At 66.3% G+C, this 56,695-nt stretch carries 50 protein-coding genes and 1 tRNA gene (2 of these 51 running past the window's edge); 22 read left to right on the top strand and 29 right to left on the bottom strand.

Translation table 11 applies throughout. The features are described from left to right. From QX108_RS26825 to QX108_RS26805, 5 genes are all read right to left on the bottom strand, one after another. Positions 1-1,675 carry the 5' portion of a TRAP transporter large permease subunit gene (locus tag QX108_RS26825; RefSeq protein ID WP_315785823.1) on the bottom strand. The gene continues 185 nt to the left of window position 1, outside the view, so 1,675 of the gene's 1,860 nt are visible here — the first part of the coding sequence; its start codon is at positions 1,673-1,675; its stop codon lies off the left edge, out of view. Further along, positions 1,672-2,688, bottom strand: coding sequence for a TRAP transporter substrate-binding protein (locus tag QX108_RS26820; RefSeq protein WP_315785822.1), 1,017 nt, complete (start codon positions 2,686-2,688; stop codon positions 1,672-1,674). Before QX108_RS26820 ends, QX108_RS26825 begins: the two co-directional genes overlap by 4 nt. Positions 2,689-2,766: 78 nt before the next feature. After that, complete coding sequence (locus tag QX108_RS26815; protein WP_315785821.1) at positions 2,767-3,780, bottom strand: transketolase family protein; 1,014 nt, start codon at positions 3,778-3,780, stop codon at positions 2,767-2,769. Further along, positions 3,780-4,628 (bottom strand): transketolase, encoded by an 849-nt coding sequence (locus QX108_RS26810; RefSeq protein WP_315785820.1) that lies wholly within the window; start codon positions 4,626-4,628, stop codon positions 3,780-3,782. Before QX108_RS26810 ends, QX108_RS26815 begins: the two co-directional genes overlap by 1 nt. Positions 4,629-4,642: 14 nt before the next feature. Continuing rightward, positions 4,643-5,392 (bottom strand): SDR family NAD(P)-dependent oxidoreductase, encoded by a 750-nt coding sequence (locus QX108_RS26805; RefSeq protein WP_315785819.1) that lies wholly within the window; start codon positions 5,390-5,392, stop codon positions 4,643-4,645. 108 nt (positions 5,393-5,500) lie between these two features. On the opposite strand from QX108_RS26805, the gene QX108_RS26800 reads away from it, so the two are divergent. Beyond that, the gene (locus tag QX108_RS26800) at positions 5,501-6,382 is read left to right on the top strand and encodes a LysR substrate-binding domain-containing protein (RefSeq protein ID WP_315785818.1); all 882 of its coding nucleotides are present in this window, start codon (positions 5,501-5,503) and stop codon (positions 6,380-6,382) included. A gap of 251 nt (positions 6,383-6,633) precedes the next feature. Here the strand turns inward: QX108_RS26800 and QX108_RS26795 are convergent. Next, positions 6,634-6,710 (bottom strand) — tRNA-Pro (locus QX108_RS26795). A 230-nt stretch (positions 6,711-6,940) separates the two neighbouring features. Here QX108_RS26795 and QX108_RS26790 point away from each other — a divergent pair. The 4 genes from QX108_RS26790 to QX108_RS26775 are packed head-to-tail and all read left to right on the top strand — an operon-like array spanning position 6,941 to position 10,450. Continuing rightward, complete coding sequence (locus QX108_RS26790) at positions 6,941-7,942, top strand: L-threonylcarbamoyladenylate synthase (RefSeq protein WP_315785817.1); 1,002 nt, start codon at positions 6,941-6,943, stop codon at positions 7,940-7,942. Positions 7,943-7,960: 18 nt separating this feature from the next. Further along, a complete protein-coding gene (locus tag QX108_RS26785; RefSeq protein ID WP_315785816.1) occupies positions 7,961-9,388 on the top strand; it encodes an FAD-binding oxidoreductase in 1,428 nt (475 codons plus the stop codon). A 15-nt stretch (positions 9,389-9,403) separates the two neighbouring features. Then, positions 9,404-9,859 carry a GNAT family acetyltransferase gene (locus QX108_RS26780; RefSeq protein ID WP_315785815.1) on the top strand — a complete coding sequence of 152 codons (456 nt, stop codon included), beginning with the start codon at positions 9,404-9,406 and terminating at the stop codon, positions 9,857-9,859. A gap of 9 nt (positions 9,860-9,868) precedes the next feature. Continuing rightward, a complete protein-coding gene (locus tag QX108_RS26775) occupies positions 9,869-10,450 on the top strand; it encodes an NUDIX domain-containing protein (protein ID WP_315785814.1) in 582 nt (193 codons plus the stop codon). Positions 10,451-10,607: 157 nt separating this feature from the next. Here QX108_RS26775 and QX108_RS26770 read toward each other — a convergent pair whose 3' ends face one another. Further along, positions 10,608-11,375 carry an SOS response-associated peptidase gene (locus tag QX108_RS26770; protein WP_315718843.1) on the bottom strand — a complete coding sequence of 256 codons (768 nt, stop codon included), beginning with the start codon at positions 11,373-11,375 and terminating at the stop codon, positions 10,608-10,610. Between the two features lie 86 nt (positions 11,376-11,461). Between QX108_RS26770 and QX108_RS26765 the strand changes: the two genes are divergently transcribed. From QX108_RS26765 to QX108_RS26750, 4 genes are all read left to right on the top strand, one after another. Next, positions 11,462-11,992 (top strand): hypothetical protein, encoded by a 531-nt coding sequence (locus QX108_RS26765; RefSeq protein ID WP_172110776.1) that lies wholly within the window; start codon positions 11,462-11,464, stop codon positions 11,990-11,992. 66 nt (positions 11,993-12,058) lie between these two features. Continuing rightward, on the top strand, positions 12,059-12,490 hold the full coding sequence (locus QX108_RS26760) for an NUDIX hydrolase (protein ID WP_315718842.1): 432 nt from the start codon (positions 12,059-12,061) through the stop codon (positions 12,488-12,490). Between the two features lie 31 nt (positions 12,491-12,521). Then, positions 12,522-12,917, top strand: coding sequence for a TIGR02301 family protein (locus QX108_RS26755; protein WP_315718841.1), 396 nt, complete (start codon positions 12,522-12,524; stop codon positions 12,915-12,917). Positions 12,918-13,067: 150 nt separating this feature from the next. Continuing rightward, complete coding sequence (locus tag QX108_RS26750) at positions 13,068-13,334, top strand: hypothetical protein (RefSeq protein WP_172133373.1); 267 nt, start codon at positions 13,068-13,070, stop codon at positions 13,332-13,334. Positions 13,335-14,571: 1,237 nt separating this feature from the next. Here QX108_RS26750 and QX108_RS26745 read toward each other — a convergent pair. Further along, positions 14,572-16,086, bottom strand: a complete 1,515-nt coding sequence (locus tag QX108_RS26745; protein WP_315786016.1) for an ABC transporter substrate-binding protein — start codon at positions 16,084-16,086, stop codon at positions 14,572-14,574. A gap of 158 nt (positions 16,087-16,244) precedes the next feature. Next, the gene (locus QX108_RS26740) at positions 16,245-17,948 is read right to left on the bottom strand and encodes a methyl-accepting chemotaxis protein (RefSeq protein ID WP_315718840.1); all 1,704 of its coding nucleotides are present in this window, start codon (positions 17,946-17,948) and stop codon (positions 16,245-16,247) included. A 442-nt stretch (positions 17,949-18,390) separates the two neighbouring features. Here QX108_RS26740 and QX108_RS26735 point away from each other — a divergent pair, with 442 nt between their 5' ends. Next, on the top strand, positions 18,391-18,717 hold the full coding sequence (locus QX108_RS26735; protein WP_315785813.1) for a hypothetical protein: 327 nt from the start codon (positions 18,391-18,393) through the stop codon (positions 18,715-18,717). 20 nt (positions 18,718-18,737) lie between these two features. Further along, positions 18,738-19,262, top strand: coding sequence for a protein phosphatase CheZ (locus QX108_RS26730; protein WP_172133376.1), 525 nt, complete (start codon positions 18,738-18,740; stop codon positions 19,260-19,262). A 292-nt stretch (positions 19,263-19,554) separates the two neighbouring features. Here the strand turns inward: QX108_RS26730 and QX108_RS26725 are convergent, their stop codons facing one another. After that, entirely contained in the window at positions 19,555-20,889 is a 1,335-nt protein-coding gene (locus QX108_RS26725) for a dihydroorotase (RefSeq protein WP_315786013.1), read from the bottom strand. 198 nt (positions 20,890-21,087) lie between these two features. Between QX108_RS26725 and QX108_RS26720 the strand changes: the two genes are divergently transcribed. The 7 genes from QX108_RS26720 (at position 21,088) to QX108_RS26690 (ending at position 27,343) form a co-directional block, all read left to right on the top strand. Continuing rightward, complete coding sequence (locus QX108_RS26720; protein WP_315785812.1) at positions 21,088-21,972, top strand: folate-binding protein; 885 nt, start codon at positions 21,088-21,090, stop codon at positions 21,970-21,972. Positions 21,973-21,982: 10 nt separating this feature from the next. After that, the gene (locus QX108_RS26715; RefSeq protein ID WP_315718837.1) at positions 21,983-22,612 is read left to right on the top strand and encodes a DNA-3-methyladenine glycosylase I; all 630 of its coding nucleotides are present in this window, start codon (positions 21,983-21,985) and stop codon (positions 22,610-22,612) included. Continuing rightward, positions 22,609-23,226, top strand: a complete 618-nt coding sequence (locus QX108_RS26710) for an HD family hydrolase (RefSeq protein ID WP_315718836.1) — start codon at positions 22,609-22,611, stop codon at positions 23,224-23,226. Before QX108_RS26715 ends, QX108_RS26710 begins: the two co-directional genes overlap by 4 nt. A gap of 1 nt (position 23,227) precedes the next feature. Further along, complete coding sequence (locus QX108_RS26705) at positions 23,228-23,467, top strand: hypothetical protein (RefSeq protein ID WP_315718835.1); 240 nt, start codon at positions 23,228-23,230, stop codon at positions 23,465-23,467. After that, positions 23,464-23,688 (top strand): hypothetical protein, encoded by a 225-nt coding sequence (locus QX108_RS26700; protein ID WP_315718834.1) that lies wholly within the window; start codon positions 23,464-23,466, stop codon positions 23,686-23,688. Before QX108_RS26705 ends, QX108_RS26700 begins: the two co-directional genes overlap by 4 nt. A gap of 120 nt (positions 23,689-23,808) precedes the next feature. Then, complete coding sequence (locus QX108_RS26695) at positions 23,809-24,315, top strand: tyrosine phosphatase family protein (RefSeq protein WP_172110789.1); 507 nt, start codon at positions 23,809-23,811, stop codon at positions 24,313-24,315. Between the two features lie 349 nt (positions 24,316-24,664). Continuing rightward, positions 24,665-27,343: a DUF2339 domain-containing protein gene (locus tag QX108_RS26690; protein ID WP_315785808.1), complete on the top strand. Its 2,679-nt coding sequence runs from the start codon at positions 24,665-24,667 to the stop codon at positions 27,341-27,343. A gap of 3 nt (positions 27,344-27,346) precedes the next feature. Here QX108_RS26690 and QX108_RS26685 read toward each other — a convergent pair whose 3' ends face one another. From QX108_RS26685 to QX108_RS26660, 6 genes are all read right to left on the bottom strand, one after another. Further along, positions 27,347-29,032, bottom strand: a complete 1,686-nt coding sequence (locus QX108_RS26685; protein WP_315785806.1) for a methyl-accepting chemotaxis protein — start codon at positions 29,030-29,032, stop codon at positions 27,347-27,349. 199 nt (positions 29,033-29,231) lie between these two features. Further along, a complete protein-coding gene (locus QX108_RS26680) occupies positions 29,232-30,920 on the bottom strand; it encodes a methyl-accepting chemotaxis protein (protein WP_315785805.1) in 1,689 nt (562 codons plus the stop codon). A 729-nt stretch (positions 30,921-31,649) separates the two neighbouring features. Continuing rightward, complete coding sequence (locus tag QX108_RS26675; protein WP_172111271.1) at positions 31,650-31,883, bottom strand: DUF6894 family protein; 234 nt, start codon at positions 31,881-31,883, stop codon at positions 31,650-31,652. 180 nt (positions 31,884-32,063) lie between these two features. Beyond that, positions 32,064-32,702 carry a hypothetical protein gene (locus tag QX108_RS26670; RefSeq protein WP_315785804.1) on the bottom strand — a complete coding sequence of 213 codons (639 nt, stop codon included), beginning with the start codon at positions 32,700-32,702 and terminating at the stop codon, positions 32,064-32,066. 114 nt (positions 32,703-32,816) lie between these two features. After that, on the bottom strand, positions 32,817-33,803 hold the full coding sequence (locus tag QX108_RS26665; RefSeq protein WP_315785803.1) for an MDR family oxidoreductase: 987 nt from the start codon (positions 33,801-33,803) through the stop codon (positions 32,817-32,819). Positions 33,804-33,865: 62 nt separating this feature from the next. After that, positions 33,866-35,113 carry an MFS transporter gene (locus QX108_RS26660; RefSeq protein WP_315718828.1) on the bottom strand — a complete coding sequence of 416 codons (1,248 nt, stop codon included), beginning with the start codon at positions 35,111-35,113 and terminating at the stop codon, positions 33,866-33,868. A gap of 359 nt (positions 35,114-35,472) precedes the next feature. Here QX108_RS26660 and QX108_RS26655 point away from each other — a divergent pair, with 359 nt between their 5' ends. Further along, entirely contained in the window at positions 35,473-37,071 is a 1,599-nt protein-coding gene (locus QX108_RS26655; RefSeq protein WP_315785802.1) for an L-aspartate oxidase, read from the top strand. 5 nt (positions 37,072-37,076) lie between these two features. On the opposite strand, the gene QX108_RS26650 is transcribed toward QX108_RS26655, so the two are convergent. From QX108_RS26650 to QX108_RS26640, 3 genes are all read right to left on the bottom strand, one after another. Continuing rightward, a complete protein-coding gene (locus QX108_RS26650; protein WP_315785801.1) occupies positions 37,077-38,561 on the bottom strand; it encodes a cell wall hydrolase in 1,485 nt (494 codons plus the stop codon). Between the two features lie 575 nt (positions 38,562-39,136). After that, the gene (ppdK, locus tag QX108_RS26645) at positions 39,137-42,100 is read right to left on the bottom strand and encodes a pyruvate, phosphate dikinase (RefSeq protein ID WP_315718824.1); all 2,964 of its coding nucleotides are present in this window, start codon (positions 42,098-42,100) and stop codon (positions 39,137-39,139) included. Positions 42,101-42,207: 107 nt separating this feature from the next. After that, on the bottom strand, positions 42,208-42,366 hold the full coding sequence (locus QX108_RS26640; protein ID WP_172110798.1) for a DUF3096 domain-containing protein: 159 nt from the start codon (positions 42,364-42,366) through the stop codon (positions 42,208-42,210). A gap of 253 nt (positions 42,367-42,619) precedes the next feature. Here QX108_RS26640 and QX108_RS26635 point away from each other — a divergent pair, with 253 nt between their 5' ends. After that, on the top strand, positions 42,620-42,967 hold the full coding sequence (locus tag QX108_RS26635) for a DUF1236 domain-containing protein (RefSeq protein WP_315718823.1): 348 nt from the start codon (positions 42,620-42,622) through the stop codon (positions 42,965-42,967). Between the two features lie 399 nt (positions 42,968-43,366). Here the strand turns inward: QX108_RS26635 and glyS are convergent, their stop codons facing one another. The 6 genes from glyS to QX108_RS26605 form a co-directional block, all read right to left on the bottom strand. Further along, the gene (glyS, locus tag QX108_RS26630) at positions 43,367-45,472 is read right to left on the bottom strand and encodes a glycine--tRNA ligase subunit beta (RefSeq protein ID WP_315785800.1); all 2,106 of its coding nucleotides are present in this window, start codon (positions 45,470-45,472) and stop codon (positions 43,367-43,369) included. Between the two features lie 230 nt (positions 45,473-45,702). Further along, the gene (locus tag QX108_RS26625) at positions 45,703-46,638 is read right to left on the bottom strand and encodes a glycine--tRNA ligase subunit alpha (protein ID WP_315785799.1); all 936 of its coding nucleotides are present in this window, start codon (positions 46,636-46,638) and stop codon (positions 45,703-45,705) included. A 124-nt stretch (positions 46,639-46,762) separates the two neighbouring features. Then, positions 46,763-46,954, bottom strand: coding sequence for a hypothetical protein (locus QX108_RS26620; protein ID WP_172111272.1), 192 nt, complete (start codon positions 46,952-46,954; stop codon positions 46,763-46,765). 107 nt (positions 46,955-47,061) lie between these two features. Further along, positions 47,062-47,979, bottom strand: coding sequence for a S49 family peptidase (locus QX108_RS26615; protein WP_315718820.1), 918 nt, complete (start codon positions 47,977-47,979; stop codon positions 47,062-47,064). Between the two features lie 242 nt (positions 47,980-48,221). Continuing rightward, positions 48,222-48,986 carry a tRNA1(Val) (adenine(37)-N6)-methyltransferase gene (locus tag QX108_RS26610; protein ID WP_315785798.1) on the bottom strand — a complete coding sequence of 255 codons (765 nt, stop codon included), beginning with the start codon at positions 48,984-48,986 and terminating at the stop codon, positions 48,222-48,224. Beyond that, complete coding sequence (locus QX108_RS26605) at positions 48,979-49,206, bottom strand: DUF2007 domain-containing protein (protein ID WP_011925103.1); 228 nt, start codon at positions 49,204-49,206, stop codon at positions 48,979-48,981. The genes QX108_RS26610 and QX108_RS26605 overlap by 8 nt, the downstream gene beginning before the upstream one ends. 132 nt (positions 49,207-49,338) lie before the next feature. Between QX108_RS26605 and QX108_RS26600 the strand changes: the two genes are divergently transcribed. Further along, positions 49,339-50,349 (top strand): polyprenyl synthetase family protein, encoded by a 1,011-nt coding sequence (locus QX108_RS26600; protein ID WP_315785797.1) that lies wholly within the window; start codon positions 49,339-49,341, stop codon positions 50,347-50,349. 251 nt (positions 50,350-50,600) lie between these two features. Here QX108_RS26600 and QX108_RS26595 read toward each other — a convergent pair whose 3' ends face one another. From QX108_RS26595 to QX108_RS26585, 3 genes are all read right to left on the bottom strand, one after another. Next, positions 50,601-51,503 (bottom strand): 4-(cytidine 5'-diphospho)-2-C-methyl-D-erythritol kinase, encoded by a 903-nt coding sequence (locus tag QX108_RS26595; RefSeq protein WP_315785796.1) that lies wholly within the window; start codon positions 51,501-51,503, stop codon positions 50,601-50,603. Positions 51,504-51,668: 165 nt separating this feature from the next. Further along, on the bottom strand, positions 51,669-53,465 hold the full coding sequence (locus tag QX108_RS26590) for a tetratricopeptide repeat protein (RefSeq protein WP_409998557.1): 1,797 nt from the start codon (positions 53,463-53,465) through the stop codon (positions 51,669-51,671). Between the two features lie 242 nt (positions 53,466-53,707). Next, positions 53,708-55,366 carry an electron transfer flavoprotein-ubiquinone oxidoreductase gene (locus QX108_RS26585; protein WP_315718815.1) on the bottom strand — a complete coding sequence of 553 codons (1,659 nt, stop codon included), beginning with the start codon at positions 55,364-55,366 and terminating at the stop codon, positions 53,708-53,710. Positions 55,367-55,669: 303 nt separating this feature from the next. On the opposite strand from QX108_RS26585, the gene QX108_RS26580 reads away from it, so the two are divergent. Further along, on the top strand, positions 55,670-56,491 hold the full coding sequence (locus QX108_RS26580; RefSeq protein WP_315785795.1) for a uracil-DNA glycosylase: 822 nt from the start codon (positions 55,670-55,672) through the stop codon (positions 56,489-56,491). Between the two features lie 148 nt (positions 56,492-56,639). On the opposite strand, the gene QX108_RS26575 is transcribed toward QX108_RS26580, so the two are convergent. Continuing rightward, positions 56,640-56,695: the end of a glycosyltransferase family 39 protein gene (locus QX108_RS26575; RefSeq protein WP_315785794.1), read on the bottom strand. It continues 1,453 nt past the right edge of the window; 56 of the gene's 1,509 nt are visible here — the last part of the coding sequence; the start codon falls outside the window, past its right edge; the stop codon is at positions 56,640-56,642.

Genomic DNA, 56,695 nt, shown 5'->3' with positions numbered 1-56,695 from the left:
TGACCATCGCGTAGTGCACCTCGTGGACGCCGAGCAGCTTGGCCGCCGGGAACAACAGCGGGCCGAACAGCACCATCGCGGGCAGACCTTCCAGGATGCTGCCGAGCAGGATGAACACGCCGATCGAGATCAGCAGGAAGCCGTATTTGCCCCCGGGCACCGAAACCATCATCGCCGCGAGCGCATGCGAGAAGTTGGACTGCGTCAGCGCCCAGGCCATAGCGGTGGCGGCGCCGATGATGAACAGGATCGAGCCCGACAGCGCCGCCGTATGCACCAGCGCCGGATGGAGCTTGCGCCAGTCGAAACGGCGATAGACGAGCAGTCCCACCAGGATCGTGTAGGCGATACCGATGGTCGAGACCTCGGTCGCGGTCGCGACGCCCTCGGTGACCGCGGTGCGGATCAGCACCGGCAGCAGCAGCGCGGGCAGCGCCGTGATCAGCGCCGAACGAATGCTGGGCCAAGTCGGCCGCGGCCGGATCACGCCTTCTGGCTCGACCATGCGACGCTTGGCGACCACGGCCAGCGCGGCGGCCAGCACCAGGCCCGGCAGGATGCCGCCGGTGAACAAGGCCGAAATCGAGACGCCGGCGACGGAGCCGATGATGATCAGCACGATCGAGGGCGGGATGGTTTCCGCCATCGCACCGGATGCGGCGAGCAGCGACACCAGCTCGCCGTCGTGAATGCCGCGGCGCTTCATGTCCGGAAACAGCACCGGCGCGACCGCCGCCATGTCGGCCGTCTTGGCGCCCGAGATGCCGGAGACCAGCAGGATGGCGCCGAGCAGCACGTAGGACAGGCCACCCCTGACATGGCCAACCAGCGACACCAGGAAACCGACCATCGCAGCCGCCATGCCGGTCATCACGATGAGATGGCCGAGCAGAATGAACAAGGGAATCGCGAGCAGAACGAGGGATGAGACGCCCTCGTCGATGCGGCTGGTGACGACTTCGAGCGGGGCCGTGGTGACCGTGAGCAGATAGGCCACGGTGGCGAGGCCGAAGCAGAAGGCGATCGGCACCCCGGCGAGCACGGCCGCGCCGAGCAGGATCGCAAAGAAGACGATGAGATTCCAGTTGCCGAGCGCCTTGAGCGCCGGGGCTGAGGCCCACAGCACGAGCGCGGTGGCCGCCAGGATCACCAGCGTGATCGCGATGTCACGCGAGCCATGGCGCGCCATGCGCAACAAGGCGGTGACGAGCATGAGGCCGATGCCGACGGGCACCGCGCCGGCCCGCACGCTGTCAGGGAGGCCGAGCGCCGGCGTCTCCGCAAAGGCCTGACCACTCGCATAGTCGATGGCCGGATGCAGCAGGATCGCCAGGAACAGAACGGGCGCCATCAGCGCAGCGCTCTCCAGCACCGCGCGCGTGCGCGGTGTGACGCGGTCGACCAGCGCGGTCATCCGCATGTGCTCGCCGCGGCTGAGCGCGAGCACCGCGCCCAGCATCGCGAGCCAGAGGAAGGTGATCGACGCGAGCTCATCGGCCCAGGTCAGCGGCCGGTTGAAGGCGAAACGTGCCGTCACACCGGTGAAGAGGATTCCGACTTCCGCGACCAGGGCGACAATCGCTGGAATCTCGATCAGCTTCGTGAGGGTCCGCTCGAGACCGTCAACGATGCCATGCTTCGTGGATGCTGCCAGAGACGCGTCGACGCTGTTCATCCGAGCTCTCCCACATTCGATTGCAGGATCTTCCAGGCCTCCTCGCCGAACTTTCCGCGCCAATCCTTGTAAAAGCTGCTCTTGCCGAGCGCAGCGCGGAACGCCTCCTTGTCGACATCGACGAAGGTGAAGCCCTTGGCGGCGAGATCGGCGCGCAGACTCTGGCTGAGCGCGGCAATGTCGGCGCGCTCGTCATCCGCCGCCCTGCTGAACTCCTGCGTGACCAGCGTCTGCAGGTCGGGCGGCAGCTTGCCGAAGGCGGCGCGGTTGCCGAGGATCCAATAGGCGTCCCAGACGTGGCTGGTCAGCGAGCAGTACTTCTGAACCTCGTAGAGCTTGGCGGTGGCGATGATCGGCAGCGGGTTTTCCTGGCCCTCGACCACCTTGGTCTGCAGCGACGTGTAGACCTCGTTGAAATTGATCGGGGTCGGTCCCGCGCCGAGCGCCTGGAACAGGCTGGTCAGGATCGGCGCGGCCGGCACGCGGATCTTGAAGCTCTTGAGATCGTCGGGCGTCCTGATCTCACGGGTCGACGAGGTGACCTGGCGAAAGCCGTTGTCCCAGGGCTTGGACAGAGCGATCGCACCGGTCTTCTCGATGTCCTTGCGGATGTGATCACCGAGGCTGCCATCCATCGCCTTCCAGACCTGGTCGTAGGACGTGAAAGCGAAGCCGGTGTTGACGATGCCGGCGAGCGGCACGCGGGTGGCCAGCACCGAGCTCGCGATGTTGATCGCATCGACCGCGCCGACGCGCACCTGGGAGATCAGATCTGTGTCGGAACCAAGCTGATTGGCCGGATAGAGATTGATCTCCAGCCGGCCGCCGCTCGCCTCCTTGATGCGATCGGCCGCCTGCTGGGCACGCTTGTTGACCGGATGCGACGGATCCTGTCCGGTCGCGAGCTTCATCGTGAACTCGGCTGCCCTTGCGAAGCGCGCGGTGAAAGGCAGCACCGCAGCCCCCACCATCGCTCCTGCCATGAATCGCCGACGCGTCGTTCCCTTGCGCATTCCAGTCCCTCCGGTATGAAATTGTTGTTATCGTCCGGCGCATCCGCACGCCGCTGTCTCAACGCCCGTGGCCGCCTGCTATTTGAGCCAGCCCTTCACCCGCCTGACGACTTCCGACAGCGAGATGCCGTAGCGATCGTGCAGTGTCGGCAGCGCGCCGGCGTCGAGGAATTCGTCGGGCAGGCCGATCTGCCGGAACGGCACGTGCACGCCAGCGCGCATCAGCACCCCGGCGACGGCCTCCCCCAATCCGCCGATCACCGTATGGTTCTCGGCGACCACGACCAGACGGCCGGGGCGGCCGGCTTCGCCCGCGATGGTCTCGGCATCGAGCGGCTTGATCGTCGGCACGTGCAGCACGGCGACGTCGACGCGATCATCGGACAGCGCCTTGGCCGCCTCCAGCGCGCGCATCGTCATGAGCCCGGAGGAGATGATCAGCACGTCGCGGCCGTCGCGCAGCAGCTTGGCCTTGCCGAGCTCGAATTTGTAGTCGTACTCGTCGAGCACCAGCGGCACCTGGCCGCGCAGCAGCCGCATGTAGACAGGGCCCTGATGGGCGGCCATCGCCGGCACGGCCTGCTCGATCTCATACGCATCGCACGGATCAATCACCGTCATGTTCGGCATCGCCCGCATCAGCGCCAGATCCTCGGCCGCCTGATGGCTCGGGCCGTAGCCTGACGTCAGTCCAGGCAGCGCGCAGGCGATCTTCACGTTGCGATCTTCCTCGGCGATGGTCTGGTGGATGAAGTCGTAGGCGCGGCGCGAGGCGAACACGGCATAGGTCGTGGTGAACGGCATGAAGCCTTCGGCCGCCATGCCGGACGCGGCGCCGAACAGCAGCTGCTCGGCCATGCCCATCTGGTAGGTGCGGTCGGGAAACTCCTTCGCGAAGATGTGCAGGTCGGTGTATTTGCCGAGATCGGCGGTCATGCCGACCACCTCGGGCCGACTGCGCGCCAGTTCCACCAGCGCATGGCCGAACGGCGCCGGCTTGGTGCGCTGCCCCTCGGAGGCGATCGAGGCGATCATCGCCGAGGTCGTCAGGCGCGGCTTGCTCAGATCGGGTGCGGGTCTCGTCGATTTCATCACGGCCTCCCGGCGTCGAGTGCGGCAATCGCGAGCTGCCACTCATGCGGCTCGACGCGAATGAAGTGGTTCTTCTCGCGCTGCTCCAGGAAGGGCACCCCCTTGCCCATCAGCGTGTCGGCCACGATCATGCGCGGCTTCGGTTCCGGATAGGTCTTGGCGGCATCGAAGGCGGCGACCACGGCGTCGAGGTCGTTGCCGTCGACGCGCTGCACGAACCAGCCGAAGGCTTGCAGCCGGTCCACCAACGGCTCGAAGCCCATCACCTGGGTCGAGGGGCCATCCGCCTGCTGATTGTTGACGTCGACGATGCCGATGAGGTTGTCGAGCTTGTAGTGGCTGGCCGACGAGATCGCCTCCCACACCGAGCCTTCATCCAGCTCGCCGTCGGAGAACAGCGTGTAGACGCGCGATGTCGATGCCTTGCGCTTCAGGCCGAGCCCCATGCCGACGGCGATGCTCAGTCCGAGGCCGAGCGAGCCGCCGGACATCTCCATGCCCGGCGTGTAGGACGCCATGCCCGACATCGGCAGCCGGCTGTCGTCGCTGCCATAGGTTTCCAGCTCGGCCTCGGGAACGATCCCGGCCTCGATCAACGCGGCGTATAGCGCGATCGCGTAGTGGCCGTTCGACAGCAGGAATCGGTCGCGCTCCTCCCAAGCCGGATCCTCGGGCCGGTAGCGCATGGCGTGGAAATAGGCCGCGGCCAGCACGTCGGAGATGTCGAGCGCCTGGGCGATGTAGCCCTGGCCCTGCACCTCGCCCATGCGGAGCGCATGACGGCGGATGTTATAGGCGCGTTGCGCCAATGTCGGCGCGTTGGCGAGCCGAGTCGCTACGGTGTCCATCTCTTGAGACCTTGTTAGTGGATCAGCATGCCGCCGTTCACGTCGATCACCGCGCCCGTGACATAGGCGGACAGATCGGACGCGAGAAACGTGTAGATGCCGGCAACGTCCTCGGCGGTGCCGAGGCGGTTGAGCGGAATGCCCTCGAGGATCTTGGCCTTCATCTCGTCGGTCAGCTTGCCAGCGGTGATATCGGTGCCGATCAGGCCCGGCGTCACGCAATTGACGCGGATGCCGTCGATGCCGAACTCGCGTGCCATCGCCTTGGCGAGGCCGAGCACGCCGGCCTTGGCAGCCGAATAATGCGGGCCACCGAAGATGCCGCCGCCGCGCTGCGCAGAGACCGAGGACATGCAGGCGATCGAGCCGTGCTTGCGCGCGCGCATATGCGGGATCACCGCCTGCGACAGGAACAGCACGCCCTTCAGATTGACGTCCTGGATGCGATCCCAATCCGCGGGCGAGATCTCCAGGAACTTCACGGGCTGGGTGATGCCGGCATTGTTGATCAGGATGTCGATGACGCCGAACTGACGGATCACCTGCACCACCGCGTCGTTGCATGAGGCCTTGTCGGCGACGTTGCAGCCGAGCCCGATGTGACCGTCGCCGAGCGAGGCTGCAGCCTCGGCGGCGGCTGCGGCGTCGATGTCGAGGATGGCGACCTTCGCGCCCTCGGCTGCGAACCGGCGGGCGGTCGCAAGCCCGATGCCACGCTTCGACGCTGCGCCCGAAATGATCGCTGTCTTGCCGCTGAGCAGCATGCTGGTCCTCCCGAAATTCTCGTTGTCGTGGGCGTCACCATGGCCGCGGCCTGCGGTGGCGACAAACGCGCAGTTGTCATGGATTGGTGAATCTGGTTCACTTATGCGATGCTGTCCAAGATCCCGATCTCATCAATCAAGGCGTTCGAGGCGGCCGCTCGCACGGGATCCTTTCGCGACGCAGCAAATGAGCTTCACCTGACGCCATCTGCCGTCAGCCACGCCATCCGCAAGTTGGAAGCCACCTTGCGCACCGTGCTGTTCGAGCGCACCGCGCGCGCCGTTCATCTCACGCCGGCCGGCGAGAACCTGATGCGCCATGCCGGCGCGGCGTTCGACCAGCTGCGCAGAGGATTGGAGGAGGTCGCGGCGCGCGGTCCCCAGCTGGTGCGCGTCCATTCGGCGCCGAGCTTTGCCGCGCAATGGCTGACGCCAAGGCTCGCTCAGTTTCTCGCCGCACATCCGAAACTGGAGGTGCGACTGTCGGCCAACACCGACTACGCGCGGTTCAAGAACGACGATTTCGACATCGACATCGTCTATGGCCAGCCTCATGCGGAGGGCGTCGAGATCGTTCCGCTGGCCGAGGAGACGGTCACGCCGCTGTGCACGCCCGCGCTGGCGGCGACGATCAAGCGCCCGGCGGATCTTCTTGACCACACGCTGATCCGCTCCGACGTCAAGCAGATCCAGTGGCATCAATGGTTCGCCGCCAACGGCCTCGAATCCCCCGCACTCCACGGCATGCGCTTCGACCGCAGCTTCCTTGCGCTCGCGACGGCGGCCGAGGGCCTCGGCGTCGCGCTCGAATCCACATTGCTGGCCGAGCGCGAGCTGGCGTCGGGACGGCTGATCGCGCCGCTCGCAGGGCGCTCCATCGACATCCGCTATGTCGGCCACCGCCTGGTGTTTCCGCGCAACGATCACCAACGCACGGCCGTGCGCGCCTTTGCCGACTGGATCACGTCCGAACTCGGGCAACAGCTCTGAACGATCCCACGCCGGTCATGCGCCGGCGATCGACCGGCAGCTCAGCTGATCCAACGACGGAGTCGGCCGCCAGCTCACCCGCAATTCATCGCACACCAGCACGGGCGCCTGCAGATCTCCCAACGAGTCGAGATTCAGCGCCCAATGACGCCAACGCTCCGGAATGGCCGTGCGGCCATTTCGTTGCGACATCTGGTGTAAGATCGGATGTCGTATGATCGGGAAAGCACGATTGGACGTGCTTGAAGGAATGGTCGGAGCGGCAGGATTCGAACCTGCGACCCCTGCGTCCCGAACGCAGTGCTCTACCGGGCTGAGCCACGCTCCGACTTGGGAAGCCGGCTTATAGCGTCGGGTCTCCGTCTCCGCAAGGCGCACGAGGCAGGAAATCGCAATGAAATCGCGCGTCGTCGGAGGATGGGTTAACTGCTTGAGGTCATGAGGCTTTGCCGGGTGGCCATGGCGTGAACGCAGCCCGGTGATTGATTTGCGCGCTTCATTCGAGCGTCCCTGCCGGCTATAGGCGAGCGCGGAAGCCGCCGCCGTCCCGTACCAGTGATGCCCGTGCCAGACACTAACGCGATCGAGACCAGGATCCTGCCCGCCGACGCGGCAGGAATCACGCAAGCCGCGGCGACGTTCGCGCGTGGCGGCCTGGTCGCGTTCCCGACCGAGACCGTGTACGGGCTCGGCGCCGATGCCGCGAATGCCGCCGCGATCGCCCGCCTCTACCAGGCCAAGGGCCGGCCGGCCTTCAATCCGCTGATCGCCCATGTCGCCGACATCGCGGCTGCGCGGCGGATCGGTCGGTTCGATGCCACGGCGGAGCGCCTGGCCGGAGCGTTCTGGCCGGGACCGCTGACCCTGGTGGTGCCGCAGGCGCCCGGCTGCACCGTCGCGGATCTCGCCACTGCCGGCCTCGACACCGTCGCGATTCGCATCCCCTCGCATCCGATCGCGCGGGCGCTGCTCGCCGCGTTCGGCGGCGCCGTGGTGGCGCCCTCGGCCAACATCTCCGGCCACGTCTCGCCGACCACCGCAGCCCATGTGGCGGCCGATCTCACGGGGCGCATCGACCTGATCCTGGACGGCGGACCGGTCGATGTCGGCGTCGAATCGACGATCGTCGGCTGCTTCGAGCAGCCGACGCTGCTGCGGCCCGGTGGCGTCCCCAGCGAGGCGATCGAGACCGTGCTCGACCGGCCCCTGACGCGGCCAGCGATGGCAGAGGCCGACACGTCCGAGCAGCCGCTGGCGCCGGGCATGCTGGCCTCGCATTACGCGCCGCGCGCCGCCGTTCGCCTCGATGCCAGGGAGGTCGCGCCCGGCGAGGCGCTGCTCGCCTTCGGTCCCCTGCCCCTGCCGGGTGCCGCTCAGGCCGCCGCTGTTCTCAACCTGTCGCCATCGGGCGATCCGGCAGAGGCAGCAATGCATCTTTTCGGCTATCTTCGCAGCCTCGATGCCAAGGGCGCGCGCAGCATCGCCGTGATGCCGATCCCCAATGACGGACTGGGCGAGGCCATCAACGACCGGCTGCGCCGCGCCGCCGCGCCGAGATAACATTGGAAGCGACCGACCATGAACATCAGCCAGCCTCCCTCTCCGCCGCTGCCACCCGATCTGATCGCGCAATTCGCCGCCATCGTCGGCGAGCGCCAGGCGCTGACCGCCGAAGCCGATGTCGCGCCCTATGTCACGGAGGAGCGCAACCTGTTCCACGGCCGCTCGCCGCTGGTGCTGCGTCCCGGCTCGACCGCGGAGGTCGCGGCGATCTGCAAGCTCGCCAGCGCGCATCGCATCGCGCTGGTGCCGCAGGGCGGCAATACAGGCCTCGTCGGCGGCCAGACGCCGCACAATGGCGAGGTCGTGGTGTCGCTCAAGCGCATGGATAAGATCCGTGACATCGACACGGCGTCCAACACTATGATCGCCGAGGCCGGCGTCGTGCTGCAGGTGGCGCAGCAGAAGGCCGCCGATGTCGACCGGCTGTTTCCGCTGTCGCTGGGCGCCGAGGGCAGCTGCACCATTGGCGGCAATCTCTCGACCAATGCCGGAGGCACCGCCGCGCTGGCCTATGGCGTCGCGCGCGAGATGGCACTGGGTGTCGAGGTGGTGCTGGCCGACGGGCGGTTGCTCAATGCGCTGTCCAAACTGAAGAAGGACAACACCGGCTACGATCTGCGCAATCTCTTCATCGGCGCCGAGGGCACGCTCGGCATCATCACCGCGGCGAGCCTGAAGCTGTTTCCGAAGCCGCGAGCGATCGAGACGGCGTTCGTCGGGCTGAAGTCGCCAGAGGATGCGCTCAAGCTTCTTGCCATCGCGCAGCGTGAGGCGGCGGGCAGCCTGACCAGCTTCGAGCTGATCGCCCATATCGCGCTCGACTTCTCGATCCGTCATGTCGCAGGCAACCGCGCGCCGCTCTCGGGCCAGCATCCGTGGTTCGTGCTGATGGAGCTGTCGTCCTCGCGCGACGATGCGCGCGCTACGCTCGAGGGCATCCTGGAGCAGGGCCTCGAGACCGGCATCGTCGACGACGCCGCGGTCGCCGAGAATCTCTCCCAGCGCATGGCGTTCTGGAAGCTGCGCGAGGACATCTCCTGGGCGCAGAAGCCGGAGGGCGGCTCGATCAAGCACGATATCTCGGTGCCGGTTGCCGCGGTGCCGGCGTTCATCGCCGAGGCCAATGAAGCTGTCGTCAGGAAAGTCCCCGGCGCGCGGCCGGTGCCATTCGGGCATCTCGGCGACGGCAACATCCACTACAATGTCAGCCAGCCGGTCGGCGCCGACACGGCCGACTACCTGGCGCGCTGGCACGAGGTGAATGCGGTCGTGTTCGAGATCGTGCTGCGCATGGGCGGCTCGATCTCGGCCGAGCACGGCATCGGCGTGCTCAAGCGCGACGAGCTGCCCGACGTCAAGGATCCGACCGCGATTGCGCTGATGCGCGCGATCAAGGCGCAGTTCGATCCGCTGGGGATCATGAACCCTGGCAAGGTGCTCTAGGATTTCGGCGCGCTCATGAATACCGCCCCTGCTCTCGCGATCTCCGACATCGCCGATGCCGACGTGCCCGCGATCATCGCGCTGTGGCAGCGCTGCGGCCTGACGCGGCCGTGGAACGATCCCGCCGCCGACATCGCGCTCGCCCGCCGCGGCGATGATTCCACCGTGCTCGTCGGACGGGCCGCCGGCGCCATCGCGGCGTCCGCGATGGTCGGCCATGACGGCCATCGCGGCTGGGTCTACTATGTCAGCGTCGATCCCGATCATCGCGGCCAGGACCTTGGCCGCGCCATCATGGCCGCCGCCGAGGACTGGCTGCGCGCACGCGGCATCGCCAAGCTGATGCTGATGGTGCGCGGCGACAACACCAAGGTTCAGGCGTTCTATCAGGCGCTCGACTACGCCGTGCAGGACAGCGTCGTGTTCTCGAAATGGCTCGATGGTCGCCCGCCTACACCCGGCATGAAATAGAGGCTCCCAATGAGCATTTCCGATCGCATCCGCGTGCACGAGAGGCGCGTGCTCTCCGATCATTACGGCACGCTGACCACGACCAAATTCGAGTGGCGGCGCGACGACGGCACCTGGCAGATGCAGAGCCGCGACGTGTTCGAGCGCGGCAACGCCGCGGCGATCCTGCCCTACAATCTCGCGCAGCGCAGCGTCATCCTGGTCAAGCAGTTCCGCTATCCTGCTTTTCTCAACGGTTATGACGACCTCCTCATCGAGGCCGCCGCCGGCCTGCTCGACGATGCCTCGCCCGAGGAGCGCATCCGCCTGGAGGCCGAGGAGGAGACCGGCTTCCGCCTGCACGACGTGACGTTCGTATTCGAGGCATTCATGAGCCCGGGCGTCGTCACCGAGAAGATCCACTTCTTCGTCGCCGCCTACGAGCCCGGGATGCGGGTCAGCGCCGGCGGCGGGCTCGCGCATGAGGGCGAGGAGATCGAGGTGCTGGAACTCGGAATCGACGAGGCGCTCGCGATGATCGGCGACAAGCGCATCCAGGACGCCAAGACGATCATGCTGCTGCAGCACGCGGCGCTGCGGATTTTCAAATAAGCGACGTCCCCGTCTGGCCCTGATGGTCCCTGCTGTCGTCCTCCGCGAAAGCGGGGACCCAGTATTCCACCGGCAGTCGTTTCAGCCCGAGAGGCCGCGGCGTACTGGATCCCCGCCTTCGCGGGGATGACGATCTTCTCTGTTGAGACATACCGCCTCAAAACAAGCTCCCCTGCCCGTCATCGACCGAAGTCGAAGCTTTGCGGGATGCAACTTTCTTGGCCGGCTTGCGCTGCGCGTCCTCCGCGGCACGCATCTCCTCGGTCATCGGCAGCAGCAATTGCTCATCGTCATTGGCCACCGTATTGACGCGCGTCGACACCTCGTACCAGGCGAACTCGCCCTCTTCGGGCCCCACCAGCAGGTGCATCACCTCGTCGGCATCATCGCTGCGGCAGTCGAGCCAGAGCGAGAAATCATCGGGCCTGATCGTCACCGGAACGCGGTGATGCAGCGTCGCGAGATCGCCGCTCGCAGCCGCGGTGAGAAGCGCGACCGTATCGACCTCCTCGCCGTTCGGTCCCATCCAGGTCTCCGCGAGGGCTGCGAAACCGAGCGGCGCGCGATCGCTGCGATGGATGAAGAACGGCCGCTTGCGGCCGTCGATCACCTGCCATTCGTAATACCCATCAGCGGGCACAAGCACGCGGCGACGCCGGATCGCATTCTTGAACGCAGGCTTCTCGCGTACGGTCTCCGAACGTGCATTGATCAGCAGCGTAAAATTGCGGGGATCCTTCACCCATGCGGGCATGAAGCCCCAGCGCATCAAGCGAAAATGCCTGATCTCTCGATCCAGAAAAATTACGGGGATCGGCTGCGTCGGTGCAATATTGTGGCGCGGCGGAAAGTTCGGCTGCTCCTCATAGCCGAAGATCTGCCTGAGAGCCGCAGGTGGTGAAGTGATCACGAAGCGTCCACACATAATCTCACTCAAATCGTCGTGTGTTCAGCACCTTTTAACTTGGGTTGCCAACACTGCAGCGGATGACCGCAGCGGCGACCCATTCCGTGCCTTCCGATCGCACGACCCAACGACCGGCTGGCAGCGCTATTGATCCGGCGCGCGCCGCGATCCTGCGCGCCGCCAACATCAACCCGCGCACCGGACTCGCCACCGACTATCTGAATCATTTCAACGAGGCAGTCATGCTGCTCGAAATGATTCCCGACATTCCGGAATGCGCCGAGGACTTCCTGGCATGGTCGCCGCTGACCTATCCAGAACATTTCACGCACACCAATTTCAAGGCCCGCGATCTCGTCATCGAGGCCTATGAGCAGGCCGAGCCGGCGATTCGCGACCGCTTCGATCATCTGACCAAGACCATGACCGACATCCTGCTGGCGGTCGGCACCGCGATGCGCGAGGCCAAGCAGGACGCCACCAAGGCCAAGCTCGCCGAGCAGGCCGCCGGCTGGGTCAAGCCGCTGGTCTCGCAGGCCGGCGGCATCATCAACGGCGACATCGAGTTCGATCCGGAACCGGTGTCGGAAGTCGATGAGGTCGATGCCGTCGACGCCATCATGGCGAGCTATTGAGTTGCGACGTACTGCCAGCGCGGCGGTCTTCACGGTAGAGTGCAGACCCCTGCTGGAGCCACCCGCATGACGACCGAAACTCCGCCCCGTCATCCCCAACTCGCCGTCAGCGCCGCCATCTTTCGCGACGGCAAGATCCTGCTGGTGCGCCGCGCCCGCGCGCCGGCCAAGGGCGTCTACACTCTGCCCGGCGGACGGGTCGAGTTCGGCGAGGACCTGCACGCCGCGGTCGCGCGCGAAGTCATGGAGGAGACCGGGTTGTCGATCGCCGTCCTCGGCCTTGCCGGCTGGCGCGAGGTGCTGCCGGCCAGCAGCGGCGGCAAAGGCGGCGGCGGCCACTACGTGATCCTCCCCTTCGCCGCGCGCTGGCAGGCGGGCGAGGCCCGCCTGAACGAGGAGCTCGACGACGCCCAGTGGCGCGTTCCCGAAGCGCTCGACGGCCTCACTCTGACCGACGGCCTGCCGGACATCATCGCCGCCGCGCGGGCCCTGGTGTAGCCGCCTTGCGCCCGCCGCTCAGCAAAGGCATATGACGTCCGTGCATATCACCCCCACCCGCCTCCTGGCCGTCCTCATGCTCGTGCTGGCCTGTGCCGCCGCCCCCGCGCGGGCCCAGGACGCGGCTGCGCCGTTCGATGGCGACCTGCAGCGTCTCGCCGAGATCCTTGGCACACTGCATTACCTCCGCGGCATCTGCGGCAGCAACGAGGGCGCCAAATGGCGCAACCAGATGCAGGCGCTGATCGATGCCGAGACGCCCTCGGGCGAGCGCCGCGCCCGCATGATCGCCGGCTTCAACCGCGGCTATAACGGCTTCCAGCAGACCTACCGGACCTGCACGCCGGCCGCGATGGTGGCGATCCGCCGCTACATCGACGAGGGCTCCAAGATCTCGCGCGACCTCACGGCGCGCTACGCCAATTGAGGCGGCGAGTTATCCCCGATTGCGTTAACCTTGTTAACCTTTCCTAAAGAACTGGCCTAGGCGTCCGCGCCCTGCGTGGTAAACCTCACTCGTCCGGCGCGCCCGCGTTCGGATTTCCTTGCGCCGCGGCGCCCCGCCAGACTGAATTCAATGAGCTTCCCCGTTACATTCAGCGCCCTCCCCGACGTCCTGCCTGACCATGAGCAGAAGCAGGCCGCGCTCAGCTATCTCAACGAAGCCTGGGCGGAAGCGCGCCATGACGGCGTCGATGGCGACTGCCTGGCCCAGGCCAGCCTGTTCGCCGCGCTCGCCGAGCTCGTGACGACCTATGGCGAGGACGCGGTCGCGACCTTCGTCGAGGGTTTTCCCGAGCGCATCCGCAACGGCGAATTCTCGCTGTCGCGCGTGACGCAGTAGGCCGTTCGCCTCGGCTGTAGGTGGGCAAAGGCGCGCCCGCCTCGCCGGCGGATCATGCCGCGCTGTAGCCCGCGCCGTTCCCACCATCACGCTCCGAGTTCGCCTCACGACTCACGCCACAACCCACGTCGTCATGCCCGCGAAAGCGGGCATCCAGTACGCCGTGACCTCTCGGTTGATCACGATAGGCGGTGAGTCCTGGATCCCCGCCTTCGCGGGGACGACAGCAGTGGACGCGGCGGCATCACGGCCCCGCAGCCGCGCAACGTCAGCAGCGTGAGCAGACGCCTTCTTCACGTCTTCAAACAACACAGGACACGATTCATCGTCCTCGCGGCGCCGATTGCGTCCGAGCGATGACTGACATTCGCCCCTCGCAATAATCGAGGGCGCAGGGAAGGCTGGGCGTCGGCTGACGCCCATGGCCCCCGTGCGAACAAAAAGCACGGGGCAGGAACCACAGGTGCAGCCGGATGAGCCCAGCCTCCCCTGCGCGATGGTTTTAACGCTTACTCCGTGCTCTCCCTGGGGACCGGCTGTCTTGCCCCCATCATCAACGCCGACGCTCTCGCATCACCCGTCGACTTGACCTCGGCATCGGGAGGTCAGGACCACACGGCTTGACGTCCGCATCGCGATTGTTCGTCCGCGCGAGCCAAAGCCACGCTGCAACCGGACACGTCCACCGCCTCCCCGCCTCGCGTCTCGTGACGACCGCGCGTACGCCCCTCTCGTTGAGGCGGGATGGGTGGAGGAGTGACATGAATTCTGAAAAAGAGAAAGAAGAATCTGCGGGCCGGGCGGGACGGCCTGTGCAATCACATTGATGTCACGCAGAAAATGAATTTTCCGGCGCATGTCATTCTGGACCCCTGCGAGGGCCATGAGCGACCGACCAATGGACAAGTCGCACAACTGATTTGCCCGACGAGCAGTCCCGGGACTCCTCGTGCCTGAAAACGTCGGCCGAGCACGACGCAGAAGCTTCATGCGAGATCGCGTCGGATCGCCTGCGCCTCGGATGACAGCGGACCGCAAGCTTCGCGCCGTTGCGAGCGAAGCGAGGCAATCCAGGGCTGAGCAAGAACTCTGGATTGCCCCCGCCTTTCGCTCCTACCCGCCGCGGCGGACACTGCGCTGGTAACGACGGTGCCGACGACGTGCAGCGCGCGCTCGCGGCCGCATCGGCTCCATCAACCGGAGCGCTGCGCCCGGTGACGGACTCGCGGACGAGCCGTCATTCCAGCTCGATCGCCTGATAGGAGCCGGACTCGTCGAGCGCGGTTCCCCAGATCTTGTGGGAGGCCTGGTGTTCGGCAGGGCTGAAATTCAGCGGCGCTCCCAGTCCGAGATCGATGTTGCGCATCGACTCGAGCGTGTCGATCAACCGCTCGGTGTCGACCTGCGGACCGGCAGCTTTCAGGGCTTGAACCAGGATGCTCGCCCCGATGTATCCTTCGAGCGAGGTGTAGTCCGCGGGCTCGCCGGGAAAATACCTCGCCAGCGCCCCCTTGTACTCCAGCACCAGGCTCGAATAGCCCGCCACCGCGGGAACGGCCTGCGTCACGACAACGCCCGCCGCATATCGCGGCCCGAGCAGCATGAGTTCGTTCGCAAGCGCCGAGGCGCCGACCGCCGACACGTTGGCGAAGATGACGCCAGGAAGCGCGTCGTGCGCCTTCTCGATGAACTTTGCAGCCGCACGCGAGGTCGCGACCATGATGACGGCGCGGACGGGCGCCTTCTCAGCCTTGAGCTGGTTGATCGCGGGCGCGACATCCACGGTGTTTCGCACATAGTTTGCGCGCACGATCGCAGCATCGTTCAGACCGAGGGCGCGGAAGGCCTTCGCCACGCCGGCGAACCCGGCATCACCGAAGGAATCGTCCTGCGCGAACAGCGCAATCTGACGCGGTGGGATCCGCCGCAGCTTCACGAGGTAACGCACCAGCGCGTCGGCTTCTTCCGAATAGCTCGGGCGATAGTTGAAGACGTAGCGGTCCGGAGGGTCGTGACGCGCGACGTTCGCTCCCGTGTAGGGGCTGAAGAACAACACTCGCCGCTCCAGTGAAAAGGGAATTGCGACGGCGGCCGTGGCGGTCCCGAAATTGCCGATGAAGCCGAACACCTGGTCCTTCTCGTAGAGCTGCCTGACGGCGTTGAGCGTGCGGTTCGGATCATAGCCGTCATCGGCGACGATGAGCTTGAGCGCACGTCCGTGAATGCCGCCGGCATCGTTGCTGCGGTTGAAGGCCGCTTCCATGCCGAGCTTGAGCAACCGGCCGGTTTCCTTGTTCGCTCCCGACAGCGGCAACACACTGCCGAACGTGATCTCGCGGTCCGTGACGCCGCGGACCGGAGGAGCAAGGATCGCGCCTGTCGCAGCAATGGGGAGCGGCGCCGGCGGCGAGGCCAGCGGCGGACCGGCGGCCACCGCCGGCTCGCCGATCGACCGCTCGATGTTTCCAAGCTGGAGCTCGGCACGTCGGCAGTCCTGCCGCCCGGCCGCAACCGCCGCGCGTCCGTCCGCGACGTGGCGATCGAACTGCCGGACGAGCTCGCTGCGATCGCTGTCGCTGTTCGATGCCTCCCGAATGACGGCCTGGAACCTGCCGACGATGCTCTGGATGCGGGGCCGCGGGATATCGCCACAGGCCATCGCCGCCCCGACGACGGGACCGATCCGGCTGCTGAGGTCACGCACCACGTTGAGATTGTCGCCGGCCCCGGCATGGATTGTGGTCCCGACCATGACGGCGAGAACGATCGCCGAATGACGGACCAACGACGTCGACACGCTCACTGCCAAGTCGAGCGGTTGGAAGTCTCGGAAGCTCACCATGTTTGAATTCATACTCGTTGAGATCTGTTGGACTGGCATTTCATTCGACCGGCGAACCGGCATGTCCGTCAGGCCGCTCGCACCGACTGCAGAAAACGACCGACTTCACGCTTGAGCCGATTGCTGTCTGTCGATAGCCCCTGGGCCGCCTCCAGCACCTGGGTGGAGGCCGAGCCGGTCTCGGTGGCGCCGCGCTGGACGTCGGTGATGTTGACGGAGACCTGCTGGGTCCCGTGCGCGGCCTGCTGGACGTTGCGCGAGATCTCCTTGGTGGCGGCGTTCTGCTCCTCCACCGCAGCCGCGATGGTGGACGACACCTCCGACAAGCGCTCGATGCTTCCGGAGATCAGTCGGATTGCAGCGACCGATTCCTGCGTCGCGGTCTGGATGCCGGCCACCTGCTGGCCGATCTCGTCAGTCGCCTTCGCCGTCTGCTCGGCGAGCGCCTTCACTTCGGCCGCGACAACCGCGAAACCGCGGCCCGCATCGCCCGCGCGTGCCGCCTCGATCGTGGCATTGAGCGCGAGCAGATTGGTCTGCCCGGCGATGCTGTTGATCAACTCGACCACGTCGCCGATCCGGCTCGCCGCGCGCGACAGTTCGCTCACCCGCTCGTTGGTGCGCTTCGCCTGCTCGACGGCCTCGTTGGCCATCCGTGCCGACTCGTGCACTTGACGGCCGATCTCGGTCACCGAGGAGGTCATCTCCTCGGTCGCGGAGGCAACCGACTGCACGTTGGTCGACGCTTCCTCGGAGGCCGCCGCGACTGCCGTCGCGAGCTCGCCGGCGCGCACCGCCGTCTTGCTCAGTGTGTCAGCCGAAACCTCGAGCTTCGCCGAAGCGGAGGAAACCGTCTCGATGATCTCGCCGACGGCACCTTCGAAATCATCGGCCATCTTCTGCGTGTCCGCCTTGCGCCGCGCCAGGGCGCGCTGCTCGGCGTCCTTCTGCTCGATTTCAAGGGCTTGCCGCGCAACCGCGTTGCTCTTGAACACTTCGACGGCGCCGGCCATTTCGCCGATCTCGTCGCGACGCCCGATCCCGGGCACCTCGACGTCGAGGCGCCCACCGGCCAGGCTCTTCATCGCCGCCGTCATGCGGTTCAGCGGATGGGTGATCCCGCGTGCGACCAGTGTCGATACGATCAGCGAAACCAGGAGCACGAGTCCGGATGCCATCAGCGACTGCCGGGTGGAGGCCCAGGTCTGCGCCTGCAGGTCGTCGATGTAGACGCCGGTGCCGAGAAACCAATTCCACGGTGCGAAGCCGACGACATGAGTCAGCTTCGGCTGCGGCTTCTCCGAGCCCGGCTTCGGCCATTCGTAATCGACGAAGCCATGACCGTGCCTGCGAACGACATCGACCATCTCGAGGAAGAGTTTCTTGCCGCCGGCGTCCTTCATGTCGGACACGTCCTCGCCGACCAGCTTGGTCGAGATCGGATGCATCAGCATCCGCGCAGACATGTCGGCGACGAAGAAATATTCGGTGCCGCCGTAGCGAAGTTGCGACGTACGCTCCAATGCCCGCTTCTGCGCGTCGGCAACGGAGACCGTGCCCTTCTGGGCGGCCGCATGCTCCTCGGCGAGAATGCCGAGCGCGAGCTCGGTGAGATGCTGAAGCTCCAGCTGCTTCTGTTGCTTGAGACTGGTGGCGAGCTCGCCGGAATTGAAGGCCGCTATGCCGACAAGACCAAGGAAGCTCAGGCCGATCAACGCATAGATCTTGACGCCGATCGTGAGCTTTGGGCGGAACGGGAGTGCAAACGACATGACAGTCTCCACGGGCGCGAGGATGGTCGCTTCGGGCGCACGGGGACGTTCATGTCGAAGGGCCTAGGCGGCCCTCCGCACACGCGACAATGACCCCACGGCGCTTGTGTGAAGAGCGTAGGGAACCGACTACTAATTTTCTTTAATGCACTGACCGTAGAACTACGCACGAATGCATCCGACGGCGATGATCGCGCGTCAGATCGGTAATCCACTCTGGCCAACGCCATGCGGCATATTGTCTCAATTGCTTGCGAGCAGGAGAAGGAAACGCCGTTTGCCCGTGGAGTTCAGCCTGCACCAGTCGCTAGCAGACGGACCATAGGGGCAGAATGTTAACATACGATATACACGAGCAGGGCTGATTTTAGCAGTTCGCACTCTGGCTTCCATCGCCCTTCGGCCGACCTTGATTAGATCGTCACCTCTGTCCTTGTCGGTGATGGTTTCGCTGCTCGGCGTCGTTGCCGGCAGCGACGCGGCCGTTCGGGCGATGCTGAAGATGCGCGACGGCACCGCGGTCGTCGCGTCAGAAAACCTTCACCATTTGAAGGCCTTTGGCGTGAATGAACATGCGCCCTTAACGAAGACGGGCAAAAATAGGCAGCTAGTCTTCACCTACCTGCCCGCAGTGCCGGTTCGAACTTACGCGAAATCTCGATCGCCGCGTCGCGAGCCGGTCACCGCCGAACTGAATCCGGAATGCCTTCACAGAAGAGCAGGCCCGGGTTTGCAACTGCCGCGTGAAGAATTAGTAAGGAAACTTTAAGGAAACGTCGGGGATTTCTGATGATTGCGCCGGAAGAAGAGAGGTTGCTGAAAACCTACCTGGTCGAGATGTTCGGCCAGATTAGCAGCATGCGGCGCGAGCTCGCCGCTCTTCAAGGCGACGGCAAGGGCAGTTTCGCCTCGATGACCGACACCCTCGACGCGATCGTGGAAAATACGGAAGTCGCCGGCAACGCGATCCTCGAAAGCATGGAGGCGATCAGCGCCAGCGTCGGGAAGCTGCAGGGCGCCAAGGACCCGACGACAGTGGCGGTCTGCGACGAGATCGTCGACAGCACCAACAAGGTGTTCGAGGCTTGCGCCTTTCAGGACCTCACGGGGCAGCGGATCACGCGCGTGGTCAAGTCGCTGAAGTTCATGGAAGACCACATCAACAAGCTCGTCCGCATCTGGGGGAAAGAGGAGCTGGCGCGGGTCGCCGCCGAGCTGGCAGCTCCAAAGAGCACCACGCCGGACTTGCTGGAAGGCCCGAAGCGGCCGGGTGTGGCGATTTCCCAGGACGACATCGACAAGCTGTTCGGGTGAAGGGCGGCGGGGCGCGATACTCTCTGTCCCCAGCGCTGTCCGACACAGCGCCCTCGCCCCTTGTGGGAGAGGGCATCTCCGGCCCATCCGCCTGCTCGGTCAAGTGAGGGGTTTCTCACTGCACGTCGCGCTCGCGGAGACATACCCCTCACCCAACCGAGATTGCCGCTCTGTCCTACATGCCCTCCCCCACAAGGGGCGAGGGCGCAGTCACGAGCACTGCGGAAAGGGTGCGCAAGCCTCGTAGCCCGGATGCTTGCTCACAACAACCAAGCAAAAGCGCAGGAGCCCATTACGGCCGCAGCGTTTCCATGAAGCGCACCGGCTCGCCCGTCGCCGGCCTCAGCAACTCGCCCTGCCACATCACGCGCTGGCCGCGCACGTAGGTGCCGACCGGCCAGCCGGTGACGCGCACGCCGTCATAGGGCGTCCATCCGGCTTTGGAGGCGACCCATTCGTTGGTGATGGTCTCGCTGCGCTTGAGATCGACGATCGTCAGGTCGGCGTCATAGCCGGCGGCGATGCGGCCCTTGCGGGCGATGTTGTAGATGCGCGCCGGACCGGCGCTGGTGAGGTCGACGAAGCGTTGCAGCGACAGCCGGCCGGCATTGACGTGGTCGAGCATGATCGGCACCAAGGTCTGCACGCCGGTCATGCCGGACGGCGAGGCCGGATAGGTCTTGGCCTTCTCCTCGGCGGTGTGCGGCGCATGGTCGGAGCCGAGGATGTCGACGATGCCCTGGTGGACGCCCCACCAGATCACGTCGCGATGATCGACTGATCGCACCGGTGGGTTCATCTGCGCGTAGGTGCCGAGCCGCTCGTAGCACTCGGGCGCAGCCAAGGTGAGATGATGCGGCGTGGCCTCGACGGTGGCGACGTCCTTGTGGTCGCGCAGATACACGATCTCTTCCTTGGTCGAGATGTGCAGCACGTGGATGCGCTTGCCGGTCTCGTGCGCGAGATTGACGAGCCGCTGCGTCGCGCGCAGGGCCGCCTCCTCGTCGCGCCAGACCGGATGCGAGCGCGGATCGTTCTCGACGCGCAGGCTCTTGCGCTCGTTGAGGCGGTATTCGTCCTCGGCGTGGAACGCGGCGCGGCGGCGGATCACCTGGAAGATGCGGCGCAGACTGTCATCGTCCTCGACCAGCAGCGAGCCGGTGGAGGAGCCGACGAACACCTTGACGCCGGCGCAGCCCTCGGCGCGCTCCAGCACCGGCAGCTGCTCGACGTTCTCGCGGGTGCCGCCGATGAAGAAGGCGAAGTCGCAATGCATGCGATGGCGCCCGGCTTCGACCTTGGCGGTGAACGCCTCCTCGGTGACCGTCAGCGGATTGGTGTTGGGCATCTCGAACACGGCGGTGACGCCGCCCATCACGGCGCTGCGCGAGCCGGTTTCGAGATCCTCCTTGTGGGTCAGGCCGGGCTCGCGGAAATGCACCTGGGTGTCGATCACGCCGGGCAGCACATGCAGGCCCTTGCAGTCGACGATCTCGGCCGCCGAGGCCGCGCCGAGATCGCCGATCTCGACGATGCGTCCATTGGAGATGCCGACGTCGCGGACACCCTCGCCGTCCTGGTTGACCACGGTGCCGGATTTCAGAATGACGTCGAACCGCGCGCTCATGAAGCCCTCATAGGATTTCATTCTCCTGATCACCCCAAGACAGATCGATCATGCTGCGCGGTTGCCCATTTGCTGGCCCCTGAGGACGCTGACGTCTCGATCTTTAGAATGAAGCCACCGCGCAAGGGCGTTTCAGCCTTGTGGTTTATGCCAGCGCGGCTTACGTTTCAGTGCGGCCTGTCGCAAGAGGTTTTTCGAATGAAAGCGACGTTTCTCGACGACCGGGGCGTGGTCCAGGTCAGCGGCGACGATGCACGCAAGTTCCTCAACGGTCTCTTCACCACGGATGTCGGCAAGCTCACACCGGGGGACGCCCGGTTCGGTGCGCTGCTGACGCCGCAGGGCAAGATCATCATCGACTTCCTGGTCACCCAGGTGCCGGCGAGCGAAGACGGCGAACGCTTCCTGCTCGACTGTCCGCGCGCGCTGGCGCAGGCGCTCACCGACAAGCTCAACGTCTACAAGCTCAGGGCCAAGGTTGCGGTCAGCAATCTCTCCGCAGAGCTCGGCGTGATCGCGGTCTGGGATGGCGCTGTCGGCACGATGCCGGAGCAGAGCTTCACCGATCCGCGTCACGAGCGTCTCGGCGCGCGCGTCATTGCGCCGCAGGATGCGCTCGCTGACATCGCGGCCAGGCTCGGGGCCGAGATCGTCGGCGCGGACGCCTACGAGGCGCATCGCATCGAGTGCAGCGTGCCGCGGGGCGGGCTCGACTTCATGTATGGCGATGCCTTCCCGCACGAGACCAACATGGACCGGCTGCACGGTGTCGACATCGGCAAGGGCTGCTATGTCGGCCAGGAGGTCGTGAGCCGCATGCACCATCGCGGCACCACGCGCACGCGCACCGCGCAGGTCCTGCTCGACGGACCGAGCCCCGAACCGGGCACGCCGATCACGGCCGGCGACAAGAGCGTGGGCACCATGGGCTCGGCCGCACGGCAGAAGGGCATGGCGCTGCTGCGGATCGACCGCGCCGCCGAGGCGATGGAAGCAGGCACGCCTCTGACGGCGGGCGGGCTCACTTTGCGCATCGCCGATCCGGACGCGCTGCAAGGCGCGCCGAAGCAGACGGTGGCCTGAGCCTGTCAGCATGAGCCGCGCCGCTGTCGTCCATTCCGATGGCCTGACGCGCTGCCCCTGGCCGGGCAGCGATCCGCTGTATGTCGCCTATCACGACACCGAGTGGGGCGTGCCGGAATATGACGACCGCGCTCTCTACGAGAAGCTGATCCTCGACGGCTTCCAGGCCGGGCTGTCGTGGATCACGATCCTGCGCAAGCGCGACAATTTCCGCCGCGCCTTCGATGACTTCCAGCCGGAGAAGATCGCCCGCTATGGCGACAAGAAGATCCACGCGCTGATGAACGATGCCGGCATCGTCCGCAACCGCGCCAAGATCGAGGGCACCATCCTGAGCGCGAAATCCTGGCTGAAGATCCAGGAGGGGAGCGACGGCTTTTCGAAGCTGCTGTGGAACTTCATGGACGGCAAGCCCAAGGTCAATGCGTTCAAGACCACCGCGAGCGTGCCGGCCTCGACGCCGCTGTCGATCAAGATATCCAAGGAGCTCGCTTCGCGCGGCTTCAAGTTCGTCGGCCCCACCATCGTCTACGCATTCATGCAGGCGACGGGGATGGTCAACGACCATCTCGTCACCTGCTTCTGCCACGAGACCTGTAGCGGCCAGCGCCGCGCCCCGCGCCTCAAACCTCCCAAATGACGACTGAGAAGTCCCCGAGCGGGCACGACCGCGTCTGGCAGCGCATGCTGTCCGGCCGGCGGCTCAACCTGATCGATCCCTCGCCGCTCGACGTCGAGATCGCCGACATCGCCCATGGGCTGGCGCGCGTGGCGCGCTGGAACGGCCAGACGTCCGGCGCGCACATCTTCTCGGTCGCGCAGCACACGCTGCTGGTGGAGACGGTGATGCGCGCGAAGAAGCCCAACATCGATGCCAAGCTGCGGCTGGCGGCGCTGCTGCACGACGCGCCTGAATACGTCATCGGCGACATGATCTCGCCGTTCAAGGCGGTGCTCGGCGGCAGCTACAAGAGCGTCGAGAAGCGGCTGCTGGGCGCCATCCACATCCGCTTCGGCCTGCCGGCGGAGATTGCCCCCGAGATCGAGCGCCAGATCAAGGCGGCCGACCGCGGCTCCGCCTATCTGGAGGCGACCCGGCTCGCGGGCTTCTCCGAGAGCGAGGCGAAGAAGCTGTTCGGCCGCGACCCCGGCCTGCCCGAGGCCACCGTGACGGAGTATCTGACGCCGTGGAGCGCGGCCAAGGCGGAAAAGCGGTTCCTGACCCGCTTCAACCTGGTGCTGGGGTCGTGCTGAGATGCCGCTGACACCCGACGAGCGCCGCAACGAGCGGCTGAAGCTGGCGGCCAACTGGATGAACACGCTGGCCACCGCGATCGTCACGGCCGGGACGTTCGTGCCCCTGGCCCAGTTCGTCTACGGCGTGCTGCCGCCCGGGACGCCGGCCGGCCTGATTTATGGTTCGGGCGTGGTTTGCATTGTCACCGGAGTGGTCCTACATTTGCTGGGTCAGTGGATCCTGGGAGGTCTTCGATGACCACGCACCAGCTCGTCGCCCTGAGCTTTCCGCTCCTGACCGCCCTGGCCGTCGCCGTGGTGGCCCTGTTCGTGCGCCGCCCCTGGACCGAAAAGCCGGTCGAGGTCGGCTTGCAGAGCCGCGAGCGCGTGCTCGAGCACGTCGAGCGCCTCAATGCCGAGATCGAGGTCAAGGCCCATCTGGTCCGTCAGGAGCTGCGGCACCTCAAGAACACGCGCTGACGACTGCTCGCCCACGCATGCGTAGGAGCGGGACATATGCGCCCGCCCGACAGCTGACATCCGAAACCCGCTTTTGCCCTTGTGCCGCCGTTCGTATAATCGGGCGTCCAAAGGCTCATCATGATCCACGTCTGCTCACTCGCCGCTTTGCCCGACACCGTGCGCCTGACCGGCGCCAGCCACGTGCTGACCATCATGGCCAATGTCGAGCAGGTGCAGCGGCCCGAGAGCATCCGCCCCGAGAACCATCTGCGGGTCTCGGTCGACGACATCACCGAGCAGCTCCCCGGCTTCATGGCGCCGAGCGACGACCACGTCACCCAGGTGCTGGAGTTCGTGCGCGGCTGGGATCGCGCGGCGCCGCTGGTGATCCACTGCTATGCCGGCATCAGCCGCTCCACGGCGAGCGCGTTTGCGGCTGCCTGCGCGCTCAACCCGCATCGCGACGAGCTCGACATCGCCTGGGCGATCCGGCAGGCCTCGCCGATCGCCTCGCCCAACCGCCTGATCGTCAGCCTTGCCGACCGCGCGCTGGGCCGGCAGGGCCGCATGGTGCGCGCGCTGGACGCGATCGGGCCCGGCGCGATGATGGTCGACAGCCAGCCGTTCCGGATCGATCTGGAGTGAGCCGCAGCCGTCTCAGCCCCGTCGTTCCGGGGCGCCGCGCCAGCGGCGAACCCGGAACCTCGAGCTGGTCGCGCTCGATGGACCGGCCGGACTCAAAGCTCTGGGTTCCGGGTTCGCGCTTCGCGCGCCCCGGAACGACGGTGCATCGAAAGGCGCGCGCCGAGTAGCAGCATACCGGCGCTGCTTGAACTTCCGCTCTGCCGTTTGACACTCAAGGAACTGCAGCCATCGTGACGGCACGCGCGTGCCGTCAGCCGATTCGCTGCGCCACCGCTCGGGGCCGGCTTGGCCCCTGCCCCCTTCCCATGACGCCGGCGGGCGCCATCGACCTCGAGGACTCCCAGGCGTGATGTTCGATTGGCCACTGGACTGGATTGCACTGCTGGTCGCGTTCGCGGCGCTCGCCTTCGCGCGCCGGACCTCCGACCGCTTGGCCGAGGTGCAGGCCCGGCTGGCCAAGCTCGAGGCGGCCCCCCCGACGGTCGTTGCACCCGTGGCCGCACCGCCGCTCAGCCCGCTCCAGGAGCCCGCCGCAACGCCGTCGATGCCGCCGCCCTTGCCGGAGGTCACCGAGGAGCCCGCCCTGCCGCCCGCAGCGCTCACGGCCGACGTGGCGGCCGATCAGCCGCCGCCCCCGCCGCCGCTGCCGCAGCCCGCGGCCGGCTTTGAGGAGACCATCGGCACCCGCTGGGTGGTGTGGATCGGCGGACTGACGCTCGCGCTCGGCGGTTTCTTCATGGTGCGCTACTCGATCGAGGCCGGCCTCGTCGGCCCCGAGGTGCGGGTGGCGCTCGGCGCGCTGTTCGCCGCCGCGCTGCTGGCGGCCGGCGAATGGACGCGGCGCAAGGAGAGCATCTCGCAGATATCGGCGCTGCCGATCGCCAACATTCCGGCAATCCTCACCGCGGCTGGCACCGCCGTCGCCTTCGCGACGATCTACGCTGCGTATGCGCTGTACGAGTTCCTGCCGCCTGCCATCGCCTTCGTCCTGCTCGGTGTCGTCGCGCTGGGCACGCTGGCTGCCGCGCTGCTGCACGGACCGGCGCTGGCCGGGCTCGGCCTCGTCGCCGCCTTCACCACGCCGGTGCTGGTCTCGACCGGGCAGCCGAACTACTGGGCGCTCTACATCTATCTCGCCATCGTCACCGCCGCCGCCTTCGCGCTGGCACGCGTGCGGCTGTGGCGCTGGCTGGCGATGACCACGATCGGGCTGTCGTTCCTGTGGACCCTGCCCGGGCTCGACGCGGGCATCGAGACGGTCGCGCCGCACGTCTTCCACGTCACCATCGGCTTCATCCTGACCGCGCTGATCGTCGTCTGCGGCTTCCTGTTCGGACCTGCGGCCGAGACTGACGAGGTCGAGCCGATCTCGTCGGTGGGGCTTGCCGTCTATCTGCTCGGCGCGATGCTGGTCGTGCTGGCGAGCTTCCACGACGGGCTGGCGCTGATCGGCTTCACCGTGCTGGTCGCCGCCACGCTCGCGGTCGCCTGGCGCGCGCCGAGCGCAACCGGCGCGGTCGCGGCGGCGGCGGGCACCGTGTTCCTGGTGTTCGCCGAATGGGCGCTGCGTGACAATCCGGACCTGCTGGTGCTGCCGGGCGGCGCGCTGCCCGGCATGGGACCGAACCCGCTCGGCGCATCGGTCACGTCGCATCTGGTGACGGCGGCGATCTTCGTGCTGGGCTTCGGCGGCGCCGGCTTCCTGGCGCAGGGACGCTCGGAGAATGCGGCCGTGCCGGTGGTGTGGTCGGCGGCCGGCGTGTTCACACCGATCGCATTGCTGGTCGCGCTCTATGCGCGCATCGCTCATCTCGACCGCTCGATCCCGTTCGCAATCCTCGCGGTGATCCTGGCGGCTGCGTTTGCCGTCGCCACCGAGGCGCTGACCCGACGCGAGGAACGGCCGGGGCTCTCCGCGGCGGTCGCGCTGTTCGCGACCGGAACGCTGGCCGCGCTGGCGCTGGCGCCGACCTTCGCGCTGGAGAAGGGCTGGCTGACGATCGCGCTGGCGCTGATGTCGCTCGGCACCGCCTGGATCTTCGAGACCCGGCCGATCCCGTTCCTGCGCAGCTTGGCGGCCATCTTCGCCGGATTGGTGGTGCTGCGCATCGGCTATGACCCGCGCATCGTCGGCGCCGATGTCGGCACCACGCCGATCTTCAACTGGCTGCTGTGGGGCTATGGCGTTCCGGCGGCCTCGTTCTGGGGCGCGAGCTACCTCATGCGGCGCCATGGCGACGACGCGCCGTTGCGCGCGGTCGAGGCGGCCGCGATCCTGTTCACGACGCTGCTTGCGTTCCTCGAGATCCGCCACGCCGTCAATGACGGCGACATGCTGGCGGTGCCGTCGCTCGCCGAGATCGGCCTCGACGTCTGCGTCGCGCTGGCACTCGCCATCGGCCTGGAGCGGCTGCGCGTGCGCAGCGGCAGCATCGTGCACGACATCAGCGCCGTGATCCTGACCGGCTTCGCCGGCGGCGCCACCGTGCTCGGGCTGCTGCTGTTCGAGAATCCGATGGTCTCGGACGTCGCGATCAAGGGCGGCCTGCTCAACATCCTGGTCCTGGCCTACGCCTTCCCGGCGGTGCTGATGCTGCTGTTGTCCTACGCAGTCGCGGGCCGCCGTCCGCCGGCCTATGGCAACACGCTGGCAGCCGGCGCGCTGATCCTGGCGTTGTCCTATGTCAGCCTGGAGATCCGCCGGATCTATCACGGCCCGAACCTGATGAGCGGCGTCACCAGCGCCGCCGAGCAGTACACCTACTCCATCGCATGGCTCGCCTTCGGCGTCGTGCTGCTCGGCATCGGCGTCGTCGTGTCGTCGCAGCGCGCCCGTCTTGCCTCCGCGATCGTCATCGCGCTGACGATCCTGAAGGCGTTCCTGGTCGACATGTCGGCGCTGACCGGCGTCTGGCGCGCGCTGTCCTTCATCGGCCTCGGGCTGGTGCTGGTCGCGATCGGCTGGCTGTACCAAAAGGTTCTGTTCCGGCGGCAGCAGCAGGCGCCGCCGGCTCAGCCGGCGGCGTGAGGATCACGCGGCCCTGACCGACTGCAGGAACGAGGCGACCTCGCGCTTGAGCCGGTCGCTGTCGGACGCCAGCGACTTGGCGGCGTCGAGAACGTGCGAGGACGCCGTGCCGGTTTCGGTCGCGCCGCGCTGCACGTCGACGACGTTCGACGACACCTGCTGCGTACCGTGCGCGGCCTGCTGGACGTTGCGCGAGATCTCCTGCGTCGCCGCGCCCTGCTCCTCCACTGCAGCCGCGATGGCCGAGGAGATTTCCGAGAGCCGCTCGATCGTGCCGGAAATGTCGCGGATGGCGCCGACGGACTCCTGCGTTGCCGCCTGAATGCCGGAGATCTGCTGGCCGATCTCGCCCGTCGCCTTCGACGTCTGCTCGGCCAACGCCTTCACCTCCGAAGCCACGACCGCGAAGCCGCGGCCGGCTTCGCCCGCGCGCGCCGCTTCGATGGTGGCGTTCAAGGCGAGCAGGTTGGTCTGGCCGGCGATCGAGTTGATCAGCTCGACGACGTCGCCGATGCGCGCGGCAGCCTTCGACAACTCGCCGACGCGGTCGTTGGTCTGGCGTGCCTGCGAGACGGCCTCCTGCGCCATGCGCGCCGATTCCTGCACCTGGCGGCTGATCTCGGTGATCGAGGACGACAGTTCCTCGGTGGCCGAGGCCACCGACTGCACGTTGGTGGAGGCTTCCTCGGAGGCCGCTGCGACCTGGGTCGAGATCTCCTGCGAGCGCGAGGCGGTCGAAGACAACGCGCCGGCGGAATGCTCGAGCTCGGTCGACGCCGACGACACCGTCTGTACGATCTCGCCGATCGTCGTTTCGAACTGGCGGGTGATGCTGTCGACGCGACGACCGCGCTCGATCTTGGCCTCGGCATCGGCAGCAGCGCGCGCGTCGGCCTCTTTCTTGGCGATCAGCGCCTCCTTGAAGACCTGCAGCGTGTCGGCCATGGCACCCATCTCGGTCGGCTCGCCGCGGTGCGGTACCTCGGCCGAGAGATCGCCCTCACCGAGCGCCTGCATCGGCTTGATGATCGAGGCGATGCCGGAGGAGACGTCGTGAACCAGATAGAAGCCGACACCGATGCCGGCAGCGACGGCGGCAATGATGATGGACGTCACGACCCAGAAGGTGGTGCTGTAGCCATCGGCGGCATCGCGCGTGGCCGCTTCCGCGCCCTTGTCGTTATAGTCGATCGCCTTGTTCAGAATTTCCTCTGACGCGGTCGCCGCCACGCCGGCGGGCTTGAACAGCGCATCGACATCGTCGGGCAGCTTGCCGATGCTCCTGCGCGAGACCTCCAGCACCTTGTCGACCTCGGCCAAGTACTTGTCCCAGGCGCGCGTCCAGGCCTCGTAGATGCCGCGCTCCTCGGCGGTCGAGATCAGCGGCTGGTAGGCCTTGATGTCCTTCTTCACCTTGTCCAGCGTGTCCGCCATGCGCTTGTCGTTGTTGGCCTTCGCCTCCGGCGTCAGCGCCATCACATGCGCTCGCAGCGTGAGCCGATAGACGTTGATGTCGGCGCGCAAAGCGCCCAGCGCGCGGACGCTCGGCAGCCAGTTGGTGGAGATGTCGACGGTGCGGGCATTGATGTCCCGCATGCTGCGCAGCGACAGCAAGCCCATGCCGGCCATGACCACCAGCATGAAGGCGATGACGGCGATGATCTTGAGGCGAATGGAAAGCCTGGACACGTCCTGATCCTCAGAGAGAAAGCGTCTCGCAACGTCGGTCGTGTCTGCGCGGCCACCGCACCATTGCGACGGCCGCCGCACCGCTGCGAAACGAAAAGGCGGCAAACTGCTGAGCTGCAGTTTGCCGCTTTCGCCGCAAAGTTCCGTTAATGCTGAACGTCGTACTAATACGGGTTCGCCTGGCGAACGCGGATCAGAACTAAGCTGCCCGCACCGATTGCAGGAAGGACGCCACCTCGCGCTTGAGACGGTCGCTGTCGGTCGCGAGCGATTGCGCCGCGGACAGAACATGCGCCGACGCCTGGCCCGTCTCCGACGCGCCGCGCTGCACGTCGACGACGTTCGACGACACCTCCTGTGTGCCCTGCGAAGCCTGCTGGACGTTGCGCGAGATCTCCTGCGTCGCCGCGCCCTGCTCCTCCACCGCGGCCGCGATCGCCGACGAGATTTCCGACAGCTTCTCGATGGTGGTGGAGATCGCCCGGATGGCGCCGACCGACTCCTGCGTCGCCGCCTGGATGCCCGAGACCTGCTGGCCGATCTCGTCCGTCGCCTTGGCGGTCTGCTCCGCGAGCGCCTTCACCTCGGAGGCGACGACCGCGAAGCCGCGGCCGGCCTCGCCGGCGCGGGCCGCCTCGATGGTTGCGTTCAGCGCCAGGAGGTTGGTCTGACCGGCGATCGTGTTGATCAGCTCGACGACGTCGCCGATGCGCGCCGCGGCCTTGCTCAGTTCGCTGACGCGATCGTTGGTCATGCGCGCCTGGTCCACGGCCTCGTTGGCCATGCGGGCCGATTCCTGCACCTGGCGGCTGATCTCGGTGATCGACGAGGACAGCTCCTCGGTGGCGGAGGCGACCGACTGCACGTTGGTGGAAGCTTCTTCCGAGGCGGCCGCGACCGCAGTCGAGATTTCCTGTGAACGGGTTGCGGTCGAGGACAGCGCGCCGGCTGAATGCTCGAGCTCGGTCGAGGCCGACGACACGGTCTGCACGATCTCGCCGATCGTCGCCTCGAACTGGCGGGTGATGTTGTCGACGCGGCGGCCGCGCTCGATCTTGGCTTCGGCATCGGCAGCGGCACGCTCGTCGGCGTCCTTCTTGGCGATCAGCGCTTCCTTGAACACCTGCAGCGTGTCGGCCATGGCGCCGATCTCGGTCGGCTCGCCGCGATGCGCGACCTCCGCGCCGAGATCGCCGTTGGCGAGCTCCTGCATCGGCTTGATGATCGAGGCGATGCCCGACGAGACGTTCTGCACCAGATAGAAGCCGACCGCGATGCCGCCGATGACGGCCGCGGCGATGATCGACACGACGAGCCAGATCGCACGCGAGAAACTCTCGGCCGCCTGGCGCGTCGCGTTTTCGGCACCCTTGTTGTTGAACTCGATGTCCTGGATGAAGTACTTGTCGGCGTCACGCGCGATCGCGGCGGCCGACTTCTCGAGCAGCTCGCTGGCCTCACGCGGCATCCGGCCGACGCTCTTGTTCGACTCCTCCATGACCTGCTTGACGGCGACGACGTACTTGTCCCAGGCCTGCACCCAGTTGGTGTAGATGGTCCGTTCCTCGGCTGAGCTGATCATCGGCTCATAGGCCTTGCGATCCTTGAGGATGGTGTCGAGGATGCCGTTCACCCGCTTCTCGCCGGCCTGCTTGGCTTCGGCGGTGTCCGCCATCACGTGGGCGCGCAGCGCGATGCGCAGCAGATTGATGTTGGCACGCAGCTCACCGATCGCACGCACGCTGGGGAGCCAGTTGTGAGCGATGTCGACCGTATTGGCATTGATCGACTGCATGCTGGTGACGGCGACCGCGCCAAGCCCGCACATGGCGACGAGCATGAATGCGATGACCGAGATGATCTTCTTACGAATCGACATTTTGGACACGATGACCCCAGCTGGCTGCGCGGTTCGCCACTCTCTTCAGCGTCACAGACAATCTGAATAGCCAGGTCTGCGCTACGCTGCGCGGCGTCGAGGTCGGAGAAACGGGAGACCTCCGAATTCTCGGACGTCTCACTTGGTTCCGACGGTGCCATTGGGCGGGAAACAGGCTTATCGGTAGTTAACAGGGAGCCCGTAAGACTACCGACAAACCATGTAAAATGCGCACCGTCGCGATGGCGCGGTGTCCTGAAACCGGCATGCATCGGCCGGCGTTCGCGAGGCATGGCACGGGATCACGGCGAGTGACACCTTGGGCTATCGCGCCAGCGGTTGTTTCAACTCCTGGTATGCCAGGACGCAGGTTAGAAGGAGGTTAATGCCACAACCTGAACTGGCATCGTCGCAATGACGGGAATACGCAGCCGGCCGCCGACAGTCCGAACGGAGGGCGGTCGGAAAACAGGGGCGCGCATGGGGACAGGGATCGATGGGTCTGCCAGGAGGAGACGCAGGACGATGTCTTGCGAGCAACCGTCCCCAACCGTCCCAAGGCATCGCGACGGCGACGACCATGTGGAGAATAGCCTGGCGGCAGATGCTTGCCGCTCCAACGCCGTGTGACGCGGACTGCAGCGGCGAGAAGGTGTCGAAGGGGACCGCCGCCTCAAGCCGCAGCAAAGCCGCGGCTCCGGCAGTCGGCGGCTCGGATCATCCCCCGATGATCCAGGCTCAGCTGACGGATTCGGACACCAGGCGGATGCGGAACACCGGCTGCTTGGCTTCGTCCAGCAGTTCCATCTGCCACTCTGCGCCCTGTTGCAGAGTCTTCGAGATCCCGCCGATCAGGTCCGAGCAGACGGCCGTCAGTTCGTTCCAGGCGGATTCCCGGTTGGCGAATTCATAAGGCTGATCAGCAGCGCCCGAATAGCGGCCCTGGCTGATACGGAAGAAGTAGAGCGACATTACCGACCCTTTCGATTGGGCCACCCCCCTGGTCGCAAACTGCAGCGCAAGTCGCTACCGAGGCATGAATTTGAGCGTCCGTACGACTACGGCGCAATGACCACTAACGTGCGGTCACCATCTGAAATGTTGCTGTATGTTAATCGGGCTTGCATTTTTCAATGATGGGTGAACTAACAACTAATCGGTCGACCGCCGCAACTCGGGCGCGGCGTCGGCCTTCGTGCTCTCGGATTTGGCGGTATCCGAGCGGCTGTGGTCGGCTTTCGCCGCTTCCTTGGCGGCTTCCGCTTTCACGGGTTCCACCTTGCTACGCTCGACGCGCGGTGTCTCGACGCGGGCCGCGACCTCGGTGTGCGACGTATCTGCCGGAGCAGCAGAGCGCGCGGGGCGCGGCCGCGCCACGGCGCGGGCCATCAGCATGGTGGCGCCGCCCTGGTGCTGGAAGTCGCAATAGGCGAATGCGCCGAGACCCGAGACCGAGCCACGGAAGCTGCGATCGTCCTTCTTGTCGAGATTGAAGCAGGGTTCGAACGGCATGCCCTTGATCGAGGCACAGACGTTCTGGCCGCGAATCTGCAGCGTGTTGCCGGGCAGACGGATATGACGAACAGGGCCGGAGCCCGAGAACTGCACCGCACCGGCCGCGCCCATGTCGTCGAGAATGCGACCCGCGCCGCGGGTGCCGTCGACGCAGGTGAACGCGAACACCTTTCCGGCCACGAATTTGCGCGCCTCGTCGGCGGTCATGGATCCCGCGATCGCGGGAGCAACCATGGCGCCGGCGGTCACGGTCCCCAGCAATAAACGCGCGAGCATGCTCTCAACTCCCACTTGACCCCACGCAGCGGGTAAGGCGGTATCTTTACCCCATGCTTACCATACCAACCATGGCAACAATGGAGCAGCATGGTTTGAAAAGTCTGAAGATCCTCAGGATATTCTTACCACCGTACGGCCGCGGACCTGGCCGGCCAGGATCTGCGGGCCCAGCGAGGCGACTTGGTCCAGCGCAATTTCGTGAGTGATTTCAGATAGTTTTGAACGATCCAAATCGGTGGCCAGACGGTCCCAGGCCGCCTTGCGGGCGGGCAGCGGGCACATCACGGAATCGATGCCCAGAAGGCACACGCCGCGCAGAATGAACGGCGCTACCGAGGATGGCAAATCCATGCCGGCAGCAAGGCCGCATGCGGCGATCGCGCCGCCATATTTCGTCATCGCCAGCAGGTTGGCGAGAGTGTTGGAGCCGACGCTGTCGATGCCGCCTGCCCAGCGCTCCTTGGCGAGGGGCTTGGCCGGCGCCGACAGCTCGTTGCGGTCGATGATCTCGGCGGCGCCGAGCGACTTGAGATAGTCGGCCTCGGCCAGGCGTCCCGTCGAGGCGATCACGTGGTAGCCGAGCTTGGCGAGCACCGCCGTCGCGACCGACCCCACGCCGCCCGCAGCCCCCGTCACCACCACCGGCCCGCTGCCTGGCGTCAGCCCGTGCTTCTCCAGGGCCAGGACCGCCAGCATCGCGGTGAAGCCCGCGGTCCCGATCGCCATCGCGTCCCGGGCCGACAGCCCCTGCGGCAGGCCGACCAGCCAGTCACCCTTGACGCGGGCCTTTTCGGCATAGGCGCCGAGATGGGTCTCGCCCATGCCCCAGCCGGTGCAGATCACGGCGTCGCCCGGCTTCCAGCTGGGATGGCTCGACTGCTCGACCGTGCCTGCGAAATCGATGCCGGCGATCATCGGGAAGCGGCGGACGACCGGCGCCTTGCCGGTCAGCGCCAGCCCGTCCTTGTAGTTCAGCGCCGACCATTCGACCCTGACGGTGACGTCGCCGTCCATCAGCTCGGCTTCGTCGAACTGCGTCAGCGTTGCCGTGGTCCCCTTGTCGGCCTTGTCGATCCGGATCGCCTTGAACGTTCCCACAGCGGCACTCCCTGCGCTCTTTGTCTCACGCCATGTTTAGCCGATCGGATCGGCGGCGCAACTCAGGTCGCGGGAACGGCGCGGGCCACCGGCTTCTCGACGATCGGCAGGTTGATCAGCGCCGACAGCACGCCGAACAGGATCGAGAGCCACCAGATCGGCGTGTATGAGCCATAGCGCTCGAACACCAGGCCGCCGAGCCACACGCCGAGGAAGCCGCCCACCTGATGGCTGACGAAGGCAAAGCCATAGAGCGTGGCGAGCCAGCGGGTGCCGAACATGATCGCGACCAGCGACGAGGTCGGCGGAACGGTCGACAGCCATGCCAGCCCCGACACGGCGCCGAACGCGATCGCGCTGGCCGGTGTCACGGGGAACGAGATGAAGGCCAGCGTCGCCAGCGCGCGGGTGAAATAGATGAAGGACAGGATGTAGCGCTTCGGCAGCCGGCTCTGCAGCCAGCCGACGCTGAGCGAGCCGATGATGTTGAACAGGCCGATCGCCGCGATCACCCAGCCGCCGGTCTGCGCGGACAGACCGCGATCGACCAGGAACGCCGGCAGATGCACGGTGATGAAGGCGAGCTGGAAGCCGCAGGTGAAGAAGCCGAGCACCAGCAGCACGTAGGAGCGATGGCCGAACGCCTCCATCAGCGCCGTCGTGAACGACTGCTGCTCGGCCTCCGACGGCTTGGCCTCGGCGGCCGGCGGCGTTGCGACCGCAAGCGACAGCGGCACGATGAACAGCATCAAGGTCGCGAACACCATCAACGCGCTCTGCCAGCCGAACTGGTCGATCAGCGCCACGCCGAACGGCGCGAACAGGAACTGGCCGAGCGAGCCGGCCGCAGTCCCAGCGCCGAGCGCGACCCCGCGCCGCTCGGGCGGCAGCAGCTTGCTGAAGGCCGACAGGATGAGATTGAACGAGCAGCCGGACAGGCCGAAGCCGACCAGCACGCCGGCACCGACGTTGAGCGACAGCGGCGTCGTGGCGTAGCGCATCATCAGCAGGCCGCCGGCATAGAGCAGCGCGCCGACGCAGATCACGCGCATGACGCCGAAGCGGTCGGCAATCGCGCCCGCGAGCGGCTGGCCAAGGCCCCACAGCAGGTTCTGCACGGCGACGGCCAGCGCGAACACGTCGCGGCCCCAGGCGAATTCGCGACTCATCGGCTGCACGAAGAAGCCGAGGCTGGAGCGCGGACCGAAGCTCAGGAGAGCGATCGCGCAGCCGCAAATGATGATGATGAGCGGCGTGCGCCATCCTTGCGCACGGGCGGCCGTGCCGAGATCGGCTGCCTGATTCGACATGGGTGTCCTCCTGATGCGCCGCGTCGTCCGGCCGCTCGTCACGGATTAATGCATTTGCATTCATCGCCCAAGCTCAAAAGCGGAACTCAGCCATGAAAAAATTCGAGGTCGCTTCGCATCATGAGCGGGCGTCATGCGATGTGAGTTCCATCAATGAAACTCATGCATGCCATCTCCGTCCTCGCGTCGGGGCATCGCGATGCGCGAGTGAGCGAGAGCAATTCACCTTACGCGAGAGCGACATTCAGAACGGCCGCTATTTGTCGCCAAACACCGATAAACAGCGACGAATGTCTCTGAAGAAGAACTAACTGGTAGCTTGATACACATGCGCACCGAATGTGGAATTTGGATAGCACATGGACCACGACCAGATCGAAGCCGCCGACCATGTCGTGATCGTGGGCGCAGGCGTTGCAGGCCTGTTCTGCGCGCTGAAGCTTGCACCACGGCCGGTCACCTTGATCTCCGCGACACCGCTCGGCGAGGAGTCGTTCGGCACGACGATGCAGGCCGACATTGCGGCCGCGGTTTCATCCGGCGACAGTCCCGACAGCCATGCTGCCGACATGATCGCCGCCGGCGGCGGTCTCGTCGATGAAAGCGCCGCCCACGCGCTTGCGCACGACGCAGCGGCGAGGATCGAGGATCTGCTGCGTCTCGGCGTCGGATTCGATCGCGACCACAAGGGCGAGCTGGCGACGTCCCGCGCAGCTGCGCACGCCACACGACGCATCCTGAGCGTCCGCGGCGATTTCACCGGACAGGCGATCGTCGCGGCTCTCGTCGCAGCGGTTCGCGCAACGCCCACGATCCGCCTGATCGAGCGGCACGTTGCGGACGCGCTGCTGACCGAGGATGGCGCGGTGCGCGGCCTGCAGCTGCGCAAGGCCGGCGACAGCGCAGCCGCGCCGGTGCTGATGGCCGCGCCCGCGGTGGTGCTCGCCACCGGCGGCGTCGGTCATCTGTTCGCTACGACCAGCAATCCGGATCATTCCAACGGCATCGGCCTTGCGATCGCCGCGCGTGCCGGTGCCATCATCGCCGACCCGGAATTCGTCCAGTTCCATCCGACCGCGATGATGACGGGCCACGATCCGGCTCCGGTCGTCAGCGAGAGCCTGCGCGGCGCCGGCGCGACCCTGATCAATCGGCGCGGTCAGCGCTTCATGCTGCCACGCCATCCGCTGGTCGATCTTGCCCCGCGCGACACGGTCAGCCGAGGCATCATGGCCGAGTTGTCGGCGGGACGCGGCGCCTTCCTCGACGCCCGTGACGTGCTCGATGACGACGTCGCCGAGCGCTATCCGATGCTGCACAAGGCCTGCGTCGCCGCCGGACTCGATCCGACGCGGCAGCCGATTCCGGTGGCGCCGGCGGCGCATTTCCACATGGGCGGCCTCGCGGTCGACAGCCGGGGCCGCACCTCGCTCGAGGGATTGTGGGCGGCCGGCGAAGTGGCCGCGACGGCGACGGACGGCGCCAACCATATTGCCGGCAACGCACTGCTCGCCGCGCTGGTGTTCGCAAGCCGCATCGCCGACGACATTTCCGGCCGCACATTGGATAGGCCTGCGGCCCTGCGCGGCGTTGCATTCGCCGAGCCCGCCGGTTCGGATCCCGCGCTGACCGAGAGAACGCTGCGCGAGATCATGACCAGCCGCGTCGGCGTGATCCGGGACGAGGACGGGTTGGCCGAGGCCATCGCCGTGATCGCCAGGCTCGAGCGTGACAGCGCCGACCCGGCGTTGCGCAACATGGCCGGCGCTGCGCTGCTCATCGCGACCGCCGCCTGGAGCCGGCGCGAGAGCCGCGGCGCGCATTGCCGCGCTGATTGCCCGGCCGAGAATCCCAGCTTTGCGCAGCGGACCATGACGACGCTCTCGGCCGCGCGCGCCATCGCCGACGAGCTCGCCGCCCGGCCGACGACGCGGCTGCCGCGGTCGCTCAGCGCGTAGCCGGCCTACCGCCGCGTCCAGTTCGGATTGATCTCGGCTTCGCTCTTGGCGGCCTCGGTGAGCTCGGCCGAGATGGCCGCGGTCTGCTGCGGCGTGCCCCAGCTCGGCGCCTCGCTGCCGTCGCCCCAGCGCTTGGGCCGGTAGAAGGTGTGGACGCCGAACTTGTACATCCGCTTCATCTCGGCGACCCAGGACGGCCGCACCCAATACGCGTGATAGTGCGTCGACTTGCCCACTTCAGGCAGCCAGATCAGCCCATCGAGCATCGCCGCCGCGATCTTCTTGGCGCGGTCCCACATTTCGGGCTCGCGGATCACGTCGGCATTGTTGTCGCAGGCGAAGGTGAACTGGCAGGCGAAATGGCGATATTTGTTCTGGTAGACGACGCCGCAGACCGTGGTCGGATAATAGCCGGAGAACGCCCGGTTCAGCACCACCTGCGCCACCGCCATCTGGCCGCGCACGGCCTCCCCGCGCGCCTCGAAATAGATCGCTTCCGCCAGACACTTCTCGGACTTGAAGCGCGACTTCTGGTCAGACAGCCCCAAGCGCTCCGCCGGCGTCCGCGCATGCTGGTTGTCGGCGTTCACCTCGCCCTTGGGCGCGATGCTCTCACCGCCGTCACCCGTCTTGGCACCGTCGTCGGAGGGCTGCGACAGCACTGCCATCGGCTTGAGGTCCGGGTCGGGCATGACGATCAGCGGCGCCTCGCCGGGCTGCCAGGTTTCCATCGTGCCGGCCACGCCGCCGAGGGACGCCGTGCCGAAATAGAGATTCGCCGTCTTGATCGTCAGGCCGTCGGACGTCGCGTCGCTATCCGCCGGCAGCGGCTCGGTTGCGGGTTTGAGCTCGCCGGAAGGACGCGCGTCCGTCTTCGATGATCCATATTGTGCGAGCGGCGGCGCGCTCAGCGCCTCCTGCAGCTCGGGATCGAGGGCCGCGCGCGGCGCGGCCGGCGTGAGGGCCGGCGCTTCGGTGGTCTTGGCACCGAACACCGAGGAATTCGAATCGGGCTGAGCGGGCGTTGCCGGCGCGGGCTCGCTCGGCGCCGCTTCGACCGGCTCGGCCGCCTCGGTCGACGGCGGGGTCGGCGCCGACGGACGGACGACCAGCCGGTCGCCCTTCAGCGTACGATCGACCTTTGGAAAATCGGAAGCCTGATAGCGTGGCGGCACCTGCAGTGCCGGATTGCGCGGCGTTGTGCTGCCGGTGATGTCGAGGTCGCGGCCGCCGAGGCTCGCCAGACGGATGCCTACGCCCTGCGGCGTGGAGGTTCCGATCGGACGGCCGAAACTGTAGGTCGCGAGCTGGACGGAGGCCGCAGCGGCGGACACACGCTTCTGCCAGCGCTCGGCGACGCCCGGCTGGCGGGCGAGCCGTGAAGCGATGTCTTGATACCCGGTCTCTGTCGGCATCAGAGCGAAGACGCAGAGACCGAGTCCGAAGGACGCAATACGCGCGCCCTTCGGACCGGGACGCAGAACTAACATCGATACGCTCAACGCTACGCTACTCACTCGACCGAACGACAGTGCTTCCGTGCAATTCGATCCGTCATGTTCGTATCGGGTTTAGGTTGCCGAGGAGTTAATCCGCGTTGCATCTTCGAAACATGCAAGCGGCGAGGTTGTGCGACGTCGTGCGATCAATGTGCGTGGTAAACAGCGGCGTGACGCGAGTGGTGAACATTCGGTCAACGAACGCGGTGAAAGAAATCCCGTACTTGCGTGAATGAAGCGGAACTCGTGCGCGCTCTCCCTCGTCATTCCGGGATGCGCGAAGCGCGGGACCGGAATCCACAGCCATGAACGAACATGAGGAGGCGAGATGCTCGTGGCGCTCGTCTTCGACAAGCTGCCGCTTGTGGCCATGGATTCCGGGCTCATTCGCGCTGCTTAAAACGGCTGCGCCATTTTGCGCGCGAATGCCCCGGAATGACGGCGGTGGTGATGAGACTTCCCCTTCATTCGCTCGCAAGCGTGCACAATTGCGCGGAACTCATCCCAAACGAAAAAGGCCGGCAACATGTGCCGGCCTTCATCAGTTCAATTCGTTCGCAACCGCATCACGCCTGGCTGGCGATCTCCTTGCCGAGCGCGGACTGGGCGGCAGCCAGACGGGCGATCGGCACGCGGTAGGGCGAGCACGAGACGTAGTTCATGCCGACCTTGTGGCAGAACGCCACGGAAGCGGGATCGCCGCCATGCTCGCCGCAGATGCCGACCTTGAGGTTGGGCCGCGTGGCGCGGCCGCGCTCGACGCCGATCTTGACCAGCTCGCCGACACCCTCGCGATCGATCGAGATGAAGGGATCGATCTCGAGAATGCCCTTGGCGACGTAGGCGCCGAGGAAGCTGCCGGCGTCGTCGCGGCTGATGCCGTAGGTCGTCTGCGTCAGATCGTTGGTGCCGAACGAGAAGAACTCGGCGGCCTCCGCGATCTGGCCGGCCATCAGGACCGCGCGCGGCAGCTCGATCATGGTGCCGACCTGGTACTCCAGCTTGGCGCCGGTCTCACGGATCACCGCCTGCGCCATCGCGTCGATGCGCGCCTTGACGAGATCGAACTCGGCCTTGGTGGCGATCAGCGGCACCATCACCTCGAGGCCGACGGCCTCGCCGGTGCGCTTCTCGGCCTCGACCGCGGCCTCGAAGATCGCACGTGCCTGCATCTCGGCGATCTCCGGATAGGCGATCGCGAGACGGCAGCCGCGGAAGCCGAGCATCGGGTTGAACTCGGAGAGCTCGCGGGCGCGGTCGGCGAGCCGGCGCGGATCGGTGTTCATCGCGCGCGCGACCTCTTCCACTTCGGCCTGGGTGTGCGGCAGGAACTCGTGCAGCGGCGGATCGAGCAGACGGATCGTGACCGGCAGCCCCTTCATGATCTCGAACAGCTCGACGAAGTCGGCGCGCTGCATCGGCAGCAGCTTGGCGAGCGCGGCGCGACGCTCCTGCTCTTCCTCGGAGAGGATCATCTCGCGCACCGTGCGGATGCGGGTCTCCTCGAAGAACATGTGCTCGGTGCGGCACAGGCCGATGCCCTCGGCACCGAACTTGATGGCGGTGCGCGCATCCTCCGGCGTATCGGCGTTGACGCGCACGCCGGTCTCGCGCACGGCGTCGGCCCAGCCCATCAGGGTGCCGAACTCGCCGGACAGCTCCGGCTCGATCATCGGCATGCGGCCGGCGAGCACCTGCCCGACCGAGCCGTCGATGGTGATGACGTCGCCGGTCTTGAAGGTGCGCGAGCCGATGCTCATCGTGCCCCTGCCGTAATCGACGCGGATGGTGCCGCAGCCGGAGACGCAGGGCTTGCCCATGCCGCGCGCGACCACCGCCGCATGCGAGGTCATGCCGCCGCGCGTGGTCAGGATGCCTTCGGCGGCGTGCATGCCGTGGATGTCCTCCGGCGAGGTCTCGATGCGGACCAGGATGACCTTGCGGCCGTCGGCCTGCAGCTTGGTGGCCTCGTCCGAGGAGAACACGATCTCGCCCGAGGCCGCGCCCGGCGAGGCCGGCAGGCCGGTGGCGACGACGTCGCGCTGCGCCGAGGGATCGATGGTCGGATGCAAGAGCTGATCGAGCGAGGCCGGATCGACACGCAGCACGGCGTCGTTCTCCGAGATCAGGCCCTCATTGGCGAGCTCGACGGCGATGCGCAACGCCGCCTTGGCGGTGCGCTTGCCGCTGCGGGTCTGCAGCATCCACAGCTTGCCGCGCTCGACCGTGAACTCCATGTCCTGCATGTCACGGTAGTGCTTCTCGAGCAGCGTGTAGATCCGCGTCAGCTCCTTGAACGCCTCGGGCATCGCGACTTCCATCGATGCCTTGTCGGAGCCGGACTCGATGCGCGCGTCCTCGGTGATGTCCTGCGGGGTGCGGATGCCGGCGACGACGTCCTCGCCCTGGGCGTTGATCAGGAACTCGCCATACAGCTTGCTCTCGCCGGTCGAGGGATTGCGGGTGAAGGCGACGCCGGTGGCCGAGGTGTCACCCATGTTGCCGAACACCATGGCCTGCACGTTGACGGCGGTGCCCCAGGATTCCGGAATGTCGTGCAGCTTGCGATAGGTCACCGCGCGCGCGTTCATCCAGGATGAGAACACCGCGCCGATGGCGCCCCACAGCTGGTCGTGCGGGTCCTGCGGAAAGTCCTTGCCGGTCTCGTGCGCGACGGCTTCCTTGTACTTCCCGACCAGCATCTCCCAGTCTTCCGACGAGAGATCGGTGTCGAGCTGATAGCCCTGGGTATCCTTGAAGCTGTCGAGGATGTCCTCGAAATGATGGTGCTCGAAGCCGAGCACGACATCCGAATACATCGTGATGAAGCGGCGGTAGCTGTCGAAGGCGAAGCGGCGGTCGCCGGACAGCTGTGCCAGCGCCTCGACCGTCTGGTCGTTGAGCCCGAGGTTGAGCACGGTGTCCATCATGCCCGGCATCGAGGCGCGGGCGCCGGAGCGCACCGAGACCAGGAGCGGGTTTTCCGGATCGCCGAACTTCTTGCCGGTGAGCTTGCCGATGTAGTCGAGCGCCTTGTCGACCTGCGACTGCAGCTCCTTCGGATAGGTCTTATCGTTGGCGTAGAAGTAGGTGCAGACCGAGGTCGGGATGGTGAAGCCCGGAGGCACGGGAAGGCCGAGATTGGCCATCTCCGCGAGGTTGGCACCCTTGCCGCCGAGCAGGTCGCGCAGGCCGGCTTTGCCCTCGGCCTTGCCGTCGCCGAAGGTATAGACCCACTTGTTCGGCTTGATCGCGGTCACTGCGCTCTTGGCCGCAGGCTTCGCGGCGGCCTTTGTGACCGGCTTGGCAGCTGTCTTGGCCGGCTTCTTCGGAGCGGTTTTCACTGGCGCCTTGGCGACAGATTTTGGCGCGGCCTTCGCTGCGGTCTTGGCGGGGATCTTGGCAGCGGGCTTCGCAGCCGTCTTTAGCGCCTTGCGCGGCGGGGCGAGCGGAGCGGCCTTGGCCTTGCCCGGCTTGGAAGGCTTTGATTTCGCTGCGACTTTCTTAGACTTCGCTACCGCTTTGGCCATGAGATGGTTCGATCCGCAAATGGGGAGGAGAAATCGCGCGCCTTACACCACTTTGGGCGCTGCGGCGCAAGCACAGAGGTTCCCGACCTTGGGACTAGTGCCGGAGGCTAGTGCAGGTGGAACCACCTGAGCACGCCGAGGCCGAGCAGGCCGTTCACGATCAGGAAGATCGCGATGATGAGGTTCAACAGGCGCGGCATGATGAGGATCAGGACACCCGCGATGAGAGAGACGATCGGCGCGATGTGGGTCGCAGTGAGGGTCATCGGCAAACTCGAAAAGGATTGAAGGACCGGAAGCCGGGGCGATTCGACGAGGCCAGACCTTATCCTGCGTCATCGTGGCGGAATAGGAGACGCACGGCCCGGGTTCCGGTTCCCTACCTCGAGGATCTGCCGCAGAAATGCCTCCGGATGCGCAAGGCCCGGCGCGGAACGATACACCGGTGGTCGCATTGGAAGGCGGATGCCGGCGCACGCCGGTCCCGCTCAGCGGATCAACAGCCAAGGAGTTTCGTCCATGCGAACGCAAATCACCCTTGCCGCCCTCGTGGCCGCACTCGTGATCCCGGCGGCAGCGCAGGCGCAGTCCACCACCGTGGGACGCAGCATCGTGGTCGAGGAGGATGCTCCCGTGATCAGGGTGGAACGTCGCCCTGAATTCCGCGAATACGTCGTGCGCGAGCGTGTTCCCAACTATGTGATCCCGGATCGCGTCATTGTTGGGACCGTCCTGCCCGAGTCGGGTGTTACATACTACGACGTTCCCGAGCGTTTCGGTGCGACACCTTATCGCTACACGGTGGTGAACGGCGAAACTGTTCTGGTCGAACCGAGATCGCGGCGGATCATTCAGGTGGTTGAGTAGTTATCGAGACGCATTTGGTCGCCAACGCCCCCGCAAGCGGCCAGATGTAAAGGCCCTGCCCGGTTCCCCCCGCCGGGCGGGGCTTACTTTTTTGGGAAGCAGTTAGCTCCGGGTCGTCGTCGCGAGCGAAGCGAAGCGATCCAGGGGCGACACGGACAGTCTGCCTCCACGGCCCCTGGATTGCTTCGGCGCGAGAGCGCCTCGCAATGACGATCGTGGCAAGCTTGGCTACCATCACCACAGCTGTCATCGCCCGGCTTGACCGGGCGATCCAGTACGCCGAGACGATTGCGAGTCCACCGAAAAGCCGCGGCGTACTGGATGCCCGCCTGCGCGGGCATGACAGCGGAGGATGTCGCTCCCTCCTCCGTCATCGCGAGCGAAGCGATCCAGGGCTGCTCAGCCCTCGATCTTCGAGAAGTCCGCGACCGCACGGGTCGCGCTGCGGATCTCGTTCAGCAGCTTCAGCCGGTTCTCGCGGATGGCGGCGTCGTCGTCGTTGACCTTCACCTTGTCGAAGAACGCGTCGACGGCCGGACGCAGCTTGACCATCGCGCGCATCGCCGCGGCAAAGTCCTCCTTGGCGACGCCCGCGCCCGCTTCCGCGGCAACTTCGCCGATCGCCTTGGCCAGCGCCTTCTCCTCGTCGAGCCTGTAGAGCGCAGAGTCCGGCGCGCCCTCGAACTTGCGCTTGTCCTTCTTCTCCTCGATGGCGAGGATGTTGGAGGCGCGCTTGGTGCCGGCAAGCAGATTCTTGCCGTCGTCGCTGTCCAGGAACTTTCCGAGCGCCTCTACACGGCGGACGACCATCAACAGGTCATCCTGGCCACCGAGTGCGAACACGGCGTCGACGAGGTCATGCCGGGCGCCCTGCTCGCGCAGTTGCACCTTGAGACGGTCCGCGAAGAAGGAGAGGAGATCGGCTGTGAGCTTGTCCGGCTCCTGCGCGCTCTTCGCCTGCAGGCCCATCAGCGCAGAAGCAGCCACCTTCAGCAGTGACAAGCGCAGCGCGTTCTCGGTGATCAGCCGGATCACGCCCAGCGCCGCGCGGCGCAGCGCGTAGGGATCCTTCGAGCCCGTCGGCTTCTCATCGATCGCCCAGAAGCCGACCAGCGTATCGAGCTTGTCGGCGAGCGCGACCGCGACAGCAACCTTGTCCGTCGGCACGCGATCACCGGGTCCCTGCGGCTTGTAGTGCTCCTCGCACGCCGCGGCGACCGACGCATCCTCGCCTTGGGCGAGCGCGTAGTACTTGCCCATCAGGCCCTGTACCTCGGGAAACTCGCCGACCACTTCCGTGAGCAGATCGGCCTTGGCGAGCTTCGCCGCGCGCGCGGTCTTCGCCGCATCGGCGCCGACCAGCGGTGCGATCTCGGCGGCGAGCTTCTCGATCCGCGCGATCCGCGCGGCCTGCGTGCCGAGCTTCTCGTGGAACACGATCTGCTCGAACTTCGGCAGCCGGTCCTCGAGCTTCGTCTTCAGGTCCGTCTCGTAGAAGAACTTCGCATCCGACAGACGCGCACGGATGACGCGCTCGTTACCGGCGACGATGGTCTTGCCGCCGTCGGTCGCCTCGATGTTCGCCGTGAGAATGAACTTCGGCGCGAGCCCGCCGGTCCTGGGGTCGCGCACCACGAAGCATTTCTGGTTGTTGCGGATGGTGGCGCGGATCACTTCGCCCGGGACCTTCAGGTACTCCGGATCGAACGAGCCCATCAGCACGACAGGCCATTCGACGAGGCCGGAGACCTCGTCGAGCAACACCTGGTCCTCGACCAGCTCATAGCCTTGCGCGAAGGCGAGCTGCTTGGCGTCGGTGACGATGGTGTCCTTGCGGCGCTGCGGATCGAGCACGACCTTGGCGTCGAGCAGCTTTGCCTCGTAGTCCTCGAAGCGGCGCACATTGAACGCCGATGGCGCCAGGAAGCGATGGCCATAGGTGGTCTGCCCGGCCTCGATGCCATCGACGGCGAAGCTGACGACGTCAGGCTCCTCGGTCTCCAGGCCGAAGGTCGCGGTGATCGCGTGCAGCGGCCGCACCCAGTTCAGCGCGCCGGGCTTCTCCGAGCGCTTGCCCCAGCGCATCGACTTCGGCCACGGGAAGGTTCTGACGATCACCGGCAGCATCTCGGCGAGCACGTCGAGCGTGGCACGGCCGGGCTTCTCGATCAGCGCGACGTAGAAATCGCCCTTCTTCGGATCGCGCTGGATCGTCGCCTCGTCGAGCGAGGACAGGCCGGTGGCCTTGAGAAAGCCCTGGATCGCGGCATCCGGACCACCGACGCGCGGACCCTTGCGCTCCTCCTTCAGGTCCGCCTGCCGCGCGGGGATGCCGTGCACCGTCAGCGCCAGCCGCCGCGGCGTCGCAAACGCCTTGGCGCCCTCGTAGACCAAGCCTTCGGCGACCAGTCTGTCGGTCACCATGCGGCGCAGATCGTCGGCCGCCTTGGCCTGCATGCGCGCGGGGATTTCTTCGGAGAACAGTTCGAGGAGAAGATCGGGCATGTCTCAAGTCTCTCTGCGCGAAGAACCACCATCCCCTCGGGGGACAGGCCATCGCGAATTGCTAAACTCGTGGAAGACAGCGTGCCTTCCACCGTCCTTCGAGACGCCCGCCTCCGGCGGGCTCCTCAGGACGAGGTCTGAATTTGCGGCGAGACCGTAGACCCTCATGGTGAGGAGCGCCGCACGCGGCGCGTCTCGAACCATGAGGCCCGAAAGCAGCCGCGTTCGTTCTAACCTGCCCCCGCCCCGCCCGCTTCCGTATGCAGCCACGCCTCGCCGCACGCCTTCGCCAGTTCGCGGACGCGCAGGATGTAGCTTTGGCGCTCGGTGACGGAGATGACGCCGCGGGCATCCAGCAGGTTGAAGACGTGGCTGGCCTTGATGCACTGGTCGTAGGCCGGCAGCGCCATCAGGTGCTCCTTGCGGCCCTCGCGCCAGCCGGCGTCGAGATACTTCCGGCAGGCGCCTTCGGCCATCTTGAACTGCTCGAACAGCATGTCGGTGTCGGCATGCTCGAAATTGTGCCGCGAATATTCGCGCTCGGCCTGCAGGAAGACGTCGCCATAGGTGACCTTCTGATCACCGTCGCGGCCGTTGAAGTTGAGGTCGTAGACGCGGTCGACGCCCTGGACGTACATCGCCAGGCGCTCGAGGCCGTAGGTGAGCTCGCCGGCGACCGGCGCGCATTCGAAGCCCGCGACCTGCTGGAAATAGGTGAACTGCGACACCTCCATGCCGTCGCACCAGCACTCCCATCCGAGGCCCCAGGCACCGAGCGTCGGGCTCTCCCAATCGTCCTCGACGAAGCGGATGTCGTGCACGGCGGCATCGATGCCGATCGCGGCGAGCGACTTCAGGTACAATTCCTGAAGGTTCGGCGGCGACGGCTTCATGATCACCTGGAACTGGTAGTAGTGCTGCATCCGGTTCGGATTCTCGCCGTAGCGGCCGTCCTTCGGCCGCCGCGACGGCTGCACGTAGGCCGCGTTCCACGGCTTCGGCCCGAGCGCGCGCAAGGTGGTTGCCGGATGAAAGGTGCCCGCCCCCATCTCCATGTCGTAGGGCTGCAGGATCACGCAGCCCTGCTCGGCCCAGAAGCGTTGCAGGGCGAGGATGAAGCCCTGGAACGAACGTTCGGGGCGCATGTGCGGGGGCAGCGAGTCCATCGTCGATATCAGTCTTTCGCGAGGTCGGAAAAGCGCGCGGACCGTATCGGCGAGGCCCCGAGGAATCAAGGCAATAGGGCCGGATCAGCGGCGGTTCGCGCCGCCGCTTCGTGGCAAGCGGCGGTCAGCCCGGCCGGTAGGCGCCCGTCACGGGATCACGGCGCAGGGTCTTGATCTCGGCGGGCTGCGCGGCCTCGGCGGCGCGCGACAGCCTGACCTCCTCGAGCTCGCGGTTGATCTTCTGAGCGGTCTTGTAGGCCCAGCGAACCGCGGCAAGCCCGCCCAGCATACCCGCGAAAGCGACGAACGGCGGCATCGGTCGATCCTTGTTCATGTGCAGCAGCCACCCCGATTCGTATTGTCGCCGATCCAGGTTCCCCCTGCAATCCGGATTGCAGGGGGCAAAATGGCGCGGACCAGGCCTCAGAAGCCGAATCGGGCCCAGATCGCCCGGGTTTCGGCGGCCGAGATCAGTTCCTCGGCCAATCCAGACCAGCCGAGGCCCAGACCTTCCGCAGCGAGGCTGCCGGCCCCGGCGGCCTTGCGACCCAGCAGGCCCGAGAGCAGGCCGCCCGCCGGCGCCACCACGGGCATTCCGACCTTGTCGCCGAAGCGCGCGCGCAGCACCGAACGGATGTCGCCGATGGCATCGGCGAGGCCGAGCGTCACGGCGGTATCGCCGGCCCAATATTCGCCGGTGAACAGCGTGTCGTCGGCGCCCTTCAGCCGGGTCGCGCGGCTCTCCTTGACCAGCGAGATGAACAGCGCGTGGATCTCGCGCTGGATCTTCTTCAGCCGCGCCACGTCATCAGGGTTTTCGGGGAGGAACGGATCGAGCATCGCCTTGTGCTCGCCGGCGGTATAGAGCCTGCGCTCGATGCCGATCTTCTTGATCAGGTCCTGCAATCCGAACGAGCCGCCGACCACGCCGATCGATCCGAGGATCGACGAGGGATCGCAGAAGATCTCGTCGCCCGCGCAGGCGATCATGTAGCCGCCGGACGCCGCGACGTCCTCGACGAACACCAGCACCGGCAGCTTCTTCTCCGCCGCGAGCTGGCGGATGCGCAGATAGATCTGGCGCGACTGCACCGGCGAGCCGCCGGGCGAGTTGATCACCAGCGCCACCGCCTTGGCGTTGCGCATTGAGAACGCGCGCTCCAGCATCTTGGCGACGCCGGCGAGGGTCAACCCGGGACGCAGCGGCGTCACCGCGCCGATCACACCGGACAGGCGGACGACGGGCACCACCGGCGCGCCGCGCAGACGCGCCGGCAGCAGCGCTTTCAACCGATCAAAAGGCCCGGCTGCATCGCTGGGTTGTGTCAAATTGTCCACCATTCAGTTACCTCGGATTTACCATTTTTTATCGCGCCGCTGCCATTCAATGGGCTGGAACGAGCCTTGCTATGCGCTGGGCAATTGCACGGCGAGTCAGGTTGCAGAGTGCGGCGGAGGAATACATGAAGGTCTACCTGTTGATGCTGCTGATCGGTACTCTCTTGACGGCGATCCGTTTCACGTCGGTAACCGAACGCCAGTCCGAGGCGCAGACGCAATAACGCGCGACCCCGACCGACTGTTCAGGGGGCGGCCAGAGCCAGCGCCCCCTGCCCTTCCAGCACACGCAAGACGTCTTCATTCGGCACACCTGTTGCCTCGTTCAGCATCAGACCCGGCCAGATCCGGGTCGGCGCCCGGCCTCCCTTAACGGCCCTCACCAGGATACGGATTGCCGGCTTTCCGGCCTGACCGTGGACCGGTTGAATGGCAAGGCTGCCGAAGCCGCGCCCCAGCGCCGCCAGCACCTCCCCCAGCCCATCGGCTCGCCAGATCAAGGTCAGCACACCGCCGGATTTGAGCATCCGGCGCGCAGCATGGATCCAGATCTCCAAGGTCGCCGCGGTCGCCATGTGCGCGGCCGCGCGTGCAGCGTCCGGCGAGGCACGGTGACGCGCGGCATCGTGGAACGGCGGGTTCATCAGCACGACGTCGATGCTGTCTGGCCCGAGCCCCATCGCGGCGAAGGCTGCGGCGTCAGCGGCGACATCAAGAACGGCCACTTCGGCCCGCAAATCATTGGCACGCGCATTGTCGCGCGCCAGGCCCGCCAGATCCGGATCGCGCTCGATCAGCACGAGCCGGATGCCGTCGACACGTGTGGCCACGGCCAGTCCCGCGGTCCCCACCCCGGCCCCGAGGTCGACCACGCGATCACCGGGGCGCGCGGCCGTTGCGGCAGCCAGCAGGATGGCGTCGTGGCCGGCACGATGGCCGCTGGCCGGCTGCCGCAGCCGCAAGCGCCCACCGAGCACCGCGTCCTCGGAGATGGCGGCAGCGTCACTCATCGGGGCGCAGTTCGTGCGCCAGCCCGGCCTCGGTCAGCAATCGGCGGGCCTGCAGATTGTCGTCCTCATGCACCAGTATCCGGCGCGGCAGGATGCCGAGTGAGCCCTCTATGATGCTCATGTTCTGGTCGAGGACGAGGTGATGGATGTCGGCGCCGTCGAGCAGCGCCCCGATTGCTGAAACCAGCACGATGTCGTTGGTCCGAACCAATTCCTTCAATCGTTATGTCTCCATGCAGGCCGGGGTCAAGCAAGGCTTCCAAGGGCGTGGGTCAAGGTTCCGTGTCCGCCCTTGCCGCCTGCGGCCGCAGTTTCTATTGTCGAAACCAGGATAGCAAAATTGGAGACCAGCGTGGCGGTTATCGTACCTTTCGAAAGTCCATCGGGCGCTTCGATCGATGGGCTGGTCGGGCTGGTCGCGGCCGACATGGAACGAGTCAACGCCACGATCCTGTCGCGCACCGGATCCGACGTGACGATGATCCCGGAGGTCGCCAATCACCTGATCTCCTCCGGCGGCAAGCGGCTGCGGCCGATGCTGACGCTGGCGATGGCGCATCTCACCGAGTACAGCGGCGACGGCCACGTCAAGCTCGCGGCCGCGGTCGAGTTCATGCACACCGCGACGCTGCTGCATGACGACGTGGTTGACGAGAGCGAAATGCGCCGCGGCAAATTGTCGGCGCGCATGCTGTGGGGCAACGAGGCCAGCGTGCTGGTCGGCGACTTCCTGCTGGGACAGGCGTTCCGCATGATGGTCGAGGTCGGCTCGCTGCGCGCGCTCGACATTCTCTCCGCGGCCGCCGCCACCATCGCCGAGGGCGAGGTGATGCAATTGGCCGCCGCCAAGAACACCGCGACCACCGAGGACGAATATCTCGCGGTGATCCGCGGCAAGACGGCCGAGCTGTTCGCCGCCGCCTGCGAGGTCGGTCCCGTGCTCGCCGACCGGCCCAAGGCCGAGCAGACGGCGTCGCGCTCGTTCGGCATGAATCTCGGCATCGCCTTCCAGCTCGTCGACGACGTGCTCGACTATGGCGGCAAGGCCACCAAGCTCGGCAAGAATGTCGGTGACGATTTCCGTGAGGGCAAGATCACGCTGCCGGTGGTGCTCGCGTTCCGCCGCGGCAGCGACAGCGAGCGCGCGTTCTGGATCAAGTCGCTCGAGCGTGGCGAGATCAACGACAGCGATCTCGACCATGCCATCGGCCTGATGAACAAGCATCGCGCGCTGGAGGACACGATCAGCCGCGCGCATCATTACGGCGCGATGGCAGTGGATGCGCTGGCTCTGTTCCCGGCCTCGCCGATGAAGACGGCGCTGGAGCAGGTCGTGGCGTTCTGCCTGGCAAGGTCGCATTAGTTAGTACCTGCCACTCCATCGAGAGTGTCACGTGCCGCGTAGACAGCGCCGTGACTGCGCCCTCTCCCCTTGCGGGAGAGGGCATGTAGAACAGCGCGGCAAGCTCGCTTGGGTGAGGGGTATGCCTCGACGAGCGGAGTTCGAGGAGAGATACCCCTCACCCAACCGCGTGCGTTGATGGGCCGTACATGCCCTCTCCCGCAAGGGGCGAGGGCGCTGTATTGGGCAGTCGTTTCGCGGCGTTTGGTTAGTTAGCTCAGCGTTCCCGCATGCACCCACCACTCGGGGTGCGCAGCGGCGATCGCAGCCCCGGCCGCTTTGGCATCAGCCGCGCTGCCATAGATCGCAAAGCACGTCGCCCCCGAACCCGACATCCGCGCCAGCAGCACGCCGGAGCTGGCGCGGAGCGCGTCGAGCACGGAGTTGATGATCGGCTGCACCTTCAGCGCGGGTGGCTCCAGATCGTTCTTCACCCGGTCGAGCGCACTGACCCAATCCCCGATCGACGCACCGGACTTCGGCCAGGACGGCGCCGTGAGCACATCAGTCACCCCCACCAGCAGATCGCCCGGCTTCAGCCCGAGCGCCTGGAAGACGTCCTTTGTCGCGACCGGCACGCGCGGATTGATCATCACGCAGGGCAGGACGGGCAGCGCGAGCGGTTGCAAATTCTCCCCCACGCCGGTCATGGTACAGGCGCGTGAGGGAACGCAGACCGGGACGTCGGCGCCGGTCTTCAGCGCCACCGCCTGCAATCGCGGATCATCCAGCGACAGGCCGTTCAACTTCGCCAGCAGCCGCAGCGCTGCGGCCGCGTCCGCCGAGCCGCCGCCGATGCCGGCCGCGACAGGCAGCACCTTTTCCAGCGTGAAGGCGCCGAGCCTCAGGCCGGGGACCGCCTCGGCCAGCAGCCGCGCCGCCTTGAGCACGAGATTGTCGGAGGTGTCACCGCAGGCGTCCGCGAGCGGCCCCGTCGTGGTCAACGTCAGCCCCTCGCCCGGCGCCAGCGTGAGCTGGTCCGCGCAGTCGGCGAACGCGACGACGCTTTCGAGATCATGATAACCGTCGACGCGGCGGCCGACGACCCGCAGCGTCAGATTGACCTTGGCGCGGCCCTGCTCCTGCAGCGCGCCGGTGACCGTGGACGCCAACATCGGCGCTATGCCCCCAACCTCTCCTCCGTGGCAAGGGTCCGGTGTCGCTGTCAGCCCGCGGCTGAAACGAGCGTGGCCGGCACCGCCACACGCTTCATCAAAATCATCCGGGCTCCCCGGTCGACCGAGGAGCCCGCAATCGCTCTCAGACCATGATCGGACGACCTAGCCGCCCTTGCCGTCGTCCTTCTTGGCGTCGGCCGGCGCGTCCTTGGTGTCGGCGCTCGCGGCGGCAGGCGCCGGGTCATCGGCCAGGCCGTTCTGGATCTTGGCCTCGATCTTCGGCAGCTCCTCGGCCTCCGGCTTCAGGTCGCGGGCATGCGCCCACTGGAACTTGGCTTCCAGCTTGCGGCCGATCTTCCAGTAGGCGTCGCCGAGATGGTCGTTGATGGTCGGATCTTCGGGCTTGAGATCGATCGCGCGCTCGAGATTCTTCACCGCCTCTTCGTAGTTGCCGATGCGGTAATAGGCCCAGCCGAGCGAGTCGACGATATAGCCGTCGTCGGGGCGCTGCTCGACGGCGCGCTTGATCATCTTCATGCCTTCGTCGAGATTGACGCCCTGGTCGATCCAGGAATAGCCGAGATAGTTCAGCACGTGCGGCTGGTCGGGCTGCAGCTCGAGCGCCTTGCGCATGTCGGCCTCGGCCTTCGGCCACTGCTTGGAGCGCTCCAGGCAGATGCCGCGATAGTAGTAATAGACGCTGTTGGCCTTGTCGTTGTTGGCGGGCAGCGAATCGACCCCGAGCGAATAGGTCTTGGCGCAATCGGCGAACTTCTTGCGGCCGCGCTCGATGTTGCCGAGCGCCATGATCGCTTCGAGATCCTTCGGGTCCTGGGTGATGACGTCCTTGAGGATCTTGATCGCGTCGTCGCTGCGATCGGCGCTGTCGAGGTCGGTGGCGAGCTGGATCTGCGCATTGCGCTTCAGCGGCGAGCTCGCCGGCACGCGCTCATAGACCTTGATCGCCATCTGCGGCTTCTTCACCGTCTCGTAGAGATCGGCGAGCGACAGCAGCGCCAGCGGATGGTTCGGCTGCAGATGCAGCGCGAGCTGCAGATAGACCAGCGCGAGGTCCTCGCCGCCGCGGCGGCTGAGGGTGGCGCCGATGCCGTACAGCGCCTCGGCTGCGCCGGCCTGCGCGGAGTCGACCAGCGGCGGCAGCTTCTTGCCGGCCTTGGTCTCGCGCAGCCCCTCCTGCACCAGCGGGTGGCGTGCGAGCTTCTTGTCGAACGCCTCATAGATCGCGGTGGCCGCCGCCGCATCCTTGTTGCGCGACAGCCAATGCGCATAGGCCTCGGTGATGCGCAGCATCGAATCGTCGAGCTTGTAGGCGCGCTCGAAGCGGATGCCGGCCTCCTTCTCCTTGCCGGCGAGCTCCAGGATCATGCCGGCGTGCAGGTCCTTGAACAGCGGATACCATTCCGGACCGGTCAGCTTGTCGATGTTGGCGACGGCCGTCTTGGAATCACCCGCTCCGGCCGTGGCCCAGGCGGACAGCAATGTCGCGACGAGATCGGTGATCGGCCCGCGCACCGACTGGTTGATGTTGTTCTGGGCGGCCGCGTATTTCTTCTGCTTGATGTCCTGCACGCCCATCACGAGACGCGCGATGCGGTTCGACTTGTCGACCGCGAGCACGCGCTCGGCGAGCTTCACGGCTTCGTCGATGTCGCCGTCCGCAACCGAGGAGATGAAGGCACGGTCGAGCAGCTCGTTGTTCTTGGGATCGGTGCGCAGCGCCGAGCGATAGAAGGCGGCGGCGGAGGCAGCATCACGCTCGACGCTGGCGTGGCGGGCCGCGAGATAGCTGCCCGAGGTGGTGAGCGACTTCAGATCGACGCTGGTCGGAAACTTCGCGGTGGTGTCAGTCGGATGATCCGGCGTCTGGGCCAGGACGGTACCGGGAAGCAGCAAGGCGGCAACGGCAATTGCGGTCCAGCGATTGCGAATGGATGACATCACGGTGCGCTCTGATTGTTGGGAATGACGGATCGTCACGGACACGAACCCGATCGGCAGCTCTTCAAGGCGCCGACAATGCCGCGTTTAGCGGCCAACCGCAAGGATTTGCAGGATATTCGGGTCAGCCGGAAGCCCCTGTGGCCAAGGTGACCTGCGACAAACCGCGCCAGTATGGCCGTATCGTGGCCGGCTGCCCCTGTCGGGACAGCCGCCTCACGCAAACGTGCGTTAACCTTGCGCTACATCGCCTCGTAGTTCGGTCCGCCACCGCCCTCCGGAGGAACCCAGGTGATGTTGCCATTGGGGTCCTTGACGTCGCAGGTCTTGCAGTGGACGCAATTCTGCGCGTTGATCACGAAGCGCGGGCTCGTGCCATCCTCGACCCACTCATACACGCCGGCCGGGCAATAGCGGTTCGAAGGCCCGGCATAGACGTCGTGCTCGGAGCTCTTCTGCAGCGCCATGTCGGCGACCTTCAGATGCACCGGCTGGTCTTCCTCATGATTGGTGTTGGACAGGAACACCGAGGAGAGCCGGTCGAAGGTCAACTTGCCGTCCGGCTTCATCGCGGGCTTGGGCTGATGCGCCTTGGCCGGATCGAGCGTGGCACGATCGGGCTTGGCGTGCGACTGGGTGCCGAACAGCGAGAAGCCGAGCGTGTTGCACCACATGTCGAAGCCGCCGAGGACGACGCCGAGCACGGTGCCGAACTTCGACCAGAGCGGCTTGACGTTGCGGACCTTGAACAGGTCCTCGCCCACCGGCGAGGAGCGCCAGGCGTTCTCATACTCGACCAGTTCGTCATTGGCGCGGCCGGCGGCGAGCGCGGCATTGACGTGCTCGGCCGCGAGCATCGCGCTGCCCATCGCATTGTGCACGCCCTTGATGCGCGGCACGTTGACGAAGCCCGCCGCGCAGCCGATCAGTACGCCGCCTGCGAACGACAGCCGCGGCACCGACTGATAGCCGCCTTCGGTGATGGCGCGCGCGCCATAAGCGAGCCGCTTGCCGCCTTCGAATACGCCGCGGATCGAGGGGTGCGTCTTGAAGCGCTGGAATTCCTCGAACGGCGACAGATAAGGATCGTCGTAGTTCAGATGCACGACGAAGCCGACCGCGACGAGATTGTCGTCATAGTGATACAGGAACGAGCCGCCTCCGGTCTTCATGTCGAGCGGCCAGCCGAACGAGTGCTGGATCAGGCCCTTCTGATGCTTGGCGGGATCGATCTGCCAGACTTCCTTGAGGCCGATGCCGAATTTCGCCGGTTCGCTCTTGGCGTCCAGCGCGAACTTCGCGATCAGCTGCTTGGACAGGCTGCCTCGGGCACCTTCCGCGAACAACGTGTACTTGCCGAGCAGCTCCATGCCGCGCGTGAACGACGCCTTCGGCTTGCCGTCCTTGCCGATGCCCATGTCGCCGGTGGCGATGCCGCGCACCGCGCCCTGCTCGTCATACAGCACCTCGGTCGCGGCGAAGCCCGGATAGATCTCGACGCCGAGCGCCTCGGCCTTGCGCGACAGCCAGCGGCAGACATTGCCGAGCGAGCCGATGTAGCAGTGGTGATTGTCCATCAGCGGCGGCATCGCGAAGGCCGGCAGTGAAATCGCGCCGCTCTCGGTCATCCAGAAGAACTTGTCGACCTGGACCTGCGTCTTCAGCGGGCAATCGTCATCCGTGCGCCAGTCCGGGATGAGCTTGTCGAGCGCGGCCGGATCGATCACGGCACCCGACAGGATGTGCGCGCCGACCTCGGAGCCCTTCTCGACCACGACGATGTTGAGGTCGGCATTGAGCTGCTTCAGCCGGATCGCGGCGGTCAGGCCCGACGGACCTGCGCCGACGATGACGACGTCGAACTCCATGGATTCGCGCTCGGGTAATTCTTCGGTGCTCATGTCTCTCGATCTCAGGCCCGGCTGGTGCAGTGGGTCCGGCCTTCGCATTCCCCTGGCGCATGCAAAGGCCAAACCGAAGCTGCAATAGCAACAATGACTTAACTAGGGTTCCTGAAGGCGTCGGCCGGTCGCTGAGGCTGATCCCGAGGGGAGAGCGAAGGCTGGCGCCGGAACACTAGGGCGTTCCGTCCCGTTTTTGGGTTATTCCAAGCTCTTGTTTCCGATTTTTCGGGCCGGGACAACCACGTAAATGCATTCCGCCATGCGCCGAGGCAGCGTAGACTGCTGCAGCGATCGATCATGATGACCCCCGAGCCCCTCCCCGACGTCCGCCAACTGCTCGCCTTCTATCTGGAGGCCGGGGTCGATTGCGCGCTCGCCGACGAGCCGATCAACCGGCTGGTCGAGCCCGAGCCCATCCCTTCGGCCGCGGCGCCCGCCGCCCGTGCTGCGGTGGCGTCGCAACTCGGCAAGCCCGGGGGACCTGCGATCGTTCCGCCGCGCGGCGAACCGCCGCCTCCGCCGGACGCCGCGATCGCCTCGGCCCGCGAGGCGGCCGTGACGGCGCCGACCCTGGACGCCCTGCGCGACCTGCTCGAGAAATTCGACGGCTGCGCGCTGAAGCAGACCGCCACGCGGCTGGTGTTCGCCGACGGCAACCCGCAGGCGCGCATCATGCTGGTCGGCGAGGCGCCCGGTCGCGACGAGGATATCGAGGGGCTGCCGTTCGTCGGCCGCTCCGGCAAGCTGCTCGACCGTATGATCGGCGCGATCGGGCTCGATCGCAGCAAGGTCTACATCGCCAACGTCATCCCATGGCGGCCGCCAGGCAACCGCACGCCGACGCCGCAGGAGACCCAGATCTGCCTGCCCTTCATCCGTCGCCAGATCGAGCTGGTCGATCCCGACGTGCTGGTGACGCTCGGCAATCCGTCGACCCAGGCGCTGCTCGGCACCACCGAGGGAATCATGCGCACCCGCGGCAAGTGGCGCGACTACGACACCGGCAAACGCACCATCCGCGCGATCGCCACCTTCCACCCGGCCTACCTGCTGCGCTCGCCGTCCTACAAGCGGCTGTCGTGGCAGGATCTGCGCGCGATCGCGACGGTGCTGGCGGTGTAAGCCCCCGCCCTCGCCGCGTCATTGCGAGCGAAGCGAAGCAATCCGGGGGCGTGGGCGGGACTCTGGATTGCTTCCGCCGTCGCCCTCCGGGCTATGGCGGACAAGTCGTCGCAAGTGCTCCTCGCAATGACGGTGTTCGCGGATAGCGCTACGTTCCCTTCGGCCGCACGATCGCCCAGCCGATGCGCAGCACCGGCTGGCGGC

Origin of the sequence: Bradyrhizobium sp. SZCCHNR1002 (genome assembly GCF_032381435.1) — a bacterium.
Classification (GTDB): Bacteria; Pseudomonadota; Alphaproteobacteria; order Rhizobiales; family Xanthobacteraceae; genus Bradyrhizobium; species Bradyrhizobium aeschynomenes.
This window is presented reverse-complemented; position numbering and strand designations above follow the sequence as displayed.

What these genes read in the sequence shown, in the direction of transcription:
- QX108_RS26820 (WP_315785822.1), bottom strand. Translation starts at nt 2,688, where the DNA reads ATGCGCAAGGGAACGACGCGTCGGCGATTCATGGCAGGAGCGATGGTG.
- QX108_RS26815 (WP_315785821.1), bottom strand. Translation starts at nt 3,780, where the DNA reads ATGAAATCGACGAGACCCGCACCCGATCTGAGCAAGCCGCGCCTGACG.
- QX108_RS26810 (WP_315785820.1), bottom strand. Translation starts at nt 4,628, where the DNA reads ATGGACACCGTAGCGACTCGGCTCGCCAACGCGCCGACATTGGCGCAA.
- QX108_RS26805 (WP_315785819.1), bottom strand. Translation starts at nt 5,392, where the DNA reads ATGCTGCTCAGCGGCAAGACAGCGATCATTTCGGGCGCAGCGTCGAAG.
- QX108_RS26800 (WP_315785818.1), top strand. Translation starts at nt 5,501, where the DNA reads ATGCTGTCCAAGATCCCGATCTCATCAATCAAGGCGTTCGAGGCGGCC.
- QX108_RS26790 (WP_315785817.1), top strand. Translation starts at nt 6,941, where the DNA reads ATGCCCGTGCCAGACACTAACGCGATCGAGACCAGGATCCTGCCCGCC.
- QX108_RS26785 (WP_315785816.1), top strand. Translation starts at nt 7,961, where the DNA reads ATGAACATCAGCCAGCCTCCCTCTCCGCCGCTGCCACCCGATCTGATC.
- QX108_RS26780 (WP_315785815.1), top strand. Translation starts at nt 9,404, where the DNA reads ATGAATACCGCCCCTGCTCTCGCGATCTCCGACATCGCCGATGCCGAC.
- QX108_RS26775 (WP_315785814.1), top strand. Translation starts at nt 9,869, where the DNA reads ATGAGCATTTCCGATCGCATCCGCGTGCACGAGAGGCGCGTGCTCTCC.
- QX108_RS26770 (WP_315718843.1), bottom strand. Translation starts at nt 11,375, where the DNA reads ATGTGTGGACGCTTCGTGATCACTTCACCACCTGCGGCTCTCAGGCAG.
- QX108_RS26760 (WP_315718842.1), top strand. Translation starts at nt 12,059, where the DNA reads ATGACGACCGAAACTCCGCCCCGTCATCCCCAACTCGCCGTCAGCGCC.
- QX108_RS26755 (WP_315718841.1), top strand. Translation starts at nt 12,522, where the DNA reads ATGACGTCCGTGCATATCACCCCCACCCGCCTCCTGGCCGTCCTCATG.
- QX108_RS26750 (WP_172133373.1), top strand. Translation starts at nt 13,068, where the DNA reads ATGAGCTTCCCCGTTACATTCAGCGCCCTCCCCGACGTCCTGCCTGAC.
- QX108_RS26745 (WP_315786016.1), bottom strand. Translation starts at nt 16,086, where the DNA reads ATGGTCGGGACCACAATCCATGCCGGGGCCGGCGACAATCTCAACGTG.
- QX108_RS26740 (WP_315718840.1), bottom strand. Translation starts at nt 17,948, where the DNA reads ATGTCGTTTGCACTCCCGTTCCGCCCAAAGCTCACGATCGGCGTCAAG.
- QX108_RS26735 (WP_315785813.1), top strand. Translation starts at nt 18,391, where the DNA reads ATGGTTTCGCTGCTCGGCGTCGTTGCCGGCAGCGACGCGGCCGTTCGG.
- QX108_RS26730 (WP_172133376.1), top strand. Translation starts at nt 18,738, where the DNA reads ATGATTGCGCCGGAAGAAGAGAGGTTGCTGAAAACCTACCTGGTCGAG.
- QX108_RS26725 (WP_315786013.1), bottom strand. Translation starts at nt 20,889, where the DNA reads ATGAGCGCGCGGTTCGACGTCATTCTGAAATCCGGCACCGTGGTCAAC.
- QX108_RS26720 (WP_315785812.1), top strand. Translation starts at nt 21,088, where the DNA reads ATGAAAGCGACGTTTCTCGACGACCGGGGCGTGGTCCAGGTCAGCGGC.
- QX108_RS26715 (WP_315718837.1), top strand. Translation starts at nt 21,983, where the DNA reads ATGAGCCGCGCCGCTGTCGTCCATTCCGATGGCCTGACGCGCTGCCCC.
- QX108_RS26710 (WP_315718836.1), top strand. Translation starts at nt 22,609, where the DNA reads ATGACGACTGAGAAGTCCCCGAGCGGGCACGACCGCGTCTGGCAGCGC.
- QX108_RS26705 (WP_315718835.1), top strand. Translation starts at nt 23,228, where the DNA reads ATGCCGCTGACACCCGACGAGCGCCGCAACGAGCGGCTGAAGCTGGCG.
- QX108_RS26700 (WP_315718834.1), top strand. Translation starts at nt 23,464, where the DNA reads ATGACCACGCACCAGCTCGTCGCCCTGAGCTTTCCGCTCCTGACCGCC.
- QX108_RS26695 (WP_172110789.1), top strand. Translation starts at nt 23,809, where the DNA reads ATGATCCACGTCTGCTCACTCGCCGCTTTGCCCGACACCGTGCGCCTG.
- QX108_RS26690 (WP_315785808.1), top strand. Translation starts at nt 24,665, where the DNA reads ATGTTCGATTGGCCACTGGACTGGATTGCACTGCTGGTCGCGTTCGCG.
- QX108_RS26675 (WP_172111271.1), bottom strand. Translation starts at nt 31,883, where the DNA reads ATGTCGCTCTACTTCTTCCGTATCAGCCAGGGCCGCTATTCGGGCGCT.
- QX108_RS26670 (WP_315785804.1), bottom strand. Translation starts at nt 32,702, where the DNA reads ATGCTCGCGCGTTTATTGCTGGGGACCGTGACCGCCGGCGCCATGGTT.
- QX108_RS26660 (WP_315718828.1), bottom strand. Translation starts at nt 35,113, where the DNA reads ATGTCGAATCAGGCAGCCGATCTCGGCACGGCCGCCCGTGCGCAAGGA.
- QX108_RS26655 (WP_315785802.1), top strand. Translation starts at nt 35,473, where the DNA reads ATGGACCACGACCAGATCGAAGCCGCCGACCATGTCGTGATCGTGGGC.
- QX108_RS26650 (WP_315785801.1), bottom strand. Translation starts at nt 38,561, where the DNA reads ATGTTAGTTCTGCGTCCCGGTCCGAAGGGCGCGCGTATTGCGTCCTTC.
- ppdK (WP_315718824.1), bottom strand. Translation starts at nt 42,100, where the DNA reads ATGGCCAAAGCGGTAGCGAAGTCTAAGAAAGTCGCAGCGAAATCAAAG.
- QX108_RS26640 (WP_172110798.1), bottom strand. Translation starts at nt 42,366, where the DNA reads ATGACCCTCACTGCGACCCACATCGCGCCGATCGTCTCTCTCATCGCG.
- QX108_RS26635 (WP_315718823.1), top strand. Translation starts at nt 42,620, where the DNA reads ATGCGAACGCAAATCACCCTTGCCGCCCTCGTGGCCGCACTCGTGATC.
- glyS (WP_315785800.1), bottom strand. Translation starts at nt 45,472, where the DNA reads ATGCCCGATCTTCTCCTCGAACTGTTCTCCGAAGAAATCCCCGCGCGC.
- QX108_RS26625 (WP_315785799.1), bottom strand. Translation starts at nt 46,638, where the DNA reads ATGGACTCGCTGCCCCCGCACATGCGCCCCGAACGTTCGTTCCAGGGC.
- QX108_RS26620 (WP_172111272.1), bottom strand. Translation starts at nt 46,954, where the DNA reads ATGCCGCCGTTCGTCGCTTTCGCGGGTATGCTGGGCGGGCTTGCCGCG.
- QX108_RS26615 (WP_315718820.1), bottom strand. Translation starts at nt 47,979, where the DNA reads ATGGTGGACAATTTGACACAACCCAGCGATGCAGCCGGGCCTTTTGAT.
- QX108_RS26610 (WP_315785798.1), bottom strand. Translation starts at nt 48,986, where the DNA reads ATGAGTGACGCTGCCGCCATCTCCGAGGACGCGGTGCTCGGTGGGCGC.
- QX108_RS26595 (WP_315785796.1), bottom strand. Translation starts at nt 51,503, where the DNA reads ATGTTGGCGTCCACGGTCACCGGCGCGCTGCAGGAGCAGGGCCGCGCC.
- QX108_RS26590 (WP_409998557.1), bottom strand. Translation starts at nt 53,465, where the DNA reads ATGTCATCCATTCGCAATCGCTGGACCGCAATTGCCGTTGCCGCCTTG.
- QX108_RS26585 (WP_315718815.1), bottom strand. Translation starts at nt 55,366, where the DNA reads ATGAGCACCGAAGAATTACCCGAGCGCGAATCCATGGAGTTCGACGTC.
- QX108_RS26580 (WP_315785795.1), top strand. Translation starts at nt 55,670, where the DNA reads ATGACCCCCGAGCCCCTCCCCGACGTCCGCCAACTGCTCGCCTTCTAT.